The organism is Parabacteroides sp. MSK.9.14, assembly GCF_019041495.1.
GTDB classification, from domain to species: Bacteria; Bacteroidota; Bacteroidia; order Bacteroidales; family Tannerellaceae; genus Parabacteroides; species Parabacteroides merdae.
Map to the genome: position 1 here is coordinate 1 of NZ_JAHPXO010000017.1, position 57,671 is coordinate 57,671.

A 57,671-nucleotide genomic window follows, 5' to 3' on the forward strand; every position below is an offset into this window, starting at 1 on the left:
ACAACCTATAACAGGATTTTTTTAATACACAGTCAACCAAAATCAGGACGAGACAAGGTGAAAGTAAATTTTTAAGGTGAAGGCAAGCGTCGGGACTGCCTTCACCCTCTCATATGATAATAGTCAAAGGGTTTCAGGGAATGGTGAAGCCCAATCGGATGCTTGCAAAAAAAGCGGTTGCCGATCTCTGGCAACCGCTTTTTTAGTTTGTTATGTGAAACCGGATTGCTTATTTATAGCTGTAGCCCGCTTTCTTCTGTGCGCTGTTGGCTTTGGCTCCGGGGATCAAAGTGAAGCCCCATTTGTATTCCCGGTCTGCCGGTAAAGTATATTCCGGTTCCGGACGTGAATACCAACTGTCGTAGCCGGCCAATCCTTGCTGTTTCAGGTCTACGCATACTTCAACGAAGTTACGTGGTGTGATGTCGTTGATATGCGTCTGGCGAGGTTTGTCATACGGTCCGATTTCCGGACGGTTGGCAATCTCTTCCGGTGTGAAGTTGTTCCACTGGTACGGGCGGTCGGTTGCCTTGCCAGCGTCGAAGTCTTCGACGGAGTTACGCATTGCGTTGAATTCCATCTCGTCGTCTGCAACGATCAACAGGTTCTTGCCTTTACCGCCTAATGAAATCCAGCGGGTATCGCAGTGGTGGCCGTTTTCCTGCGGACGGACGTATGGGAAATACTGTTCTTCAGCCGTGCTCTTGTACTGTCCGATCATGTAACCGGCTTTGCGGTCCCAATAGTTTTCCAACGGACCGCGGCCGAAGTATTCCAGTTGGTCCATCGTTGCCGGCAGACGGAAACGTACGCCGATACGCGGAACGACCATCTTGTCGCGTTCGCTGACATTGGCGCGGCCCGGTGAGAAGGTCGCGGTGGCGGTCGCTTCGGAAATACCGATCTTCACACCGTCCAAATGGGCAGGCGTGAAGTGGGTGGCCACGTTCATGATACCGTCAGGATAGATCTTGTATGTCACCAGGAACTGGTTGCCGGCCGGCAGTTTATAGTCGACTTTTACGATGGCATTACCATCGATGATCTCGCCTGTCGCGCTTGTCACATTGAAGTTACGGCTTGAGAGTTCCCATATCTCAAGACGTTTCGGGTTGCCGCTTCCGTAGTCGTTATCGTTCGGGGCGCGCCAGAAGTTCGGCTGGATACCGAAGCCTTCGTTGAAGTATTCCGTGCCGCCTACTTTATAGGAAGCCACGACGCCGGCTTTCTTGTCGAATACGAAGTTCACTTTGGAAGAAGTCACCTTCAGGTCGTTTCCTTCTTCAGATACGGTCAGCTTGGGGCCTGCGGCCTTGTAAACGGTCTTGTCGGCTGTTACCGGCAAAACAAACTGATCCTGTGCGATGTCGTATCCGGCAGGGATCACGCCATCCTGTTTGGTCGTAGTCACGACAAAGTTCACCAAATAATCGACGCCGGCCTGCGGTTTCAAGCCTTCTACCGGGACTGTGATTTCCTGGGATGCCTGTGGCGCCAGGTCGAGAGACATCTTGTTGCCTTTGATGATTTTGTTGTTTGCCTTGATCGTATAGCTGATCATGTAATCTTTCAGGCTCGTGAAATAGAAACGGTTTGTCACTTTGAATATGCCTTTCGCCACATCTACAGCTTCGAAACCGACATTCTGGTGTGCATATTTCACTTCTTCCATAGCCGGATGCGGAGTGCGGTCCGGGCTCACGATACCGTTGCAAAGGAAATTGCCGTCACTCGGCATGTCTTTGCCGAAGTCGCCGCCGTAAGCATAATATTCTTTTCCGTTTGCATCCTTGGCAAGCAGACCTTGGTCAACCCAGTCCCAAATGTAGCCGCCCTGGAGGTTCGGGTATTTGTAGATCGCTTTCCACTGGTCCCAAAGGTTACCGGTCGAGTTACCCATCGCGTGGGCATATTCGGACGGTGCAACCGGACGGTCGCTGCCTTCCTTACCTATCTCTTCCAACCATTTTGCACTTGGATACTGCGGGACATACATGTCGGAGTTCCATTCCCACTGTGCACGTTCGTAGTTGACCGGACGGCCCATCATGGTCTTTTCCTTGTCCTTTACATATAAATAGGTCTGGTAGAAGTTGTAACCGTTTCCGGCTTCGTTACCTAATGACCAGATCGTTACGGACGGATGATTTTTGTTGCGTTCGTATATGTTGACTGTACGGTCCATATGCGGTTTCAGCCATTCCGGGTTGTTTCCCAACGTACCGCCTTTGCGCAGGTTGTAGTACATGCCGTGCGATTCGATATTGGCTTCGTCGTAAACATACAATCCGTATTCGTCACAAAGCTCGTAGAATCTGCGGTCTTGCGGGTAATGGCACAGGCGGACGGAGTTCAGATTGTTCCGTTTCATCAGTTCGAAATCCTTGCGCATCAGTTCTTCTGTCACGTAATGTCCGGTCTGCGGGTTGTGTTCGTGGATATTGACACCTTTGAACTTGATCGGCTGTCCGTTGAACAGCAGGACGGTGTATGGTTTGCCGTTGCCGGCGATCTGGTCGATCTCTTTGATTTCGATGCGGCGGAAACCGACGTTTTGCGGGATCACTTCCGTCACCTTGCCATCTTCCTTGATCGTCATCAACAGCTTGTAAAGGTTCGGATGTTCCGCGTTCCATGTTTCCACATTATCCAGTGTCTTTTCGAACGAAGTCGTTGTAATCGTGTTCGGGCTTACCCACAACTTGTTTTCTGCCGTAGCAGCCACATTGCCTTTTGCATCTAATAATTCGTATGTCACGTCGATGTTCTTGACCTTGTCAGAATGGTTCTTGATATCTATTGCCAAGCTGAAGATACCGTTTTTATAGGTGTCGTCGAGCGTGGAGACAATACGGTAATCATTGACGGCGATCTTGGGTTGTGACCATAGATAGACATCGCGTTCGATACCGCTTAGGCGCCAGAAGTCCTGGCATTCCAGATAGGAACCTGTGCTCCAGCGGAAGATTTTCAGCGTCAGCATGTTTTTGCCCGGTTGCAGGTATTTGTTGATCAGGAATTCGGCCGGATTCTTGGAATCTTCGCTATAGCCGACTTCCTTGCCGTTTACGTAAACATATAAGCCCGATTTGGCTCCGGCGATGTGTAGATATATGTCACGTCCGTCCCAACCGGCAGGAACCTCGAAGTCGCGCCGGTAAACACCTACCGGGTTTGCTTCCGGCAACAGCGGAGGTTGCGGGTTACGTGGTTTGAACTCATATCCGTGATTCGTGTAGATGGCAGTACCGTGTCCTTGTACCTCCCAGTTTCCCGGAACGGTAATGTCGTCCCAATCGGAAGTGCTGACAGAAGGATCTGTGATGTTGGCAGGAAGGTCTTTGTATGAATCTACGAAATAGAATTTCCATGTGCCGTTCAGCAATGAGTAGAAAGGACTTTTTTCATATCGGGAAGATAGAGCTGTGGCACGGTCTCCATAACTCATGAAAGAGGAGCGGGGAGCCTCTTTATTAACGGCAACGACTTGGATGTCCTGCCAGTAAGGCTTCGCAGGCTGGTTCGTCGCATCGTCAGCCAATGCAGTCCCCAGAAGGAAGCAACTTAATGCTCCTGTGAGCATCGTTTTTTTGATCATGTGTTTCATATGCATTTTTAATTTAGATTAGACTTAGTCTGTTGAAAAGTGAAAGATGAAAGTGAAAGAGAGTATATCTTTGACTTTCATCTTTCAACTTTCAATTTTTTTATCTTGCTGCGTAGAAAGAATAACCTTCGGCTACCTGTTTGAAAGCAAGTACGCCTGCCTGGTTCAGTTCTACATTCATTTCTTTGCCGTCGGGAAGGTACATGACAACTTCGTCGTCACCTGTGAACTTCAGCAGTTTGGTCGATTCGCCGTTTGCTTCTACGCTCCAGCTCTTGTCTGCTTCATTGAAAACCAGATCTACCGCTTTTTCTTCTCCTTCTTTCTGGATGTGGTAGCCGTCTTTTTGGGTTTCGATGGCATACGTGCCGTCTTTGGTTTCGATTGTTTTTACCGTACCGGCATCTGCAACAGGGTTGCTTCCGCTCCAGAATTCAATCGAGTTTAAAACCAATATGTCGGCTAATGCAGAGATTTCATAAACCGGAACAATCCAGAATGCAACGAATACTAACTCGTTTACAAACTTGCTGTCGATATTTCTGTTCCAATCCAACAGCTTATTTGACAACCCAAATGATCCAATGCATGATGAGAATAATACACTGCTGGCAAGCGTTGCTGCCACTAATAAAGTTAGACTTTTTTTCTTCATGAATATTTAGTATTTGTAGTTAATTTGGGGACGAAGATAACAATTTATACGATAATTGTCATTAATAACAGGACTATAATTATTTATTGGTTACTCTTTATGAATTTCTTTTTGAGCTTGAAACTTTTTATGAAACAAAGAGGCTTCTAAAATTCATTTAAATGATTTTAGAAGCCTCTTTTTATTTTAATAGAGAGTATCGGTTGTTAGTAACCTGGATTCTGATCTGTTGCCAGTAGAGGGTTCAAGTCGATTGCTGTTTGGGGAATAGGTCTCAGCGACATCCGGCTATCCCATTTCATCGTGATGACTTTTTCGCCATCCGGTGTGGAGATAGGAACATTGTTCATCTGCGCACTCCAATAAGCATCGCCATAACGGCTTAGGTCGTCGCTGCGCAAACCTTCACCAGCCAGTTCGATGCGACGTTCGTTTTTGATCAAAGCCAATCCATCTTCCTTGCCGAGGCTTGTCGGTACGTTTGGCATACCGCAACGATCACGAAGCTGATTCAAGGCAGCCTGTGTCTGTCCGTCGAAACCTGTTGTCTGGGTATGAGCTTCAGCAAAGATCAGCAGTACTTCGGCATAACGGATACAGGGATAATCGCCGGTTGCTTGTCCGTCATTATTCGCATCATTTTCCAACGGTGACATTTTGCGGAAGTTGAAACCAGTCTTGGATTCATTATTCCCGTTTTTGATCCATTCATAGATGAAGTTTGTACCGTAGTTTGTCTCATACCAACCTTTGAAGGGGAATAGGATGGAGGCATATAAACGGCTATCACGATTGCGGAATTCCTGCATGTACTCGTAATCTTTCAGTTTTCCACTGTTGATAAGGCCGGATGCAAAAGAAATAAATTTGGCTTCTCCTGCAGGAGCTTTATATTCGTCCAAATCCCCTTTGATAACTTTATAAGCATTCATACGCTTTTCGATACTGGGAATGGACGGTGTTTTGCCGTCTACTGTCCAGTAAGCGTCGACCAGATTTTGTGTCGGAGTCACAGAAGACCAACCTCCTAATTGATTCGGACGGATGCTTGTGTATCGTGTCATATCTTGGTAGTCCCAACTGGAAGCGGTATATTGACGAGTCATTACATATTCCGGATTGTCTGGGTTCCCGTTTTCCGTATGCCATAAAGATTCGTAGCTGAACATGCCTTTCATAAATTTGTCACGGTCGATACCGTATTTGTCAAAATCTATGTATAATTCCATTTCTTCAGCTTCTTTCTTTTGTGCTTCGGTCAATTCACTGACTTGGAATAATGAAAAACCTCCTTTATCCATGATTTCTTTGGCTGCTGCTTCTGCTGTCGGATAGTCGCCGAAATAAAGGGCTGCTCTTGCTTTTACGGCTAAAGCTGCATATTTGGTCATACGTCCTTTTTCGTTCGGATAACTACCTGCATATTTTTCCGGAAGGATAGCTGCTGCTTCAGTTAGTTCGTTGAGAATAAATTCACGGATTTTGCTTGTTTCGTCGCGAGGAATGTTGGGAGCATCGTATGACAATACATCGGTGATCAAAGGAACTTTACCAAATGTTGTTGTCAAGTTCAGATAAGTCCATGCACGCATAGCTCGGACTTCCGCTTTGAACCGTGTTTTCAGATCTTCATCCATCGGAACATTCTCTATTTCCTGCAAGAAAATGTTTTGTTTGCGGACTGTTTCGAAGTTATAGCCTTCGTCATATAGAGCACTGAGGCCGTTTTGCTGATAAATAGCTCCGTTCGATTCCCATGAATATTGGCAGTATGCATCGTTCGTATACGAATCGCTGTGAACAGCTGCGCCGGGAATGCTTGCTGAGTAAACAGCGTTCAGATTATACCATGCATCTTTTTCTGATGTCCAGAATGTTTCTGTTGCAATGCTGGAAGTCGGTTCGACATCCAGGTCACAACTGCAAACTGTTGTTCCCAGAGCTAGGCAGAAGAACGTATGTTTGAATATATTATTAACTGTTTTCATTTTGCTTTTTGTTAGAATGTTAAGTTTACACCAAGTGAAATAGAAGAAGTTCCGCGGGTGTCTGTTCCACGTCCGGACGGTGTTTCCGGATCAAAGTCTTCCATGCGGTGATCTGCACGAATTGTAAATGGATTTTCAGCCGATACGTAAAGTTTCAAAGCATCGACACCTAAATGCTGAATTTGGTGTTTATTGAAATTATATCCGAATGTGATATTTTTGATACGGAAATAATCAGAATCGAACAACCAGAAATCGGAGAACTTATTGTTGAAAGTAGAGTGTGCACTTGTACGCGGATAGATACGAGGATAAGCTGCATTTGGGTCGGGGTTATCAACGGTCCAGCGTTTCAGGTGAAATTCACGTGGACTGGCATTATCAGAGAAAGCCCAAGCCTGTTCCTGATAGAAACGAACCATTGTTCCAGTCACACCTTGTCCGAACATACTTAATTCGAAACCTTTGTAACGTAAGTTTAGATTAACGCCGTATGTAATATCGGGAACGTCACAAGCCAGATAGTCTCTGTCCTTATCGGTCAGTTTTCCGTCGCCATCCAAGTCTACATATTTAATGTCTCCGGCCTGTGGGGTAATGCCGTCTGTTATGTAGTTGCCATTGTCGATGTCTTCCTGTGTCAATAAACCGTCTGAGCGGAAACCGTAGAATGTGCCGATAGCATAACCCACTTTCTTAATCCAAGGGTCTTCGATCATCGGATCGTTTGCTCCTAAATCTTTTACCTTATTCCAGTTTTTAGACAGATTAAAACCAACCGTATAAGAGAAATCTCCAATGGATTTGTTGTGAGATATGTTGAATTCCAGACCTTTGTTACTTACTTTACCGATATTTTGCGAAACCTTATAGTCACTATTGATACCGACTTCTGCTGGACTCGGATAAGATAGTAGGATATCTTTGGTTTGTTTGTCGTAGAATTCACCAGTGAAACTGAAAAGTCCGTTTAGAATATCGAAATCGACCCCGACATTGGTAATCGTTACGGTTTCCCAACCTAATCCAGGATTAGCTGGCTTTCCTTCTCGAATACCGCTGACGATCGTATTTTCGAAGTTATAATTTCCACCCTGTACATAGGTCGCAAAATAATCATATTGTCCTACGTTATTGATATTACCTAACTGTCCCCAGGAAGCACGTAATTTCAAATTATCGATCCAACTGGCATCTTGCATGAAACTTTCCTGGTTAATACGCCATCCGGCAGAGAACGAAGGAAAGAAACCCCAGCGGTTGTCTTTGTGGAAACGGGAAGAAGCATCTGCGCGAAAGTTGGCTTCCAACAGATACCTGTCTTTGTACGAGTAGTTCAAACGGGCAAAGTAAGACATTAATTTATCTTCGTAAACATCACCTTCCGTGCTCATGTCGCTGGGTGCGCTCGAACCTCCATTAATACCCGTCATACCGTTGGTTGGGAAATTGCGGCGCCATGATTTTTGTTGTTGGTATTTGTAATGTTCGTATGAGACACCTCCTAATGCACTTATATTATGGTTTTCGTTGCTCCAATTATAATTGGCCAAACCATTGTAGGTCAAACGACTATTTTCGTTCCAGTCATATGTCATCTTGGAAGCGGTCACATCCGTACCGTTCAATTCTGAGCCGGTTACGAAATCTTTGATTTTATTTCTATTGGCTTCGTATGTTTTACCTTTATAGTCATATGCCTTATAGATCATTTGTCCGGTCAGTGTCAATCCTTTAACTGGTTTAATATCGAGGGCGAGGTCGATCAATGTATTTTGTGATTTGTTGTTGTTCCATCCCCCTTCTTCCAAGCGACGTAGTGGATTACGTTGCATATTTACCAGCGCTGCAGGATTGCCCCCTTCGTAACTACCCCATTCTCCATTGCTTTGACGAGCTACATATGTAGACGGAACGGTTAGAAGTTCTGTATATCCAATACCTCCGCTTTCTGTATTGTTTGTGTTTTGGATATATTTGAAGTTTGAACGCCAAGACAACCATGAGGTTATATCGGATGAGAGGTTGGTGGTCATATTATATCGGTTGGCGGAAGCTCCGGGGGTAAATTTGTCATCATACATATACCCTAATGAGGTGAAATATTTGACTTTGTTTCCTCCGCTTACGCTAACGGAATGCTTTGTCATGACTGCTAAATCGTCCAGCACTAAATCATACCAGTTTGTATTCGGATACATATCTGGGTTACTTCCGTTACGGAACATTTCGATCTCTTCATCCGAATATGGCATCTCTGCATTCGGATTTTCATTGAATGCCGCTTCATTGCTCAAACGAGCATACCATTCCGAACTTAAAACTTTTGGAGTGTATGTTGCGATCTTCATGGATACTGTTCCATCATAGGTCACTTTTACATCACCTTCCTTACCGTCTTTGGTCTTGACTAAGACAACACCGTAAGCAGCACGAGAACCATAAATTGCAGAAGAAGCGGCATCCTTCAGAAAAGATACGCTTTCGATGGAATTCGGGTCCAAATTGGAGAAGAATGTAGCATCTGCTATTGCTCCGTCAATGACAAACAAAGGGGAAGAAGTCCCCAAGTTTCCGCGACCACGCATGTTGATGGAGATGGAACCTTGACGGTTGATAATGGTTACCCCCGGTACCTGTCCTTGAACGGAAGCCAACACGTCCGTATTGACACGCTCTTTCAGCTCTTCGGAGCCGACAGATGCAACGGCACCGGTGAGGTTTACTTTCTTTTGGGTACCATAGCCGATCACGACTACTTCATCCAATTTTTGGGTGTCTTCTTTCAGACTGACTTTGATCGTTTGTTCTCCATTGTATTTGATCTCTTGGGTCAAATAACCAATAAATGAGATAACGATTACATCTCCCTTTTTTACTTCCAGGACAAAATTACCGTTCATGTCGGTAACAGTACCGTTTGTAGTGCCTTTTACAACTACCGAAGCTCCTGCTACAGGGCCGAACTCGTCTTCAACGACACCTTTCAAACTTGCTTGCTGCTGAGAAATGCCAACTTTGGGAGTCGTAGTTTCGTTGGCGGCAAATATCACCCCTGATGAACAAAGGGCTACAGACAACAGCAAAAAACTGACTGGTCTTGCGATTTTCAACATACTAATTGTTTTTTGTTTAATAATAGTTAGATATAATAGGCTTTAAGAGGATCTGTTTTCTTCTACAGCTCACACTTACTTGCTTATTTTTAGTAATTAGGGTCAAAGTTTATGCTTGCACATGTGTAGTTCTTGTAGGACTATGACTTATTGTAAGAAATATAAAGCTGTATAGGCAAAAATGAGGATTTTTTGTATGAAGTTCTTGTAGGACTATGATTAAGTTATACGAATTTGTACTGAAACATCAGAATTACCAGTCTGTTTCTTGTAGAAAACCTTGGGAGTAAACCAGATTTTCCTAGTAATTAATCTGTTGATGTTAGTATGTTATGTGGTCTATGATTATCAACCGGAAAGTATACAATCTTCAGCTAATAGACAGATTACTTTAATATGTGGAAATATTTATCCCATCATGCTATTTATCAGTTGTTTATAACCAGAGTAATATATATAGCGGGAAGCAGACGATTACATAGCAAATTAAATTATTGATTAGAATCTATCCATATAAATTTAGATCTATACAATAAGTATATAGAAAAAAGCAAGAAAATCTGATAGGTTTAGAAAATAACACTCGGAAACGCTTAATTGTTAATTAACATTTTAAGATGTGTACTTGGTTGAAATTCCTGAGAGCTTCGGGATATATATGAAACAAACTATGGATTCATGCATCTTGCACAATACAACCATATTGTCGAATTTTCAAAGGATTTAGGGTAAAGAATAGAGGTCGTAAAAGAAAATAACGATTAATATCATTTGTATTAGTAAAATATTTTAATATATTTGTCTCAATGTATAAAAACGGTATTAAAATACATTCAATAGTATTCTTGCTAATTTTTTCTAAAAAAACATGCAAGATAATAAATAAATGTATTACATTTGCCCCGTCAAAGGACGTAGTCCTACAAGAACTATGTTCTCATTTGCATGGCAAATGTATGACAGATGTTAGGAATCATACCATGAATGTAAAGAATCTATAAGTAAGGTGGTTATCACCTCCTTGGATCTTATTCATATAGTGACTATTATTATTAAACAAAAAACAATTAGTATGTTGAAAATTGCAAGACCAGTCAGCTTTTTGCTGTTGTCTGCTGCTTTATGTTCCTCAGGAACAGTGTTCGCAGCTAATGAGACAGCAACTCCTAAAGTTGGTATTTCTCAGCAACAGAAAAGTTTGAAAGGAACAGTTAATGATGTACTGGGCCCCGTAGCAGGTGCTTCAGTTGTCGTAAAAGGTACGACGAACGGTACGGTTACTGACATGGACGGTAACTTTGTTTTGGAAGTGAATAGCGGTGATGTTCTTCAAATCTCTTTTATCGGTTATGTAACACAGGAAATCAAGTACACCGGACAAGCGACTTTGACTGTGAATCTGATGGAAGATACTCAGAAACTGGAAGAAGTCGTAGTTGTCGGTTACGGTACACAAAAGAAAGTGAACATGACCGGGGCTGTTGCACAGATTGACAGCAAAGCGTTAGAAAATCGCCCGGTTCAGAACGTTTCTACCGCATTGCAAGGTACTATGCCGGGTGTTCAGGTTACTTCCGGCGGTGGCCGTCCCGGACAGGATGGTGGTACGATTCGCGTGCGTGGTGTTGGTACATTAAACACGGCTGATCCTTATATTTTGGTGGATGGTATCGAAACCGGAACGATGAACTCGGTCGATCCGAACGATATCGAAAGTATTTCCGTATTGAAAGATGCTGCTTCTGCTGCGATCTATGGTTCGAAGGCGTCAAATGGTGTAATCTTGATTACGACAAAACGTGGTAAGACAGGTAAACCACGTATCTCTTATAATGGATATGTAGGTTTCCAGAAACCGACGGAAATGATTGACCGTATCAGCTCTTATGACTATGCGCGCTTGTATAGCCAGTCTATGATCGATGAAGGCTTGAATCCCCGTTTCAATGAAACTGATATTGAGAATTTCAGAAATGGTACTTCTCCTAACACGGATTGGTATGATGAAGCCTATAGAACCGGTGTACAGCATTCTCATAATGTAAGTGTGAGCGGTGGTACGGAAAATGCGAAGTATATGGGATCTGTCGGCTATTTGGGACAGACCGGTATTTTACCGAATGCGGACAGACAGCAATTTAATGCTCGTACAAATTTGGATCTGAAGCTGAATTCCAGATTGACGGTTCGTTTGAATTTGGCATATATCAAGAATGACTATTCCGACCCAATTTCTTCTTATGCATCTGGCATAAGTGAAACTGGTGATCCGAATAGTGCTGCCAGCTCTGATCAGATTATCCGTCAGTTGAACCGTATTGCTCCGTGGATTGTAGGTCGTGCTGAAGACGGTACTTATGGTACTATTGGAGATGGTAACCCACTTGCGTGGTTGGATGTTAACCAAACTGTTGACCGTAAAAATCAGAATTTCTCTGGTACCCTGTCTGCCGATTATAAAATCATCGACGGTTTAGTTGCAACAGTGACGGGTTCTTATGTTAACAATCAACAACACTATCGTGCATTTCAAAAATATATTCAGTACAATCCGAATAAGGAAACAGAACCGAATCGTTTGGAAGAACGTTTTACCGGTTGGCATCGTGCAAACTTTGATGCATTGTTGAATTTTGACAGACAATTCGGTGAACACGGTTTGAAAGCAATGGCAGGTTGGCATACGGAAAAGTATGACTACACCTATAACCAGCAGTTCCGTAAGAATTTCCCGACTAATGATCTGACCGATATCGCGGCTGGAGATGCTGCTACTCAGAAGAACAATGGCTATACACGTGAGTTGGCGATGATTTCTTGGTTCGGACGTATTAACTATGATTATGCCGGCAAATATTTGTTGGAAGGTAATATCCGTTCTGATGCTTCTTCCCGTTTTGCTGATGGTAATCGTTGGGGATATTTCCCTTCTTTCTCTGCTGCATGGCGTATTAGTGAAGAAGGTTTCATGGAAAATACGAAAGATTGGTTGAACAACTTGAAGATTCGCGGATCATGGGGGTTACTGGGTAATCAAGATGCATTGACTGATTATTATCCTTGGATGAATACCTATAATCTAGATGCAAGTTATCCGTTAGGAGGTGCTTTGCAGTCGGGGTATTATCAGAAAGCATATAAGCTGTCTTCTATCTCTTGGGAAAAATCTCGTACATGGGGACTTGGTTTTGATGCGACAGTCAATAACAAGATCAATGTGACATTTGACTACTATGACCGTAGGACAACAGGTATTATCATGGATGTTCCGGTTCCGGCAGAATTTGGTTTGGATGCTTATAAAGATAATGTAGGTGAAATGTCCAATCGAGGTGTTGAAGTGATTCTGAGCTACAATAACAAATGGGGTGATTGGTCGTTTGGTGCAACCGGAAACTTCTCGTACAACAAAAACGAATTATTGGATTTAGGTTTGAGTCCGGATGCCGGAGGTGTAACGGCTGATCCGAACAATGGCAATAAGGTTCGTAAGATTGGTGAAGCGCTGAACACATATCGTGTTTATAAAGCAGATGGTTTCTTTGAATCGGATGAAGCAGCTCAGGCTTGGATGGATAAATATTCCACACAGGCAGGTTATCCGTTTGGAACTAAAAAGTTCAAGGGAGGTGATCTGATCTATCAGGATGCAAACGGTGATGGTAAAATGACGGCTGATGACCGCGTCCTTGCAGGTTCTTCAGATCCTAAATTTACGTTTGGTTTGAATCTGAATGCTGCTTATAAAGGCTTCGACTTATCCATGTTGTTTACGGGCGCGGCTGGCGTGCATCGTTTGATCAACCAGGAAGTAACAGGCTATTTCGGTGGCGATGACTCACATCCGGCAACTGTATGGTTGGATGCTTGGACACCGGAAAACAAAGATGCAACGATGCCACGTGTGGCTTATGATGTAACATCTCCGAGTCTGTCATCTAATGTCGTGTCTACATTCTGGTTGCAGAATTCCAGCTATTTGCGTATGAAGAACCTGCAATTCGGTTATACACTTCCGAAGAATGTGATCAAATCGGTTGGAATTGAAAACGTACGTTTCTACTACTCTGTAGAAAACCTGTTTACTATCCATAATATGCTTGTCAATGTGGATCCGGAAATCGGAGATGAACGCGGTTCCAGTTTCCCGTTAACTCAGACACATGCTTTTGGTGTGAATGTGACATTCTGATAAGAACGATTGTTTAAGATTAAAATTAAAGAATAAAATATGAAACGTGTATTAGTATATATGCTGGCCGGGATGGCATTGGTCGGGACTTCCTGTTCGGACTTTTTGGATACGATTCCCCATGACGCACTGTCTCCCAGCACAACTTGGCAAACAGAAAAGGATGCTGAAAAGTTTTTGATTGGTTGTTATGACGGTTGGGCTGATGAAACGGGTATTCTGTATTGGGATTGTGCTTCCGATTTCGGTTTCAATTTCCATGTCCATGAAAATTATCGGAATATCGGAAATGGTAGTATGACTGCCAGCAACGCAGTTGCAGATTATTATAAATTTGGAATGATCCGTCGTTGTAACGATTTCTTGACCAATATCCAAAATATTGAATTTGCGGATGCAAAGAAGAAAGACAATATGATTGGTCAGGTGAAAACGATCCGGGCTTATACTTATTTCAATATGAACTGGCAGTATGGCGGTGTACCTATTATCGATTCTTATGAAACAGCTGAAGAAGCACAAGTTCCCCGCAATACGGAAGAAGAGGTGAAAAAGTATATCTACGACGAGTTGGATGCTGCTATCCCGATGTTAGATGATGCTCCTGCCGCAAGTGGTTATATTGCCAAAGGTACGGCTTTGGCTATCAAGATGCGTTCAGCCCTTTATTATGCCGACTACCAGCGTGCGAAAGAGGCTGCAAAAGCTATTATGGATTTAGGACAGTATGAACTGGATCCGAGCTTTGAAAATATATTTATGGTGAGCGGACAGAATTCGAAAGAAATCATAGCTGCTGTGCAACATGATGAAAATCTGTATTCAAATTGGATGATCGCCACGATGTATAACAATTCGGATGCAGGTTGGTCTTCTATGGTTCCATCCAAAAATCTGATTGATGCGTATGAAATGAGTAATGGTTTGACAAAAGAAGAGGCTGGTAGTGGTTACGATCCTGTTCATCCTTTTGCAAATCGTGACCCGCGTATGGCAATGACGGTTCTTTATCCGGGTATGGATTGGGTTAATTATAAGGGAGAAGAAACGATCATTAACACATTGGATAAGGAGGTGAATGGTAAAACGAATCCGGATCATCCGGGTACGGCCAACAACTCTTCGAAGACGGGTTTGACTTGGGCTAAATATTTGGCTCCGATGTCTCAATATGGAGATGTTTGGTCTTCGAATGCGCAGACGATCATTTTCCGGTATGCAGAAGTATTATTGACATATGTGGAAGCTGAGAACGAATTGAACGGCCCGTCTGCTGAAATATACGATATGTTGGATCAGATTCGTACGCGTGTAGGTATGCCGAAAGTAGATCAGAGTAAATATGGTACTAAAGAAACATTGCGTGAATTGATTCGTCGCGAACGTTCTATCGAGTTAGCTGGTGAAGGCCTTCGTCGTGCCGATATTCTTCGTTGGAAAGATGCAAGTGGCAAGATGGTTGCTGAAACGGTATTGAATGCTCCTTTGGAAAGCTTCACCGGAACGATCAATTATGATGAAAAAGATCCGTACAAACGTGCAGTCATAAGTGGTGTCGAATTAGTTGAAAACCGTTCGTTCGCTCCTCATAACCGGTATTTACCGATCAAGCAGGATGCACTTGATAAAAACAAGCAATTGAAACAGAATGACGGTTATTAATAAGAACTGATATATTTATCATGTTTTAAGAGGGATATATTGGATCATTTCCAATATATCCCTTTCCTTTGTACAGAAAAACACTAACATAGCATGAAGCATTATCGAATTTTCTCTTTTATCTTGTTGTTCATTTGTGCTGCATTCGGACAAAGTTGCAGTATCTCCTCTTCCGGCCGGGAAGTCCTGGACATGAATACCGACTGGGCTTTTTATCGGGGGGATGTGGTGGAAGGGAGCCGGACGGATCTGGATGATTCAGGATGGATACCTGTCGCACTACCCCATATCATGCAACTGGAAATGAAACATTGCGGCGGGAACTCCATTTATGACGGGATCGGTTGGTATCGCCGTTATTTCAAACTGCCTGCGAAGTATAAGGATAAACGGATTGTCGTCTCTTTTGAAGGAGTGATGACGAATTGCGATGTTTATCTGAACGGCCAAAAAGTGACGGAGCATCATGGCGGTTATATGGGATTTGTCGCTGACCTTACGAACCGTATCGATTGGAACGGCAATAATGTGCTGGCTGTCCGGGTCTCTGCCGAGCCGGACCCGCTGACACCTCCGGGAAAGCCGCAAGACAAGATGGACTTCTATTATTATAGCGGGATTTATCGGGATGTCCGGATGGTGATTACGGACAAAGTATATATCACCGACCCGTTAGAGGAAGATCTTGTTGCCGGTGGAGGTCAGTTTGTGACGTTTCCCGAAGTAACGAAAGACAAGGCGAGGGCACATCTTGCGACTCATGTCCGGAATTTGACGGATAAAGATCAGACATTGTCTGTTTTCTCGCAACTGGTCGATTCGGCTGGCCACGTTATTGCTGAGGCTGAAACACCGATCACCTTGCACAAGCAATCGGACAGAACGGTGGAGCAGGACCTCTTTGTTAACCAGCCTGCTTTATGGCATCCTTATACGCCTAATCTCTATACTTTGCGTACGCAATTATTATCGGAAGATAAAGTGCTCGACGAAACCACCCGGAAAATCGGTATTCGTACGATCCGGTACACGGCCGAGGAAGGATTCTTTATCAATGGTGAAAAACTGTATATGCGCGGAGCCAACCGTCACCAGGCTTTTGCCAATGTTGGGGATGCGGCTTCCAACTCAATGCAGGTACGGGATGTGATCGACCTGAAACGGGGTGGTTATAATGCGGTTCGCGCCGCCCATTATCCGAATGATCCGGCTTTCTTGGAGGCGTGTGACCGGTATGGGCTGTTAGTAGTGGAGTGTATTCCCGGATGGCAGTTCTATAATCCGGATTCAATCTTTATTGAACGTTTGTATGAAATCGGACGCCAGATGATCCGCCGTGACCGGAATCATCCTTCTGTTGTCCTTTGGGAAACGGCTTTGAACGAATCCCGTTATCCGGTCTCTTTGGCAAAAGAGATTTTCGAACTGTCTCATGCCGAATATCCGGGCGATCAGATGTACACGGCAGGTGATTACTTCGGGCATGCGGAAATGGAGCCCTATTATGATGTCTTTTATAAACAGGTTTCCAAATTTCCGAAAGACGGGGATGTGATGAGTAATTATCCGGAAGATTTTATAGTAGTCAAGCCGTTGTTTACCCGCGAATGGGGAGATGGCGTGGGCGAAAAGCCACGTGTCAGCTTGAAAGAAAGCGAGGAAGAACAGATGCGCCAGTGCCGCAGCCGTATCGAGCAGTTGAATGGTAAAGGCTATTTTGACTGGTGCATGCTGGATGCCAATCCACATATGGGTGGACATTTCGTTTGGAGCTACAATGACTATGCACGGGGCAGCCAGGATGAAACGATGTATAGCGGTGTGGTGGATATCAACCGGTATCCGAAATTCAGCTACTTCATGTTGCAGAGTATGAGGGACAAAGCAGTTTCACAACCCGGATTGTATGAAGGGCCGATGGTCTTTATCGCTTCCTATAATGCTTCGGGAGATTTCGCCTCGTCTACAACAGATATAACGGTTTTTTCCAACTGCGACGAAGTCCGTCTTTATCGTAATGAGAAGTTGATCGGAACTCAGACACGGGAAGAACGGACACCTCTGTTTCGTTCGATTGTCGAGAAAGGCGGCAGTCCAATGTTCGTCTTTAATGCCGGGGAATATGAAACCGGAACGTTAAAGGCGGAAGCGCTGGTTGACGGAAAGATTGTGGCAACCCACAGTGTGAGCACTCCGGGAAAAGCCGATCGTCTGGTTGTGGACATTAAGACGGATGGCATTGTTCCTGTTGCCGACGGCTCGGATATGATTCCTGTCTACTTTAAGGTCTGTGACAAGAACGGTTCTTTGATCTACAACTCTGGACAGGAAATCCGGATTCAGGTGTCTGGTGAAGGAGTGCTGGTCGGAGATACGATCAGCCGTATCGGTATCAATCCTCAGAAGGTGGAAGGTGGCGTTGGTTTCGCATTTGTCCGCACGACGAAGAAAGCCGGTAAGATTACGGTGAAAGCGACAGCAGAGGGTTTGTTCGCCGGTGAAGCGGAAATCAGCACGAAGCCGTTTGAAGGGAAGTCTCTGCCTGATGGAAAACATGCTCTGTTTACGGGGAAAGAGGAAGACAATGTTGTGGTAAAACCTTCTTCCTGGCAGAAGCGTATCTTGGAGAAACCTCGCCTGAAAATCGCGTCGGTTCAGGTTGGAAGCAGCCAGGACGGGTATCCTGCTTCCAATATAATCGACAATGACGATCATACTTGGTGGATTGCCGGAGAAGACCGGTTGCCACAGGTAGTCACTTTGATGCTGGACCGTCCGACATACGTGGCTGCCAGCCGTATCCTTTTCCAGAAAGACAGTTCTTCCTATAAGCATAAGGTAGAGACTTCTGAGGATGGCGAACGGTGGGAACTCTTGTATGAGCGTGAATGTACGGGCTGGGAATTTAAGCCGATGACGGTTGACCGGGAAGTGAAATATCTCCGCTTGACAATCGAGAATGTTTCCGAAGGGCGTGCCGGCCTGGGGGAAATCTCGCTCTATTAATATAATGTATAACACGTCTAATCTGAATAGCATGAAAAGAATAGTATATATGTTGGCAGTCCTGTTCTACGGGACAAGCCTTTTTGCACAAGACAAGCCGTTCGACATTGAGCATGCGCCGGCTCCTTTGTTCCGTTGTCCTATCTATGACGGCCCTACCGACCCGACGCTCGAATGGAACACGGAGCGGCAGGAATGGTGGATGTTCTACACGCAACGCCGTGCCAATGTCCCTAACTTGCAGGAAGTGGCCTGTGTATATGGCAGTAAAGTCGGGATCGCGGCAACCAAGAACAACGGTAAAAACTGGTATTATGTCGGGACAGCGAACCTGCCGGAACCCATGCAAGGACAGAGCACTTTCTGGGCTCCCGATGTGTTCAAGCATAAGGACACTTATTACATGATCGTGACCTTTATCCCCGGTATTCATCCTTTCTGGGGAGGTGATGCCCGGCTTGTCTTTTACAAAAGCAAGGATCTGATGAACTGGGATCTGGTAGAGGAAATAGAAGGTACACATGGTTGTATCGACGCTTCGGCGTTTCAGATGCCGGACGGAACATGGAAGATGTGGTACAAGACTCCCGATTCCAAGACGAATACGGGTGTGAGCAAGGATTTGACGACTTGGAAGGTAACCGGCAAATGTGAGATTGACGATGTCCCGCATGAGGGGCCGATCGTCTTTTATTGGAAAAATAAATACTGGAACATCATCGACGAATGTAATCTGGGATATGTCGGCTTGCACTGTTACGAATCGGACGATGCGACTAACTGGACCTATAATTCGACAATCCTGGACAAACCGGGCCTCCGTCCGGACGATTTCGACCAGGGAAGGCATTGCGATGTCGTTGTGATCGGAGACCGTGCTTTTATTTTCTATTTCACCCATCCGGGACGGACGTATAAAATGGACGGTATGGAAGTGGAAGAAAATACTTGGAACTATCATCGTGCCTCTATCCAGATAGCCGAATTGGAATATGTGGATGGAAAGATTGTTTGCGACCGGGATAAGTATGCAAAGAAAGTCCCGTCACCTATCGAGCGGAAGAAGAAGTAAACGGGAATAAAAAGAGGTATAAAATGAAAATAGATCGTTTGTTTGTTGTTTCTTTAGGGGCAATCACCGGATTGGCTTCTTGCTCGTCCGGACAGGAGGAAGAGGCGCAAAGACCGAATATCCTGATCCTGCTTGCGGATGATGCCGGATATGCGGATTTTGGATTTATGGGGGCGACGGATATCCAGACACCTAACATCGACCGTCTGGCAGCCGAAGGGTGTATCTTTACGGATGCTCATGTGGCGGCGACGGTGAGCAGCCCTTCGCGATCCATGATGCTGACGGGCCGCTACGGACAACGCTACGGATATGAATGTAACCTGGATAAGCCGGGAGATGGCCTTCCTGACGATGAAGAATTGCTTCCGGCTTTGTTGAAACGGTATGACTACCGTACGGGCTGTATCGGAAAATGGCATTTGGGCTCCGAACCCTCCCAGCGTCCGAATGCGAAAGGCTTCGATACGTTCTACGGGCTTTTGGCCGGCCATCGCTCTTATTTCTATGATCCTGAAACCAGTGATAAGGATGGCAACCTGCAACAATACCAGTACAACGGGCGGAAACTGTCTTTCGACGGTTACTTCACCGATGAACTGGCTTCTAAGGCACAGCAGTTTGTTACGGAGAGCGAGCAGCCCTTTATGCTGTATATGTCCTTTACCGCTCCCCATTCTCCCAATGAAGCGACGGAAGAGGATTTGGCGCGTTTCGAAGGACAGCCCCGCCAGAAGTATGCGGCTATGATGTATGCGCTGGATCGTGGTGTCGGCAAGATTGTGGACGAACTGAAAGCGGCGGGCAAGTTCGACAATACGATTATATTCTTTTTGAGCGACAATGGCGGTTCCACGACCAACCAGTCCTCCAACCTTCCGCTGAAAGGGTTCAAGGGAAATAAGTTCGAAGGTGGACAACGGGTTCCGTTCTTTGTCGTTTGGGGCGATCGTTTCAAGCGGGACCAACGTTTCACCGGGCTGACTTCTTCGTTGGACATTTTTGCCACAGTGGTGGATGCGTTGGACATTCCGGAAGAAGGATTGCACAAGCCGATCGACGGTGTCTCCCTGTTGCCGTATCTTTCCGGGGAAAAAAGCGGTAATCCGCATGAAGCCTTATTCTGGCGTAAGATGGATACACGGGCCATCCGTTCCGGTTCGTACAAGTTGATCATTACTCGTGGTGTCGATTCCGTCCTGTATAATATGGATCAGGACGTGGAAGAGATGCACGATCTTTTATCTTCCGAGCCGGAGAAAGCACGGGAACTCATGGAGCAGTTGAGCGAATGGGAGCAGGCCTGTTGCAAAGATCCCCTTTGGATAGAAGAGGGTTGGGCCGAAATCACAAACGGCCTGCATGAACGTTTGATGAAAAACAAGATAAGGACGGCACAGGATCTTTGATAAAAAAGCCTCGGCATAAAGTCGAGGCTTTTTTTATGGATAAATTGTATCTTTGCAGCCATAAAAGAGAAAAAATATGATTTCTGTTGAAGGACTTACAGTTGAGTTTGGCGGGTTTACGCTTTTTGATGATGTTTCGTTTGTGGTAAATAAGAAGGATCGTATCGCACTGGTGGGAAAGAACGGTGCGGGAAAATCGACGATGCTGAAAATATTTGCCGGCTTGCAGTCTCCTACCTCCGGGACGGTCAGCGTACCGAAGGAGACGACGATCGGTTATCTTCCCCAGCAGATGAAGCTGGCGGATACACAGACGGTACGCGAAGAGGCGGAACATGCCTTCGAGCATATCCATGAGATGGAAAAGGAGATAGAACGGCTGAACCAGCAACTGGCCGAGCGGACAGATTATGAAACGGAATCGTATCAGAACCTCATAGACCGTGTCACGCATCTGACGGAACATTTCCAGATGATGGGCGGAAACAATTACCATGCCGAGTTGGAACGGACGTTGGTCGGCTTGGGATTTAGCCGTGAGGATTTCGACCGGCCGACCTCCGAGTTCAGCGGGGGATGGCGCATGCGTATCGAGCTTGCCAAGCTCCTGCTCCGCAAGCCGGATGTCCTGCTGCTGGACGAGCCGACCAACCATTTGGATATAGAGTCCATCCAATGGCTTGAAAACTTCATTGCGACACGTGCCAATGCGGTGATCCTTGTTTCACATGACCGGGCGTTTATCGATAATACGACTTTCCGGACGATAGAGATAGAGCTTGGGAAGATTTATGACTATAAGGTAAAATACTCCGAATATGTGGAATTGCGTAAAGAGCGCCGCGAACAACAACTTCGTGCCTTTGAAAACCAGCAGAAGAAATTGGCCGATACGGAAGCTTTCATCGAGCGTTTCCGCTATAAAGCGACCAAGTCCGTGCAGGTGCAATCCCGTATCAAACAATTGGAAAAGGTTGAACGCATAGAGGTGGACGAAGTGGATACGGCTATGCTGAGCCTGAAATTCCCTCCGGCTCCCCGTTCCGGTTCCTATCCGGTGATTGCGGAAGATGTGGCCAAGCGCTATGGCGACCATCTGATTTTCGAGCATGCCACTTTCACTATTAACCGCGGAGACAAAGTCGCTTTTGTCGGCAAGAACGGTGAAGGTAAGTCCACGCTGGTTAAATGCATAATGGGAGAGATCACCGATTTTACAGGAAAGCTTCAGTTGGGGCATAATGTGAAGATCGGCTATTTTGCACAGAACCAGGCACAGTTGCTGGATGAGAATATGACCGTTTTCGATACGGTGGATTACGTGGCACAGGGGGACATCCGTCTGAAGATACGGGACATATTGGGGGCTTTCATGTTCGGTGGAGAAGCGTCGGACAAGAAAGTGAAGGTATTGTCCGGTGGAGAAAAGACCCGTCTGGCCATGATCCGTCTGTTGTTGGAACCGGTGAACCTGTTGATCCTCGACGAACCGACCAACCATTTGGACATGCGTTCGAAAGATGTGCTGAAAGATGCTTTGAAAGAGTTTGACGGTACGGTTATCGTCGTCTCGCACGACCGTGAATTCCTGGATGGACTGGTAGACAAGGTTTATGAATTCGGAAATAAACGGGTGATCGAACATTTGGGAGGTATTTATGATTTCCTGGAACATAAGAAGATGGATAGTTTGTGCGAATTGGAACGTTCCACCCAAACGACAACCTCTATGGAAGGAAACGCTGCGGAGCCGACCCGAAACAAGCTCTCTTATGAAGCCCGCAAGGAACAAAGCAAGGCAATCAAGAAAGTTGAAAAAGCGATAGCCGAATCCGAAAAGAAAATAACGGAACTCGAAAACTCCATTGCTGCTATCGAGGCCAAGCTCGCCACTCCCGAAGGGGCGGCGGATGTTTCCTTATATACCGAATATTCCGAATTGAAGAAGAAACTTTCCGACACGATGGATCTTTGGACGGAACAGACCCTCGAACTGGAAGAACTGAATGCAGCCAATAGTTAGCAGTCGATTCTTGGTAGATACGAATCATAAATGATGATTTGCAGTCCTGCTATTTAAGCATGGATTGCGCGGATTTCCGATCCTGCTAAAATAAGGATACTGTAATTATAACTAATAAACAAATACACAGATATTTACTGCCATTACTACCATTCTTTTACTTTTCGCCCTTAGTCGAAAAGGCTTTTGACAAGTGTCGAAAGGGCTTTTGACCAAGGGCGAAAAGATCTTCGACCAAGGGCAAAAGGTCAATGATTGGGCTGTTTGACAATAGAAGCATGGCTATTGTCACTTAAATAAAACCTTCCTGGACCGACTTACTTTCTCTGTTTTGAAAAAGTAAATATTAACGCTTGGTTTTTAACTCTCTTTAGAAAATCTTCCTACCTTTGCCTACTTAAAACTAAAAAACACAAACTTAATTCTTGCGCTATGTTAACTCAGATTATAAATGGCAAGATCCTTACCCCACAGGGCTGGTTGAAAGACGGTTCTGTTCTGATAAGCGATAACAAGATTTTGGAAGTGACTAACTGCGATCTGGCAGTGGTAGGAGCCACTTTGATAGACGCTAAAGGCATGTATATCGTGCCGGGCGGAGTAGAAATCCATGTTCACGGCGGTGGAGGCCGTGACTTTATGGAAGGTACCGAAGAAGCGTTCCGGGCAGCGGTAGCCGCTCACATGCAGCATGGTACGACCAGTATTTTCCCCACATTGTCATCCTCGACCATCCCGATGATCCGCGAAGCAGCTGCAACGACTGAAAAGTTGATGGCGGAAAAAGACAGTCCTGTCCTGGGGCTTCATCTGGAAGGGCATTACTTCAACATGAAGATGGCCGGCGGGCAGTTACCGGAAAATATCAAGAATCCGGATCCGGAAGAATACATTCCCCTGTTGGAAGAGACACATTGCATCAAACGTTGGGATGCCGCTCCCGAATTGCCGGGTGCCATGCAGTTCGGTAAATACGTCACCTCAAAAGGCGTGTTGGCATCTGTCGGTCATACGCAAGCCGAATACGAGGATATTCAGACTGCCTACGAAGCCGGATATACCCATGCCACGCACTTCTACAACGCGATGCCCGGTTTCCACAAACGTCGTGAATATAAATATGAAGGTACGGTCGAGAGTATTTATCTGATCGACGACATGACGGTCGAGGTGGTTGCCGACGGTATCCATGTGCCTCCGACGATCCTTCGTCTGGTCTATAAGATCAAAGGCGTGGAACGTACTTGTCTGATCACCGATGCGCTGGCTTGCGCCGCAAGTGACAGCCAGACGGCGTTTGACCCGCGTGTGATCATCGAAGACGGTGTTTGCAAGCTGGCCGACCGTTCTGCTCTTGCCGGCAGCATTGCGACTATGGATCGCCTGATCCGTACGATGGTTCAGAAAGCCGAGATTCCGTTGGAAGATGCCGTTCGCATGGCTTCCGAAACTCCGGCACGCATCATGGGTGTTTACGACCGTAAGGGGTCTTTGCAGCGAGGTAAGGATGCGGACATCCAGATTCTGGATAAGGACTTGAATGTCCGTGCTGTCTGGGCGATGGGTAAATTAGTGGAAGGAACGAATAAACTGTTTTGATTTATGCTGACACAAATAATAAATGGCCAGATCCTTACCCCTCAGGGATGGTTGAAGGATGGCTCCGTATTGATTAGCGATGGAAAGATTCTGGAAGTGACGAACAGCGACCTGGCTGTTATCGGCGCCAAGGTGGTGGATGCCAAGGGTATGTATATCATTCCCGGTTTCGTAGCCATGAACGTGCATGGCGGAGGCGGCCATGATTTTAAGGAATGTACGGAAGAAGCCTTCCATAGTGCTATTGCCGCCCATATGAAACACGGTGCGACTACTATTTTTCCCACTTTGTCGTCTTCTCCTAAAGAATCGATCTGCAAGGCAGTCTCCATTTGCGAGAAGCTGATGGCGGAAAAGGACGGTCCCGTATTGGGACTTCATGTGGAAGGACCGTATCTGAATGCCAAGATGGCCGGTAACCTTTATGATGTGAAAAATCCGGATAAGGAAGAATATATGTCTATCCTGGAAAGTACGAACTGTATTAAGCGTTGGGATGCCAGTCCTGAATTGCCGGGTGCGCATGATTTCGCCCGTTATCTCAGGTCGAAAGGTATCCTGGCTGCCATTACGCATACGGAAGCCGAATTCGAGGATATCAAAGAAGCCTATGCGGCGGGTTTTACCCATGCGGCACAGTTCTACAACGCAATGCCCGGTTTCCACAAGCGTCGTGAATATAAATACGAAGGAACGGTGGAAAGTGTTTTCCTGATGGATGATATGACGGTGGAAGTAATTGCCGACGGTAAACATTTGCCTTCTACGATTCTTCGCTTGGTGTATAAGCTGAAAGGTGTGGAACGCACGTGCCTGGTAACCGATGCGTTGTCTTATGCTGCAAGCGATGTGAAACCGGACGAAGGCTCACGTATTATCATTGAAGATGGTGTTTGCAAGTTGGCCGACCATTCTTCGCTTGCCGGAAGTATCGCTACGATGGATGTGCTGGTCCGCACGATGGTTCAAAAAGCCAATATCCCGTTGGCCGATGCCGTTCGCATGGCTTCCGAAACTCCGGCACGCCTGATGGGGGTATCCGACCGTACGGGTACGTTGCAGCGCGGAAAAGATGCCGACATCATCATCCTGGACCGTAACTTGACTGTCCGTGCCGTTTGGTCGATGGGAAACCTGGTTCCGGCTGCCAATACGCTGTTTTAAGAAGATTAGAACTGATAAAGAATGAAGAACAGGTTTGTGGATGACGCGGATAAAACGGATTGAATTTATTTTATCCGTTAAGATCCGTCCGATCCGTGTCATCCGCGAACCTGGTTCTTAAATGATACATTTGATTCATCTCTGCCAAAATCCGTAATATCAATATTTCCTATAACCGTATTGATTTTTTAAATGCTCTGTAAAGCTAAGTTCGTTTATTTATTAGTATATTTGTGATTCAAGTTATGATATAATATACTAAATCGAGAATTAAACATGAAAACAGACCTTAGTTCGCAGATTACCCTGACGCGAATACCGCAGCGGTATTATCGCCCGGAGAATGCTTTTGAGCATTCAGTTTTGACCCGTCTGGAAAAGATCCCGACAAACATCTACGAATCGGCCGATGAAGGTTCGTTTGCCATCGCTAAGGAGATAGCAGACCAGATTCGCAAGAAACAGGAAATCGGTGAAAACTTTGTGATGGCTATTCCCGGAGGCCGTTCTCCGTTGAGCGTATATAAAGAATTGATCCGTATGCATAAGGAAGAACAACTGAGCTTCCGCAACGTGGTTGTCTTTGTTGAATATGAATTCTTCCCGCTTGTCTCTCCTTCCGCCGGCAACGTGGCACAGCTGAAAGAGGCGTTGCTGGACCATATCGATATTACCCCTGAGAATGTTTATGCTCCCGATGGATGCATGCCGAAAGATGCCATCATCGATTTCTGCCGGATGTACGAAGAAAACATCCAGAAGGCAGGCGGTTTGGATTATATCCTGTTAGGCGTGGGACATGCGAGCAACATTATGTTTAACGGTGTAGGTGCGACGCTGAGTTCGCGTACCCGTCTGGTTCTGCTGGAAGGAACTGCCCGTAAGGAAGCTTCCCGTACGTTCCCGTCATTGGACAATGTGCCTGCGGGAGTCATCACGATGGGGATCGCTACCATGATGAAAGCCCGTAATGTGATCCTGATGGCGTGGGGTGAAGATAAGGCGAAGATCATCGCCAAAACGGTGGAAGGCAAAGTGAGTGACGCTGTTCCCTCTTCTTACCTCCAGAATCATACGAATGCGAAAGTTGTGGTCGATCTGTCTGCCGCGTATGATCTGACACGTATCAGTCATCCTTGGCTGGTTACCAATTGCGAGTGGGATAACAAGCTGATCCGTCGCGCAATCGTTTGGTTGTGCCAGTTGACAGGCAAACCGATCTTGAAACTGACAAACAAGGATTATAGCGAAAACGGCCTGGGTGAGCTGCTTGCCCTGTACGGTTCGGCCTATAATGTGAATATCCGGGTATTCAACGATATCCAGCACACGATTACCGGATGGCCGGGCGGCAAGCCGAATGCCGACGATTCAAACCGTCCCGAACGTGCAACTCCGTATCCGAAGAAAGTGATTATCTTCAGTCCGCATCCGGATGACGATGTCATCTCGATGGGCGGTACATTCCATCGTTTGTGCGAACAGCATCACGATGTACATGTCGCTTACGAAACTTCCGGCAATATTGCCGTAGGGGATGAAGAGGTAATCCGCTATTGCGAATATCTGCGCGACGTTTGTGCCAAATATACGGAAGACGAAACGGTTAAGAAGAAAGCCGAAGAAATCATCCATTTCCTCCGTTATGAAAAGGTGGAAGGTGAAGCTGAAAAACGTGATGTCCTCTTTATGAAAGGCACGATCCGCCGGGAAGAAGCCCGTGCAGGTGCCCGTTACAGCGGGATCAAGAGTGACGATCATATCCACTTCCTCGACTTGCCTTTCTATGAAACAGGGCTGGTGAAGAAGAACGACTTGAGCGAAGCGGATATTGCCATCGTGAAGAAGTTGCTGACGGATGTGAAACCTGATGAGATGTTTGTCGCCGGTGACCTTGCCGATCCACATGGAACTCATCGTGTATGTCTGAATGCCGTTCTGGCAGCTATCGACGAGCTGAAGGATGAAGAATGGCTGAAGAACTGCCGCATCTGGATGTACCGCGGAGCTTGGGCCGAATGGGAAATGGACCATGTGGAAATGGCTGTTCCTATCTCTCCCGAAGAATTGCGGCATAAGAGAAACGCGATCTTGAAACACCAGTCTCAGGCTGAAAGTGCACCGTTCCTTGGAGACGACGAACGTTTGTTCTGGCAGCGTGCCGAAGACCGTAACCGTGCTACTGCCGAACTGTATCATCAGTTAGGCCTTGCATCTTATGAAGCGATGGAAGCATTCGTACAATATGTTCCGGTTCGATAAGTAAACCGGATTGTCATAAAAAAGAGAGGGCGGACCGATCATCGGTCCGTCCTTCCTTGTTGTTTAATATATATATGAATTAGTAAGTGGTTCCCTGGAAAACATTGGAGTCAGAATAAGGAAGCAATGTTCCGTTCATTGTCAGATTGTTTCCTGAGAAGTTCGGATCTACAGTAACCATTGCATTATTGGTCCCGCTGTATAATACCAGGTTTACGGTTGCAGAGATAAAGATACCTTGTACGCTCATGGACAGATACACGTTTCCGTTGTTTTCTTGTTTGACCTGTACATTGGATGCCGAGCCTTGTACGGTGATGCCGCCTAATCCGTTAGGACCGGGGTAAGGAGAGTTGGATGCGATCTGAACCATGGCCTGTCCGTCATTCAACGAAACGAAGTTAGTGTTTGAGTTTACATAGTAAACACGTCCGTTCAACGGTTGTACGGAGTTGGCTTCGAGCACGAACGACCTGTTTGTGATAGCCTGCATGGCATTGTTGAATGCTTCTTCGCCCATAACGGCGTCCTTAGCTAACCTTTCTTCTTTTTTCTCTTTTCTTTCCTGCTTTTTTTCAGCTTTTTCTGCGGCTTTACTTGTCTGAGCCTGCACATGTGTCATGCCACCCAACAGAAGGGTGAAGATCACCATCATAGATACAATTCTTTTCATACGACTTAGTTTAAAACGTTTATTCAAAAATGTAATAAAAGAACAAGCAGATAGGGGAAATGTTTAAAATCTCCCGTATTTTTGCAGGTATAATAATCGTTTGATATGAAAATAGATGTTTGTTTTTCACCGGCATTATATCCGGTCTATCATAATCCGGAAGCTATCGTGGTGGTCGTGGATGTGTTTCGGGCAACGACGACGATGGCCGCCGCTTTTAGTAACGGAGTGCGCAGTATCCGTCCGGTCGCTACCGTTGAAGAGGCTGAGGCATATAAGGCAAAAGGCTGGCTGGTCGGAGCGGAACGGAATGTGAAGCGATGTAGTTTTGCCGATTTCGGAAATTCTCCGTTTGATTATACGGCGGAAAAGGTTTCCGGGAAAGATATTGTGTTCACCACGACCAACGGTACACGTGCGATCACGATCGCCAAATCCGCTTTCCGGGTCATAACGGGAGCTTTCATCAATCTGCAGGCGGTGGCCGGTTACTGTGTCCGCCATAAGCGGGATGTAGTCGTGCTCTGTTCCGGCTGGCAGGATAAGGTGAATATAGAAGATACGCTTTTTGGAGGAGCTTTGACGGATGCGTTACTGAATACCAGTTTGTATGAGGCGGGCAGCGATGCTGCCGTGATTGCCCGGGATATGTGGACGGGCAACAAGGCGAACCTGCTTGCCTATCTGGATACGACGGATCATATGGGACGCCTGAAAGCAAACCATCTCGAAGATGCCGTTCCCTATTGCCTGACTTTGAGTATTACGGACAAGGTTCCCGAACTTTCAATAGAGGGAGATACATTAATATTATGCTGACAAGAAATGGAATATATGGAAGAACATGGTGGAAAAGTACGTTTTGGAGTAGTCGGAACCAACTTTATAACCGACTGGGTGATTGCCGGGGCGCGGCTGGACGAACGTTTTGAATTGGTCGCCGTTTATTCCCGCAAGCAGGAGACGGCGGATGCCTTTGCCGCCAAACATCAGATACCTTATACTTTTACCTCTCTGGAAGAGATGGCAAAAAGCCCGTTGATCGATGCCGTGTATATCGCATCGCCTAATTTCCTTCATGCGGAACAGAGTATCTTGTGCATGAAGCATGGAAAGCATGTACTCTGTGAGAAACCTTTCGCTTCGAATGCGTGGGAGGTGAGGGAGATGATCGCAGCCTCTGCAAAATATGACGTTACGCTGATGGAGGCGATGAAACCGACCCTTACCCCGAATTTCCGGTCTGTGCGGGAAAACTTAGGACGCTTGGGTACGATACGGCGTTATTTTTCCTGCTATTGTCAGTATTCTTCCCGCTATGATAAGTTCAAGGAGGGAGTTGTGCTGAACGCATTCAGGCCGGAATTGTCGAACGGGGCGATGATGGATATCGGGATTTATACTGTCTATCCGATGGTCGTTTTGTTCGGACGTCCGAAAAAGATAGATGCTTCAGGAATCGTTCTTTCATCCGGTGCGGACGGACAGGGAGCCGTCAATTTCGAATACGAAGGGATGAATGCGACCGTTCTCTATTCCAAGATAGCCAATTCATCCTTGCCGACAGAGATACAGGGAGAAGAGGGAAACATAACGCTCGACCGGATCAATATAATCGGAGAGGTAAAATATACTCCCCGTCTGGCGGCCGCTTCCGGTAGAGGTCCCTCTGCCGAAGCTCAGGATATAAGCGTCGTGACGGACAAGGATGAATATTATTATGAGATGGCGGAGTTTATCGATCTGGTTCTGTCCGGCAAACGCCAGTCTGGAATCAACAGCCACGAACACTCCCTGATCACGTTGGAGATCATCGATGAGGTGCGCAGGCAGTTGGGAATCCGGTATCCGGCTGATCGATATTGATTGTTACTTTTCTCCCAAGAGAAAAGTAACAATCAATATTCCCGAAGGAAATACCGCATCAGGAACTCCCAGTTCTCGTGAACGATCGCTTTGCTACGTTCTTCACCGGCCAGGCTCTTCGCTTGCGCATCGGCTAACATGCCTTTTTCTTCCAATATTCTCAGCAGATACGGGCTGCATTTCCGGATCATGAAGAAGGACAAACCTTGGTTTTCCGCCTTTTTCTGATTGTAGAAAGGATTGTTTTCGTCTTTGATATACTCAACACCATCGGCCAGGACTTGCAAACCTTCTGACGGAGTGGCATAAACGGCAAATTTCCGGGAGGCGGTATCGCCTGTCGCTCCTTCCGTCTCGATGCCGATCTTCGTCAGGAAGTCGAGGAATTCACGCTTGTTTTGGAAATAAAGGAGTGCTTTTCCTTCTGCCGCTGCCGTGAATTTCTCAAAGTGCTCGGTCAGCATTTTCTTGCTCTCTTCGGACACCGGTTCTTTGAATGCCTGTGACTTTTCACCTTCTTCAACGAACAAGCTGTGATCCGGATGGTCTGCCGGAAAGATCAGCGAAAGCCATTTGGGAGCCGTGTAAGCCAAAAATGCACTTTTGGAAATATGTGCCAGAGCCTCGTAGGCGGTCATGATGAACTGCTCGTCTTTCTCTTTCGTTTGTTCCCAATATTCTTTGACTGTATCTGTCAGTTCCTGGTGTGAATCGGTAAACAGGTAACATTGGTAATGAAACCAGTGAAGCAACTCGTTATATTTGTCGACATCCTCATAGCGGGTTTCCGGGGCAAAGAGCTGTTGCAGCCGTTCGTTCTCCGGTGCAGTTGTCCATTCGTCACAGAACATCTGGTAGATCAGTTTGGCTGTGTCGCCGTTTGCCGCATTGTCGGGACTGACGAATGTGCCTTTGTGAAACCCGTGATACTGCTGTGTGTAATGCCAAAGCAAGAACCGGATATCTTCGTAGTTGACCTCGTCATCATAATAGTGATCGTCAGGTGTATAAAACGGCAGGAATTTACCGTATAAGGCTTTGTGTTCCGTGATGAATGAGCGCCAGATATTCAGACCGGAAATCACATCTTCGAAATAGGCAGCCATGCGTATACTGATCTGTTTGACCTCGTCCTTCTCAAAAGAATAGGCAAGACGTGTTTCTTCCAACATGCCGTAAATACGGTTTGCAATATTGGTATAATAGGAATCTGTCGGATCTGACTGTTTATAAGGGTGCAACTGCAACCAATCTTTCGGATAGATTTTAATGTTCTTCATACTATAGATTATTTGTGCCCAATCGAGCAATAATTTTAAGGTCACAAATGTAACAAATATTTTACAATTTATTGTCCGGCAGCACCTCGTCTTTGAACTGTTCGTGAATCCCCCTCCCGGCTGTGTGCAGAGAGGGGGATTTTTATGTGGGGGCGGTTCGCGATCGCCCTCAGTTTGCATATAATAAACAGGGTTAGCGTACGATTATTTTCCGTGGCATTTCTCTTGAGAGGTGTACAATGTAGACTCCTGCTGCCAATCCATTGAGCCGTGTGTCGCCTACCGGAATGTTGCGGTAGAAGAGAGTGCTTCCGGCGAGGTTTACCACCTGTACCTGCTGCGGGGAAGAGGTGTGGATGAAGATCGTGCCGTCGGCGGTCCATATCTTCGTGTCTGTTTCGATACTTTTGATACTTGTTGGAAGATTCTTCACGATGCCGGAGATAGAGACGACAATGTCTTCAGCCACGTTGTTGATCTTGTATCTGCCATTCGTGTCCGGTATGATCGTCTCGCCGCGATCGGTGGTGACAATAGGGATGGACTCACTATAGTTTTCATCCAAGGTGATGGCGAAGGTGAAACTGTATCCTTCCTCGACCGTATGGTCACCTGCCTGCTTGCTGAGTGTCGCACCTTCTACGGAGGGGAGAGTGACGGTGTAGTAGGTGGCTGCCGGCGGAGTATATATCCTCTTAAACTCGGCAGCGACTGTAAAATCACCGTCGGGAGCAGTAAAGCTGCCATCTGTATCAACCGTCACATTGTTATTACCCTGTCTTACAGAGAAGCTTTTGATACTATATCCTGGTGAAGGAGTGGCGATTATAGTCATCGGTGTGCCTGCTGGGACCTGGTCACCGTTTTCAAAGAGGGTTTCTCCCTGGTCGGCTCCGATCGTGCCTTTGAGAGCTAGCGTGCCGTTCTCGACCGTTGTCGGAAGGGTGATGGCACACAATGTGGCGTCACCCGGATAGCGGTAGTTGAAACCGGCTTTATAGAGCATCTTATTGTCGGCCTTATGGGTGAAACTGTATGTACCCGACAGTTTGGAAGCCGTGATAATCGACTGGTTATCCGATGCTTTTCCGTTCAAATTGACCAGATGGAAATCTCCGGTCAGTCCGGTCCCTTCTATTTCCATAGTCTCTCCGTTCCCCATGTCGAGCCTGAATGCCGATGTCTGGTCCTTTTCTTTGATAAAAGAGTTTTCCAGGATGACTTTATCGATGGAGCGCAGTTCGGAAATCAGATAGGGAGTGTCGGCTGTTCCGCAGTTTCTGTAGGTTACATGTGTTTTGTGGTTATTGTTGCTGTCTATTTGTCCGATGGTGGTATGGCCTTTTTCTATGGTGATCTGGATTATTCCGCTGTAAGTGGGAGTTGGTGAATCTGCAGACAAGGAATAGTCGATGCCACTTATTCTTTTGACCTCTCCTCCTTTCACGTTTATGTTGATCTTCCCCTCGACGGCTGAGGAGCAACCGATCAGGCTCCCGGTGATTCTGCCGTCCAGAACGGTGAGATTGACATTTCCCGAAACTTTCCCGTGTACTGTATTATTGTAGTTAATACCAGCTCCGTGTACTTCCTGGATGGGATTATCTGCGGATGTGTCAAGTGTCACATCCGTGTTGCCTGCTGTGCCGGTTCCTTCCGTGTTGCCGATGATAAAGCCGCTGACAACCGTGTTATCGCCAGAGATATTCGTCGTGGCTGTACCGGTGACGTCCCCGTTCCAGCCGCCTCCGTAGATATAGTTTAGAGTTCCTCCGGTAATGTTCAACTCGGTATTGCCGACTGTGCTTCCTGCGGCATGGCTTCCACCGAAAACAGAGTTGTTCACGGTTCCGCCCGATATGGTCACCTTGGTTGTCCCTGTGATGTTACCGGCATTGCCGCCGCCGTAGATCCAGCCGAATTGTCCGCTTTTGATTACGATATTGGTTTTGTCGATCGTATTGTTGTCTTTAGTTCCTCCCCAGATGTTACGTATGCCGGTCAGGGGGTTGCCGTTGTTGGTGTATGTCGACGGGCGGCAATCGACAGACTCGTCGAATGTCAAATCGTGGCCGTTGGCATAAATGGTGCTCATGTTCAGTTTGATGCTTTTGAAGGTAAGAGCGGCTTGCAGTTCGAGGTCGCCGGCATATGTCAACGTTTTTCCGTCGCCTGTTATGATACAGGGTTTTGGTGGTGTGCTTGTAGCTGTTTCGTCGTCTAACAGAGTGATGATATTGACCGGTTCTTCGGAACCTGCGAGTGCAGCTGTTGCCTCCGCCCATGTTTTGTAACTTGTCCCGTTGAGGTCGACCTTGTCTTTGGTCACCGTGTTTCCTGTTATCTGGTTTGCGGTCAGTGCACCTTTGCTATAAATGGTTCCTTGATTATCCAGTGTTCCGTTTACGGTGAGCGAGCAGCCTGTCGGGATGAAAAGCGTCTGTCCGTTCTTGATGGTGCAGTCTCCTGACAGCGTCACGTCTCCGTATACTTCACCATAATATCCTAATGTCCCGGTGTTCCGGTAGTTGTAGAACAGAACGGAATTTTCCACCTTTATGTTGTGGTTGTAGAGAGGTAAACCGGAAGGATTGGTCGTTTTTTCCCAAGTGATATCCAACCATGCATTGTTCCTGAGGATTGTTTCACCCGTTTTTCCCCACTCTCCGTTTTCGTCTTTGGCATTGCCTCCTACCGACAGGCCGTTTGTGATGACGGTCGAGCTTTCTATCACAAGTATGGCTTTGTTCTTGATCGTGCTCGTACCTGCGTTAAAAATGGCGCTGGGGGTGTTCGTGCTGTTCAGGGTTAAGGTCCCGTCTCCCTTTATAGTCAGGGTTCCGCCTGGGTCTTGCTCTGTGGAACCGATATTGAAGAGGATGGCCCTGCTTGCTCCTTCGATGTAATTGTCTCCTTGTAGCGTGATTGTTGAATTGGGAGGAAGCTCTATGCCCATCATCTGACTTGTCCTTAGGTCTATTCCGTCAAGAGCCAGTATCTTGTTGCTGAGGTCCCAACGATATCCGTTGCCGTTTATGTCTGTTGTAGCGTTTGCGCAGTCGATGGTGGTTGTGACGGTTTGAGAGGATACCGTAAATGGCATTAGTATCATGATACTAATCAATACGCCAAGAATCTGGCGTATTGTACTTTTGATATTTAAATCTCTATTCATGTGTATGTAGTTATTTAGGTGTTATGAAAAAAGCATCCAATTTGATGAATGCCTCCTTTGGATGCAAGGGAGAGATTCACTTGGAGGTAGTGGAGATGTTTCCTTCGAGGCGAGGGAGCCTCTCCCTTGGCTCGAAGGAAACGTCTCCATCGTTGTCAGAGTTCGCCGGGGCGTTCCTCGTCATTGCTTTTCCCGTCGCTCAAGAGGATGGGGAAGCGGTAGGTGCGCGGGTTTTTCAGCATCTTGTTGCTGCTGCTGTATTGTGTTGTCACGCTCAGCGTGTACAGAACCTTTGTTTCGATGGCGGGGAGCATGACGGTGAGTTCGGATGGGGCGTTGCGGATGATGACCGGGCATTTCATCGGAGCTGCACCCTCTTCGTCCTTGGTCAGGAAGACGCCGACAGACGGGTCGTCGCCTATCACTTTGGCATTGCTGCAACTGATCACGGCGGGGCCTGCCGAGGTGATGATCTCGTTGACGCTGCCGGTCGTGCTGTCGGTGATGGAATTGATGACCGGACCTGTTTTGGCTGTGCCATTGCAGACGACTTTGGTTTTTTTCAGCTGGCTGCGCAGAAGCTGACCGGGCGTGTAGGAAACGCCTAAGGAATGTTTGACAGGATCGAACTGCGCGTTTTCACCGATAAACGAGCCGCGTGCGGTGACGAGGTATTGCCCGACGCCGTCTATTACGCTCTTACCTTCGGCGATGGCTTCTACTTTCGCTTTGTCGGCACGATCGAGGATATACTCGATGCTTTCCTGTTTGTACTCCGTACCTGCTTTCACGATACGGGCGGCTATCTGTTTGTTGTACAGAGTGCCGGTGATACGAGGGCGGCCGGTGTAGTCACCTTCCTTCTCCGTCATGATGTTGTCGTAGAGATCGATGTTGAGAGTGATCTGTTCTTCTTCGTTGGTCATGATTCCAATGTTTAAGTGCCCGGTGGTTGGCCGGGCGTTAACCGTTTGGAGGCAAAGATGGGGAGAGAAGGACAGAAAGGATGCCCAAAATCCGTAAAGTTGTGCCCGAAATCAGCAATGATGAGTATGATGTAGTTTTGTCCGTCGGGCGGACAGGGGTGTTCCTCTCGGGAGGGCGGGGGTATTCCTGTCATGTGCGGCTCCGGAACCGGGAAGGGGTTGTTTTCATCAGTTTCAGGAAATTCCGGTTGTAGGTGCTTGTAGACTGGAAACCGGACGAGAAAGCGATGTCTTCGATCGTGCGCTCGGCGTTTTCGGGCAGTAGCAGCAGGTCTGCGGAGTGGCCGATGCGGAGGCGGAGTACGTAGTCTTGGACCGTCAGCCCGGTGGCACGGCCGACAGCGGTCGAGAGCTTGTGTGGGTTTGCACCGATGGTCCTGGGCAGGTCGGATATCCTGAAGTCAGGGTCCAGATAGGGCTGCTCTTTCTGAAAATAGGCTTCTATGTCCTTGAAGAGACGGTTGTTGTCGTCATCCGGTTGGAGGTAGCAGATCAATTCTTCCATGTCCGCTCCGGCGGGAGGAGAAAAGGCTGAGTTCTGTTCACGGATGCGGGTTCGGACATCCCGATAGGTGGAACTGAAGTTTGCGTAGAAGATTCCGAAGGCGAAATAGAAAACGGTGAATAGGAAGGTCACGGTGATTTCGTGAGGCAGGTAAGGATTCAAGGCGAGGCTCAGCGTACAAAGGCCGATGCCTGACGCAAGGAAGAACGCGCTTGTCACCTGTCCGAGTTTGAGCCACCTGTCTTCTGTCTTCACTCCTCCCAAGAGGGAGAGGTAAGTATGTCGTTCGTGCAGGAATAGTTTTGCATAGATGCCTGACTGGATGATGTAGGCAAGCAGATAGAGCGTGCGGATCAGGGAAGGCGGATTCGTGACCAGTGACTTCCATTCCGAGTAAGCATAGACGGGGTGGTCTTTCCAGATCAGGCATGCTCCGGCGTAGGCTAGGGTGAAGAGGAGGGAAGGAGTTGCGTGCAGCAGGATCCGCTGCCGGGTGGCATACTGTTCGTTGAACAGCAGGATCAGTGAGAATGTGAACAGCAGGGTTTGCGAGGAGGCGATCAGGGTGACGGGAAACGAGGCGATGTCCCATCCGACGGGTTGCCATTTTCTGGTGGTAAGCGAGATGAGGAGACCGATGGCCACGAGGAAGGTCGCAAATGCGAGGATCCGCCGTGCCTTCAGGTAAACAGGGTTTGTCTCGATATTGCCGTAGTTCAAGAACAGCAGGATGGCGCAACTGCCCAGGCTGGAAGTGGTGCTGGTGGCATAAGCGATGATGTATAAAGTGTGTATGTCCATTCTGCGGTCGTTGTGATAGTTTTGTTATTCACATAGCCATCTTGTGATATTCTGTTCTTCGGCAAATTCCATGCAGACTTTGACGATGTCACGTCTGTCACTTAGGTAGGGGATGAGGCTTCTTTTGCCGAACCTGTGGAGGCTGGTTTGTATTCCGATTGGGAGTTTGCGCATGACCTAGTTCATCGTATATTGTTTATTTAATTGTTTCCAAAGATACTATAAATAGTTTCTTAGCAGCCTTTTTTCTCGTAAAATCAGCTATGGGTGGTCGCTTTGTCAAATGGTTGCTTTCTTTTTGTTGTCAACGGATTGTAATAATCGTTTTTACAATGTAATTCTGTTTACATCTTCTTGCAATACGTCCCTTCTACTTTTGCCGGCAAATAAATGTAACAAGTAATAAGGAATGGGAAACAAGTGTGAAACAGGCAATGTGAAGAGGTTTTTTCTTTTGTTGTTGGGGAGTTTTCTTTCGTTGTCTGCCTGGGCGCAGACAGGCGTTATTTGCGGAACGGTGTCGGATGCCAAATTCAAAGATGCGTTGATCGGTGCTTCGGTCGTGATCGAAGGGACTACGGTGGGGGCCATTGCCGACGTGGAGGGAAACTTCCGTATAGAGAATGTCAAACCGGGAAAATATACGATTGTCGCTTCTTATGTCTCTTATAAATCGGAAACCATTCGTGATGTCGTGGTGAAAGCCCATCAGGAGTCGGTGCTGAGAATCGAACTGTCCGATGCCGACCTGCAACTTCAGAATGTGGTGGTCGTGGCACAACGAAAGTTGGGAACGGAAACCGCCATTATCAATACGGTACGGAAAAGCCTGCCGGTCGTAAGCGGTATTTCAGCCCAACAGATCGGCAAGACACAGGACAGTGATGCCGCCGAGGTGTTGCGCCGTATTCCGGGGCTTACGATCGTGGATGACCGTTTTGTGGTGGTCCGGGGGTTGGCGCAACGATATAATAATGTATGGCTGAACGAGGCGACCACTCCTTCGAGCGAGACGGACAGCCGGGCATTCTCGTTCGATGTGCTTCCTTCTTCGCTGATCGACAATATGATGGTCTATAAGAGTCCGTCTGCCGAGCTGCCGGCCGATTTCTCCGGTGGTTTCGTGCAAGTGATGACCAAGAATATACCGGACGGGAATACCTTCAACGTATCTTACCAGATGGGATTTAATACGAATGCTACTTTCCGGAGTTTCCAGCTGACGGACGGGAGTTGGAAGGACTATCTCGGATTTGGGGCCGGGGTGCGGAGTTTGCCCTCTTCTTTCCCTTCTCATTTAGGGGATTATTCGACAGAGGAAGCCGCTGCCTTTACACGGCGGATCAACCAGAGGTGGGGAATCAGCAGGTTCACGGCTATTCCGGACCAAAAGATTTCGCTCACTTCACACCGCTCCTTCGATGCGGGCGACTGGAAGATCGGGAATATCGCGAATGTGAACTGGAGTACCGGCTACGATTATTCGGAGACGGTGAATAACAACTATATCGCCTATGATGTGGCGAACGATCTCTCACGTCCGCGCTTTGAGTACAACGATGTCCGCTATAAGAATACTTCCAAGTTAGGAGCCTTGTTCAACTGGTCGTTTATGAAAGGCGATCATAAATACGAGTTTCGTAACTTTTTCAGCCAGCGTGGTGTTTCCGCCCTGACACAGAGGGAGGGGATGAACTATTATTCTGACAAGGCGATCCGCAAGTGGGAATCCCTTTATACCGGACGTACGACCTATTCAGGGCAGCTTGGCGGCACGCATACGTTACAGGAGGATATCAACAAAGTGGACTGGACTGCCGGCTATGCTTTTGCTGCCTATCGGGAACCGGACCGCAAGATCGTCAATTCCATCCTCGACGAGACGAAGACGGACTTACCGAATTATTACGTCTCCGATCCGATGCGCTATTACCAGGACTTGAAGGATCACGGTATTTCGCTCGCTGCCAATTATGAACATAAGTTCACTGTATCCGACAAGTTCGCCCCTGTTCTTGACGGTGGTGTCTATGGAGAATATAAGAGTCGTACGTTCGATGCTCGCCGATTCGGTTACAATCTGTTAGGTAAAGGGTATGACCGATATGCCGATTGGGATTATACGGGGCTGTTCTGTGATGAGAACATTTCGGCAGACCGGATATGGATGCGTGAGACGACGACGAACAGTGACTCCTATACTTCCGAAAATATTTTGGGATCCGCTTATGTCTCTGCCAAGTTGAACTACGGGGAGGCGCTGAATGCCAATATCGGTGTCCGTATGGAATATTATAACCTTAAAATGGATGGTTACAGTTCAGACGGTACGACTCCTGTTCACTTGGATAACCGGACGAGCGATTTTTTCCCTTCCGTCAATATCTCTTACAACCTGTCTGCGAAACACCTTGTGCGTGCTGCTTACGGCCGTTCGGTCAACCGGCCGGAGTTCCGTGAGGTAGTACCATATGTATATTTTAATTTCGAGCGGGATGCGAATATTGTCGGTAATACCGAATTGAAGAATGCTTATGCGGACAATCTGGAGGTGCGTTATGAATTCTATCCGGCATCCGGCGAGATGATAACAATCGGTGCATTCTACAAACGGTTCAAGGATCCGATCGAGGAAACTTATAACGAGGCGGGTTCCGGTTTGCAATATACCTATCACAATGCGAAGAATGCCGAGACGTTCGGCATTGAGTTGGATATGAAGAAAAGCCTTGACTTTATCGGATTAAGAGGGTTGAGCTTGGTCTGTAATGCCGCCTATATCCATAGCCGTGTCCGCTTTGAGGAAGGAGCGCCTGAACGTGACCGGCCATTGGCGGGGCAATCTCCTTATCTGGTGAATGCCGGTCTGTTTTATCAGCACGATGACAAGGGAATCTCCGCTTCGCTACTTTACAACCGTATCGGGAAGCGCATCGAGTCGGTCGGTGTCCCGATGCAGGATCAGAATGAAGATATTCCCGACATATATGAGATGCCTCGTAATTCCCTGGATTTGACTTTTTCGAAGAAGATCGGTAAAGCTGTCGAGATCAAAGCTGGGATTCAGGATATGCTGAACTCTAAAATCGAATACAAACAGTTCGTGAAGTTGACGGACCAGAACGGCGGCAAGCGTGAACGTGAACAGCTGGTACGCAGCTACCGTCCGGGAGTGGATATTAATGTCGGTGTTTCCCTCAAGTTTTAAAGTGAATTAGAATATATCTCTATTACAAACAAAATGTTTTTATTATGAACAGATTTCTATTGAAAGGTTTGGCCTCTGTATGTGCGTTGGCCGTTATGTTTGGAACTGTATCTTGTAGTGATGATGACAAGCCTGATGGCTCTATAGCTGTATCGGCTGTTGCCGTAAGTCCTACGACTGCAACTGTCAAGGTTGGCGAGTCCGTGACATTGTCTGCCACCATTACTCCGGACGATGCAACGGATAAAACGATAACATGGAGTTCCTCCGATGAAAAGGTGGCAACAGTAGATGCCGGTAAGGTGACAGGGGTTACCGAGGGTACTGCTACGATCACCGCTACGACAAAAGATGGCAATAAGACGGCAACTTGTGCTGTGACTGTTTCTAATGATGCTCCGTCTTCCAAAGAAGTGATCTTGGAGGGAGAGATAACTTCCGATCTTACGCTGAATGCTGCAGATAAAAACTATATGAAAGGCTTTGTTTATGTAAAACCGGGTGTTACGTTGACAATCGAAGCAGGAACGGTCATCAAGGGTATATCTGTTTCTTCCGGTGAAAAGGCTGCCTCTTTGATTATCGAACCGGGTGCGAAGATCATGGCTGAAGGTACGGTTGACAAACCGATCGTCTTTACTTCCGATAAAGAACCGGGCAAGCGTGCGACGGGAGACTGGGGAGGTTTGATTATCTGCGGTAATGCTCGTGTAAACCAGACAAAAAGACCGGTTATCGAGGGTGGACCCGGAACGGAATATGGTAACACGACCTCCGATGAATTTAATGGTGAAAGCTCTGGTAAGTTGAAATATGTCCGTATTGAATTTGCTGGCTATCCTTTGGAACCCGACAAGGAGATCAACGGTCTGACATTCGGTGGTGTCGGTAGTGGTACGGAAGTGGAGTTCGTACAGGTGTCTTATTCTAATGACGATTCGTATGAATGGTTCGGTGGAACGGTCAATGCTAAGCATTTGGTTGCTTACAAAGGTTGGGACGATGATTTCGATACCGATTACGGCTATACGGGTAACTTGCAGTTTCTGTTGAGTGTGCGTGACAAGGACATCGCTGATACTTCCGACTCTAACGGCTTCGAATCCGATAATGATGCAAGTGGTTCTTCCAATACCCCGCTTACGAAGCCTGTCTTCTCCAACGTGACTTTGATCGGTCCGTTCTATGGAAAGGTTTCTGATATGACACAAGCCGAGGTTGAAGCAAAGACAGCCGATGCCGCTAATGGAGCCAAAGGAGGTAAATTCCAGGCTGCCATGCACCTGCGCCGTAATTCGAGTTTGAATGTCTACAACTCCGTATTCACGGGATGGCCTTACGGACTTCGTGCAACGGATAAGAAAGGTACGGCAAATGATGGTATCGCCGTTAAGAATGTAATCTTTGCCGGTATGTGGAAGAACTTCTACGATGACGAAAAGGTAAGCGAGAACTTCTTCAACCGCGCTGGTAACAATACTACTTTGGCAACCACCAACGAAATTATTTCAAAAGACGGTGACTATTCTTCTGTCGTTGCTTCTGCCGTACAAGGAGCCGAATTTGTTGATGAAGTCTTGAATAACAGCTTCTTTGAAAAAGTAACTTACAAAGGAGCTTTTGATGGAACAAACGATTGGACAGCCGGTTGGACGAACTGGGATCCTCAGAACACTGAATATTAAAAAGATGATAAAGAGATTATTATTGACATCAACATTATTGGCGAGTTCTGCCCTGGCAATCCAGGCGCAGGACTTGTTCCTTAGTGAAGGTCAGTATTATACGGACGAGTCTCAAACAACTCCTTACACTGGCCGCTATACCGAGTTTTACGATGATGGTATGTTGAAGATGGAGCTTTTCCTCAAAGACGGCCGTCCCGAAGGAACTTATGTGATTTACTATCCTGATGGAAAGATTGCGGAAGTCCGTTCTTATTATCACGGCATTTTTCATGGAGAATGGCGTACTTATAACGAAGCCGGGCAACTGACCGGTATTGCTTCCTATAAAGATGGGCAAAAAGACGGACCTTGGCGGGTGTGGAACGATAAAGGCATTCTTCGTTTCGAAATGTTTTATGCTAAAGGAAGGAAAAGCGGCATTTGGCGTACTTGGGATGATGATGGCAAGCTGTTGACGGAAGAGAAGCAAGAGGAGTAAGCGTGGGGATCACCATTGCATTCTGCGTAGGCATTGCAGTATTCCTGCAAAACTTATGCAGAATGCAATAAAAAGGCTATCGGTTCCCTAAATCGTCATACAAGGTTTGCAAGAGTGCCTTTCCTTTGCGGAGTCGCAAGTCACTGCCTTTTCGGGGGGCTTCGATCAGAGGTTTGTTCCCTTCGTTGTCATAGACGGATATACCGGTGCTGTCGATAAACCCGAATCCGTTAGAATAAGTATAGAATGCATATTCCGGATAATCGGGACTTAGGATGTTCCGGCTGAAAGTGAAAGTGTCGTGATCAATCCCTAACTGGTTCAATAGGGTGGCGGCAAGATCCGTCTGATTGGCTAATTTGTCAATCACGACAGGTTCTTTCACCGCACCGCCGACCCAAAGCATCGGAATATGGTAGCGGCGAGGTTCATAGTTGACCACATCTTTCGGATAAGGATATCCGTGGTCGGAAACGAAAATAACCAGCGTATTTTTCCATACAGGCAATTCTTTCAATTTGTCTATGAAGTTGCCGATACAACTGTCCGTGAAAGCAACCGAGTTCGGATACAGCCCCATTTCGTCCAACCGGTGGTAGGGAACTTCAAACGGTTCATGGCTGCTTAATGTCAGGAAAGTGCTGAGCCAGGGAGCTTGGTTGTCCCGGTTTTTGATGTCTTCGTACAGGTGGCGAAATGTCACATCGTCGTTCGCTCCCCATTTACTCAAGCGGCTGGTGAGCGGAAAGTCACGGTCTGCCGTGATCCGGCTGTAACCGGAACTGAAGAAATAACTCTGCATATTGGTAAAGTTGATATCGCCTCCGTACAGCATGTCGGCAACATATCCTTCGTTTGTCAGAGTTTTGGCGATAGAGGGGAGTGTTTGGCTTTTTGCCGGATACTTCATGATGGAAGTGGTCGGCTGTGCCAAATATCCGTTTAACACCGAAACGATTCCTCTGTCTGTCCGGAACGAATTGGCATACATGTTTGTGAAAAGTACTCCTTCCCGACTCAATCGGTTCAGGTTAGGCGTGATGATGGAATCTCCGCCGACCGCTCCGATCGCGTTTGCCGAGAAACTTTCCATCAGGATAATCAATATATTCGGTCGTGAGGTATTGAGAAGGGATTGCAGAGGCTTTTGCTGTAAATCTGCATCTGCGGGATTCGTCCCTTTGTGTCCCCGCGTCGAGTGCGGAGACAAAGTATCCATTACCTCCTTCCTTTCCTCTTCCGGGAAAAAATTGAACTGTGCCGCAAAATCCTGTTGCTTGCTAAGTGAAGCGATCAGGCTGAAACAAGGATTGATTGCCGAATGGTTGAGGAATTGGTTTTGGCTGAAATATACCATCCCCACGTTCGCCGTCGAAGTCGTTACGCCTCCTCGTATCGGAATGAAGAGTATCCCTCCTGACAGGATAATGATAAGGCTTCCGCCCAATCGTTTTCTCACCTGTGTTTCTGGGAAGAGCGGAACGATAAACCTCTTCAACACCCAATATATCCCGAAAGCATATACGGCGAACATCAGCAATTGGGCAAAGAATTGCCCCAGCGGTACACTTGCCATCGCATCGCCGGGTGATTGAAGATAGAAGAAAAGAGTCGCATCCAGCCTGAATCCCCAGTAGCCGTATAAAGCCACATCCACGGAAAAGATCGCTGCGATCAATACCGCCATGATTCCGAAATATCCTTTCAGCAGTTTCCTGTAAAAAGACCCCGGCAACCATACCGAAACTAACGTCATCAGCAAAGGTAACGCCGTCAGATAGCCGGCTATCGTACAGTCCAACAGTAACCCGTGTGTAATTACCTTAAGGTAATCGATTAGCGAACATCCGCTCGCTAAGGCATGGTGGTACAGCATAAACACAGGCTTCTGGATTGCCAGTAGCGGTAACCACATGAAATATAGGGCAAGGAGAAAGAGGATTCTTTTTTTCATATACAGGGAAGGTATCGGAAAAAGAACCAGATATGTCATCCACATATCTGGTTCTTTTTCTGGAAAGTTATCGATGCTTGTTTATTTATAAAGCTTTTCTCTCAGCTCGGCAACCATCGGATCGGTAATATAATCGTCGTATTCCATTATACGGTCGATGATGCCGTTCGGAGTCAGCTCGATGATGCGGTTGGCAACCGTCTGGATGAACTCGTGGTCATGGCTGGAGAACAGGATGTTTCCTTTGAATGACTGCAATGTGTTGTTGAACGCTTGGATGGATTCCAAATCCAGATGGTTGGTCGGCGTGTCGAGGATGATACAGTTGGCATCCGTCAACATCATGCGGGAGATCATACAACGCATCTTTTCACCTCCGGAAAGTACACTCACTTTCTTCAACAGCTCTTCGCCGGAAAACAGCATACGTCCGAGGAAGCCTTTCAGGAAGACCTCGTTCGTGTCGGGCGAGAACTGGCTCAGCCAGTCGATCAGGTTATAATCCGAGTTGAAATACTTGGAGTTGTCGAGCGGCAGATAGGTCGTCGTGATGGTTTGTCCCCATTGGTACGTTCCGGCATCGGCCTTTTCTTCTCCGTTGATGATTTGGAAAAGGGCGGTCATCGCACGCGGGTCGTGACTGATAAATACGATCTTGTCGTCTTTCTCCACGTTGAAGTTGAGGTCCTGGAAAAGGACTTTCCCGTCGATGGACTTTGTCAGCCCCTTTACTTCCAATATCTGGTTGCCCGGTTCGCGGTTGGGCGTGAACAGGATACCCGGATAGCGTCGTGAAGAAGGCTTGATCTCTTCGATGTTCAGTTTCTCCAACATCTTCTTGCGGCTGGTTGTCTGTTTAGACTTCGCTACGTTGGCACTGAAACGGCGGATGAACTCTTCCAATTCTTTCTTCTTTTCTTCCGCTTTCTTATTCTGGTTCTGCTGCTGGCGGAGTGCTAACTGGCTGGATTCGTACCAGAAGCTATAGTTTCCGGCGAACATCTGCAGTTTACCGAAGTCGATATCTACCGTATGCGTACAGACAGAGTCGAGGAAGTGACGGTCGTGGCTGACAACCAACACGGTGTGTTCGAAGTTCGCCAGATAGTTTTCAAGCCACATGACGGTTTCAAGGTCGAGGTCGTTGGTCGGCTCGTCCAGCAACAGGTTATCAGGCTGTCCGAAGAGGGCGCGTGCCAGCAGGACACGTACTTTCTGCTTACCGCTCATGTCCTTCATCAGCGTGTAGTGGAATTCTTCCGCGATACCCAAGCCGCTCAAGAGGGCGGCGGCATCACTTTCGGCATTCCAGCCTTCCATCTCGGCGAACTTCTCTTCCAGTTCCGATACGCGGATACCGTCGGCATCGCTGAAATCAGGTTTTGCATACAGGGCGTTTTTCTCGCTCATCACCTCCCAAAGGGTGGTGTGTCCCATCAACACTGTGTCCATTACGGTGTATTCATCAAATGCGAAGTGGTCCTGACTCAATACGGAAAGGCGTTCACCCGGTCCTAAAGACACTGTTCCGCGTGTAGGATCCAGCTGTTTGCTGATAACACGGAGGAATGTTGATTTACCGGCGCCGTTAGCCCCGATGATACCGTAGCAGTTGCCCGGCGTGAACTTCATATTGACATCCTGAAACAGGATACGTTTTCCGAACTGTACGTCCAGATTGTTAACCGTTATCATATCTTATATACCTATTAATTTGCTTTTGAATGGGCAAAGGTACGAAAAATATCGCAAACCCATAGCTTTATGGATACTAACGCATAGGGTTAGCTTCTGTAAAGCTATGGGTTTGTTATTCCTTTCTGAAGTTTTATTTATACAATCCTTCTCTTGACAGCAGATGCTCCAAGTTGGCTACTCCCAGCGTCACGATCGCCATTACTGTAGCGGCATGTTCCTGATATTCCGGGATGCTTTTGCTGTAAGTGTCGCGTTCGGTGTGCCAGATCTCACCGTAGTTGAAGTTGTATCCTTTGATGTCCTTTTCGTTGAAGGCGATGGCCGGGACTGCTTCGACAGCAAAAACGGATGCATCCGTACCGGCAGGTTTGGCAGGTTTGGTGAATGGGCCGGCTTCTTTCACTTCGAACGGATAGTCGGGATGGATCTTCTTGACGGGCGCGCATATCTTCACGAAGTCCTGATACATCGCTTTCGGAACATTGAGTCCGACGGGAGGTGTCGGGCCTCCGTCGCGGTTGAACAAGTTGGAGATTTTATCTAACTTATCTTTATTGGCTTTCACCCAGGCTGTAGAACCTAACAATCCGAATTCTTCGCCAGCAAAAGCACAGAATAACATCGTCCGTTTAGGCTTCGCACCGGATTTCATGATCATGCGGGCCGCTTCCATCACCGGAGTAACGCCGGAACCGCAGTCCACGCCACCTGTCGCCACGTCGAACGCATCCAGATGACCACTCGCCATCACATACTCGTCCGGATATTTACAGCCTTTGATCTTACCGATCACATTATAGTATTTTACCGGTCCCATACGAAAATGGTTACGGATATCGAACTCAAGGAAGAAGGTGCGGCGTTCCTTTACCATTTGCTTGATGGCCGCATACTGGTGTTCGTCTAACTTGATGTCGCAGACGTCCGGCAGGTTGTCAAACGTGAAAGTCGGATCGTGTATGATTGCCTTGTCATAGAGGGCACGCAAAGGGACGGTGGCCGATTGGATAAAACCCAATACGCCGGCTTCGCACATCTGTTTGTAGAACAAGGCCGGGACATCCTCTTTCAATGGCAGTAGCGGGGTGTTGGTATTGTTGCGCCAGTTATCCTCCATGATCTGGCGGTTCTTTTTGGCCGTTTCGTTGTTTTCGGCAATGGTGGCAGCACGGATGGAGTCGCCTTTGGCGGAACGGTCGACCGGCCAGCCGACATTCTTCCCGTTGATCAGCACCCACGCCCCTTTTAGTTGTCCTTTCATGCGGTCGAACTCGCTTTGGGTAAGCGGTTCCTGTAAGACATGTCCGCGTTGTACACCCTTTGTTCCGGCGGTGTAGGAGGGAGTGACGAAATGCAGTTCCATCCCGTTTTCTCCCAACAGTTTGCCGAACCACGGTCCTCGGTTGAAGCCAACCGGCAGCGTGCCGGCCTCTTGTAGTTCTACTTCCAGTCCCCATTCCGTAAATTTCGAGGCAACCCATTCAACTGCATTATCGTATGCGTTCGAGCCGATCACACGGCCGCCGATGCGGTTGGTGAGTACATCTAAATGATCCATCACTTGATTATCCGTTTGACCGATTTCGATGATTTTGTTTACAGCTGCGTCCTGTGCCGTGACCGAATGAACAGTCATGCAAGCCATCGAAGCCCAAATAAGTAAAGTCCGTTTCATATTGTGTGTTTTTATGGTAATGCAAATTAAGATATAAAAAGTGTCTGCTCCAAATCTCCGTAAAGGTAAAAGTAGGCTTCAGGCAGGAATGACAACGTGTGTAAGGTCCCATTGTTATCTTCATCACGTTGCCGTTTAGGTTTCTTAATAAGGTAAATGCGAGGTGTATTCTTAGATTATACTTACTTTTGTATTTGAAACAGAAATAGGAATATGATATTTTACTTTACTGGAACTGGAAACTCTCTTTGGGTGGCAAAGGCTCTGAGTGAGGCGCTGGGAGAACAGTTGGTTTCAATTGCAGAAGAACTGCATAAGGAAAAGGATGGTTGGGGCTATCCGGTTCGTCCGGATGAAAAGATATTGTTTGTCTATCCTGTGCATTCCTGGGGACCGGCGGTGTCTGTGACCCGTTTTATCTCTCGTCTGACTTTAAACGGATATACTGGACAATCGGTCTATTCCATTTCTACCTGTGGAGATGAATGCGGATATACAGATCGACTGATCGGGAAAGCTTTGGAAAAAAGAGCGATATCGCTAACGGCAGCATACTCTGTCATTATGCCGAACAACTATATCTTGCTGCCTGGTTTCGATGTGGACGACAAAGATGTGGAGGAACGGAAACTGCAGGATGCCCCGGCACGTGTGGCCGAGATTATCGAAGCGATCCGGGAGCATGGGCAGGACGCTTTGTATCATACAGGAAGCATGCCCGGTTTGAAAAGCTACTGGATTTATCCTCTTTTTGCCCATCTGGCTATCGGAAGTAATTCTTTCCGGGTGACGGATGCTTGTATTTCCTGTGGGTTATGTGAACGGATTTGTCCGACCGGAACGATCAGCATGCAGGCAGGGAAGCCTGTTTGGACGGATACCTGTGTGCAGTGTGTCGCTTGCATCCACCGCTGTCCGGTTCGTGCGATCGAATATGGAAAGGGAACGCTGAAAAAAGGGCGATATCATCACCCTGAGATTAAATAATAAACGAAACAGATAAAAATGAAACGATTAGTAGCGACAGCCCTGGTGGCCCTGATGTTGGCGAGTTGCCAGGAAGCACCGAAAGGTTATGTGATAAATGGAGAAGTGACCGGCAGGACGGAAGGGAAAGTCTATCTCAAGTCCTTCCGGAATAAGATGTTTTTTGATGTCGATACGGCAGAATTAAAAGAGGGAAAATTTACTTTTAAGGGAGAAGTGGATCAGCCTTTATTGTTTGGTCTGGCAACAGAAGATATGAATTATCCGGTTCAGTTCTTTGTCGAAAATACGAATATGGATGTGAGGATAAGTAATGACGGCGAAACGATTACGGTCCGTAATTCTCCTGTCAATACAATCTTTCAGGAGAATGCCGAGAAGGTTTTTGAAGAAGGGTATGACATAGACAGTCTGATCACCAAGTATCCGGCTTCGCCTGCCGCCGCTTTTTATCTGTATCGTTACTTTACTTACCAGTTGCCGCTGGATGAACTGAAAGCGACTCGTGCCAAGATTTCTTCCGAACTGGCCGGTTGCCCGTATGTAAAAGATTTGGATGGTATTATCAAGCAGTTGGAAAATGTGCAGATAGGGAAGGTGGCTCCTGAATTTTCGTTGCCAGATACGGCGGGAGTATCTGTTTCGCTTTCTGATTTCAGAGGTAAATATGTACTGTTGGATTTCTGGGCATCCTGGTGTCCTCCTTGTCGTCGCGAGAATCCGAATGTGGTAAAGGCGTTTAATGAATATAAAGATAAAAACTTTACGATTGTGGGGATTTCCCTGGATAAGGATAAAAGCAAGTGGATGAAAGCGATTGCCGACGATAATCTGGCTTGGACACATCTTTCCGATTTGAAATATTGGGATTCGGAAATTCCGGCTCTTTACGGGGTTCGTGGTATTCCGGCCAATGTCCTGCTGGATCCTGATGGAGTGATTGTCGCTAAAAACATAACTGGCGAGGATTTGCACAAAAAACTGAAAGAAGTAATCAAATAAACGATGTGGAAGTACGGTTTTCAGACTTTGTTCCTTCTTTTCTGTCTCTGTCTTTCGGCGACAGAAAAGAAGGATTTCGAAAAAGCGGAGCGTGAACAGTGTCCGTCCTATTACAGTTGCCGATTGGCAAAAAGAATGGCAGCGGATTGAGTCTATTATCCGTTCTATGGAACTTTCCTTGCCGGATTACGATGCTCATCGCAAAGAAATAGAAGACCGTTTGGATAGGGGAGAATATGTGGAACATCACAGCAAGGTTTTCGAAGAATCCTATTCGCCGCATTATCGTATAATCAGCAGGCAAATATTTGAAAAGGAGTTACGGCCCTTGCTGTGAAAAAACGAGTTTACTCTTCGTCTTCCGGATCCTCGAAGTCAAACTCGAAATCAAATCCATCGTTCATCATCCCCAGATCGGTAAACTGCTCCAGTTCGCGACGGTCTTTCTTGGTCGGACGGCCTAAGCCGCGTGCACGGTCTACGAATCCGGATATGCGGTTCATTTCCAATATTTCGTATTGGTCGGGAGTAGTGACGTTTTCCAGATAATCAGGCACCAGTTTGGCTCCCATACGGCGTTCTGTTAAATCGAGTACCTTGAAGGAAAAGGTGATAGGTGGCTTTCGTACCTGAATCACTTCTCCGACTTTGATCATACGGGAAGGTTTTACATTGACTCCGTTTATCATCACCCTGTTTTTCTTGCAAGCCTCGGCTGCTATGGTACGTGTCTTGAATATGCGGGTGGCCCACATCCATTTGTCTATACGGACTTCATTCATAAACTGTAGACAAGGAACTATTATTTATTTATTATTGTATTGGTTCATTGTATTCTGTACGCCGGCCAGGCAGAAGCTTTTGATGATTTCTACCGCCCGTTTTATCTTTTCCGGCATTTCCTGGAGCTCTTCCGGTGGGAACTTGCCAAGCACATAGTTGATCTGTCCTCCACGAGGGAAATTACTGCCGATACCGAAACGAAGGCGGCTGTATTCTTGTGTGCCTAACAACTGTTGGATGTTTTTCAATCCGTTGTGTCCGGCATCGCTGCCTTTCGGTTTCAGGCGGAGTGTCCCGAAGGGGAGTGCCAGATCGTCCACTATGACTAACAGATTCTCTACCGGAATGTTTTCTTTCTGCAACCAGTAGCGGACGGCATTGCCGCTCAAGTTCATGAATGTGTTCGGCTTCAGTATGATCAACTCACAGTTCTTGATACGCATCCGTGCGATTGCACCGTAACGTTCTTCCGTGAAAGGAACTCCGGCATCTTCTACCAATGCATTTACAACGCGGAATCCGATGTTATGGCGGGTTCCTAAATATTCGGAACCGATATTTCCAAGTCCTGTTATCAGATATTTCATTGTTATGTTGTTTTTTAGTATATAACAAAGGGAAGAATACTCTGTTGAATATTCTCCCCTTACATTATTTAGGAATAATAATTTTATTATGCCTTAGCCTGAGCACCACGAGCGGCACGAGTCAACTGAACGGCGCAAACAACAGCGTTCTTGGCGTTCATCAGTTCAAGGCCTTCGAAGTGTAATGCACCAACCTGCATAGTCTTGCCTAATCCCAGGTGATCGACATTGATAAACAATTTCTCAGGAATTGCTGTGTAAAGGGCTTTTACCTTCAACTTTCTCATCTGCAAGTTCAGTTTACCACCGGCTTTAACACCTTCGGCGTGACCTTCCAGAACAACCGGAACTTCCATTACTACCGGTTTGTTTTCTGACACTTCCAAGAAGTCCATGTGCAGGATAGCGTCGGTTACAGGCTGGAACTGGATATCTTTAACGATAGCCATTGTCTTCTTGCCGTCAATCGTCAGTTCAACAACAAAAATTTCAGGGCTGTAAACCAAGTTACGAACACTGTCTTTTGTGATGGTGAAATGAGATACTTTTTCGCCGCCGTACAGTACAGCAGGAATTTCGTTGTTTTTACGCATAGCTTTCAAAGCTCTCTTCTGGTCTGCAGAAGTAGCGGCTACTTCTCTTGACTTTCCTTCTAATTGAAATGTCTTCATTTTGTTTTAATTTTTGTGTTACTCAAAATTAGATGTTTATGCTTTCTAATTTCCCATCACACGTACGGGGGTTAAAAGCGGTGCAAAGGTACGATTTATATTTATATCTGCAAAATCTTGTCTGCATGAATTTTCAGTTTCATAGGCATGAAACTGAAATTCCCTCGGCATGGAACGGAAGTTTCATAGGCATGGAATAGGAGTTTCATCGGTATGAAACTAAAAGTGCATGCCGGTTCAGAACCGGATTCCTTTTTGCCGGAGCAAGATTTCCGTATCGTCCCAAAGTTGTTTTTGCTGTGCATGATGCCGGATGCGTTCTGACACATTCCTCTTTTTGCAATTGGCATAGCAACAACCGTTTCTATCTTTCGCCTCATCCGAAAGAGCCAGATGGATGGCGGTCGCCGCGCCTTGGACCGGTGTTTTGATAAAGGGGCGGAACAAGATATCGGTAAGCGGGTCGAACCAGGCTTGCATCGTGATCATGTTCGTACTGACGATTCCTGGGTCTGAGGCATTTATGGTAATGCCTTGGTTTTGCAGTCGTTCGGCAAGTTCTTGGGTGAATAATAACAACGCCAGTTTGGTATTGCTATATACTGGAATGCGGAAAAAGCGTCCGTTCCTTCCTTTTTCAAAGAAGTCCGGTTCGATCCGGCCGATGGCATACGTGCAGGACACTGTATTTACAATACGGCATCCTGGTTGCATTAATGGTAATAACTGGCGGGTGAGCATGTAGGGAGCCACATAATTGACGCTTACGATTGTTTCCAGCCCGTCTTCTGTTTTGCGTACCGGAGTTGTCAGGATGCCGGCATTGTTCATCAAGCGGCTGACGGGACGTCCTTCTTTTAATAATTGACCGGTGAAATTGTTTACGGATGAAAGGGAAGCGAGATCGATTCTTCGCACTTCTATCTGGGTGTTACCGGTTTCTTGCTGGATCCGGTTACATAGGGAGGCTGCTTTTTCCGGATCGAGGCAAGCCATAATCACCGGATAGCCTTCTTTTGCGAGGGCTGCCGTGATTACTTGTCCCATGCCTCCGTCGGCACCGGTTATGATGGCTAATCCTTTTTCCATTACTTATATTCTAATTTCTCTATTTCTTTGACAATGCTTTTGGGCAAGTTCTGAATATGTTTGTGGCATGCCATTTCGATGGAATACATGCGGGCGATGCAATAGTTGCTATGTCCGCAGTCACAACGGGCATGTTTGTCTTCCTTCATCTTGTTTACGAATGACGGATCGTTCAGCAAGGCACGTGCCATACTCACGAATTCGAAACCGTCGTTCAAGACCTCGTCTATCTTCTCGCGTGAGATCAGACCGCCTACATAGACAAGTGGCATTTTCAATGCCGCCCTGAATTTTAGGGCATCTTCCAGGAAGTAAGCCTCTTTGAACGGCTCAGACGGGATCATGAACCGTCCTGCCATTTTGACTCCGAGCGGTAGCCAGCCGAAAGGCATATAATGCGTCATCGTATGAATCGGCATGGAACCCCGCATCACATACATCGGGGCACGGCTGACGAAGCCACCGCTAAGGATCAAAGCGTGTGCCCCGCATTCGTTCTGCAGGGTACGAGCCACTTCAAGTGTCTCATCAAGCTCCATTCCTCCTTTGAAGCCGTCGCGTATATTCATCTTTACCAACACTGCCATATCCTGACCGGCAGCTTTCATCACTTCGTCCATGCACATTTTCATAAAGCGCATCCGGTTTTGCAAGCTACCGCCATATTCGTCTTTCCGATGATTGGTATAGGGAGAAAGAAACTGGCTGATCAGATAGCCGTGACCGGCATGTATTTCCACTGCATCCATTCCGGCTTCGCGCGCCAGATGAACTGCTTGTCCGAACGCTTTTGCCATAGCTGTGATTTCGGAAGGTTTCATTCCACGGACAAGGGTAGGGGAATAGATATTGAAACCGCTGGATGCGGAGATAGGCCTGCACCCGCAGATGTTTTTGTGAGACATGTTTCCGCAATGTCCGAGTTGTACGGAGGCAGCCGCCCCTTCTTTGTGGATGGCATCGGTGATGTGTTTTAATCCGGGGATGATATCTGGGCGCATCCAGAGCTGACGTTCGAAAGAAAGTCCGCTTTGCGTAACAGCCGCATAGGCCAAAGTCGTCATACCGATCCCGCCGGAGGCAACCGATTTATGGTAGTCATATAACATGTCGGAAGGCGCGTTTCCTGGGCACATGCTTTCAAATGCAGCCGCCCGTATCGTCCGGTTTCTCAGGGTCAACGGCCCGATTTTACCGGGAGTGAACAGTATAGATTCTTTTTCCATATCTATTATGAGTTAATCATTCAATATATAAAAGGAATAACCCGTTTACGGTTTTCCAGTTCGTTACCAAACATCGCTTTGTATTTATGATAGATGGTGTTTGCGCGAGGTACAAGGTTTGCAAATGTCCACCAAGCGAAAACAGCTCCGCTTGCACTCCAGGTCAGGATTGCAAATCCGCACCATTCCACGATTTCGCCAAAGTAGTTGGCTGATGTCACATATTTGAACAGGCCTTTTTTAGGCAGATAATGGTTCGTGTCGCCAGGCTTTCTGAGGTGGCGGACAATATGGTCTGACTGGATATTGATTGCCATGCCGGTGAAGAACAAGATTGTCCCGACTATAAATTGAGGGCTGTGCAGCCAGCTTTTCGTATACATATCCTGCGGTGCTAAGTAGAAAATCCATTCTCCCTGCATATAACCGTTCAGGAGGTTAAAGGTGATTCCCATAAGCATGATGCCTGCCGGCATTTTACTTTTGCCTTTTATCAACAGAGGAAAAATAAAAGATCGTTGGAAATAATGCAGTTCGAAGAATAAGAATATCAGGAACGGTACTGTCTCGAACTGTCGTTCCGATCCGTTCCATAACAAAAACATGACGATAAAAACCGGCGCTTCCATGCAAATCCAAGCAATCTTGTTCGGTATCGGAAGTCCCCATTTTTTATCGAACAACATTCCATAACCGGCTTCGACGAAATAAAGGGCTATGAAGACTATGGCGGCGATAGCTGCCATAACAATTAGAAATAAGGTGAAATGTTCAGTTGTCATTTTCGCGTGTTGATAATTTATAACCTTTTCCGTGAACGTTTATTATTTTGATGGTAGGATCATCTTGCAATAGTTTGCGTAATTTGGTGATATAAACATCCATGCTGCGGGCGCTGAAATAGTTATCGCTTCTCCATATGATCTGCAGGGCGTGCATCCTGTCTACCATATTGTTTGCGTGTTGGCACAGCAACGTAAGCAAATCGGCCTCTTTGGTTGTCAGCTTGGTTGTTTTGCCTTCTATGGACAAGATCTGTTTTTGCAAGTCGAATTTGAATTTTCCGAAAATATAAGTCCTGACCTCTTTCTTGCGTTGGGGCTGGTAACGGCTTTGTACTGCTTTAATCCGGGCTTGTAAGATATCTGTGTCAAGAGGTTTGCGTATCACATCGTCTGCATGGAACGAAAACAGCAATGCTATTTCTTCTCTCGTCGGATGTTCACACAAGAAAACGACAGGGATGATATTTTCCGAACTTTTGATCATGGCTGCCAATGTCCGTGTTTCTTTCGTGTCTATATCGTGGTTGATAATACAGAGTGTGAAATTTCTGGAAAGGAATCCCTCATATGCCGCTTCTTCCTGGTCGAATACTTGTGAGTTGTATCCAATAGCTTTTATATAGTCCTGGATGACAACTCCCTGATTATAGTCTTTGCTGAAAATGAGAATGTTAAAAAGATCGTTCATTATGTTATTAAATTGTTTTTTCGATGTTCCAGACAAAAGCACGTAATCCTTGCGCTTCCGTCTTCTGATCCATCTGATGAAGTATCTCCAGGAAATGGTCGACTTTTTCGTCATCGACCATTGCCAGGATTGCCGAGTTCAGTGTCGGCCAGGCATGACTTCCATAATGGGGCTCGCCGGTCTTACTTCCACGTCCCTGTACTTCGTTCCAGTATGTGAAGCCCCGGATATTGTTTCGGTCCATCACATTCAGGATCATTTCGTAATATGCTTGATTAAATGATACAAATATAGCTTTCATATTAACTTATTCCTAATTATTATTTATTCTTTTTTAGAAGATATTCCATTTTTTGCGATCTTGCGGCGTCTGCGCCGGACTCCGTTTCCGGCAAATACACTGTATACGACCGGTACGATTATCAGGGTGATCAATGTTGACACCGAAAGTCCCCATGCAACCGTCATACCCATCGAACGCCACATTTCCGAGCCTTCGCCTGTTCCGACAGCCATCGGGATCATACCCAATACGGTAGTCAAAGTGGTCATCAATACAGGGCGGAGGCGGGATTTTCCGGCAGTCACTACTGCGGTTAGGATTCCCATTCCTCTTTCCCGGCAGAGGATCGTGTAGTCGATCAGCACGATACCGTTCTTAACAACGATCCCCATCAGCATAATCAGGCCGATCAATGCCATAACGCCCAATGGGGTCTGTGTGATTGCCAGTCCCAAAATTATACCGGTGAAGGCGAAAGGAATGGAGAACATGATTACGAACGGGTCTGTCAGCGATTCGAACTGAGCGGCCATTACGATAAATACCAAAATGATGATCAGGACCATCAGGATTGTCAGGTCGAAGAAGGTGTCCATCTGGTCTTCGTACGTTCCTCCTAACTGCCAGCTGACATCCGAAGGTATATCCATTTCCTTCAGTTGATTCCGGGCAGCTGTTACGATATCGCTCATGGCTGCACCTTTTCCGACTACTGCCGATACGGTGATGACACGTTCACGGTCTTTGCGTTCAATGGTCGGAGGCGTCATTCGTTCTACTACTTTACCCAGGTCGCGGATACGGATTCCCTGACCGGCATTGTTATAAACCAGGATATTCTCGATGTCTTCAACCGACTGACGGAATTCTGGTGCGTAGCGTACTTTTATATCATACTCGTCACCGTCTTCGCGATATTTGGAAGCGGTAGAGCCGTTGATACGGTTACGCAAAGCCATAGCAGCCGTTGTGATATTCAATCCGTTGATCGCCAGCTTTTCCCGGTCGAAATCAACTTGATATTCGGGTATGTAGTCCTCACGGCTGATGTTGACTTGTGAACAACCTTTTACCTTACGCATCCTTTCGGCCAGTTCGGCGGCTACGGCATCGGTCCGGCCGAAATCGAAACCATAAATCTCGATGTCGACAGCGTTCTGTCCGCCCATACCTTCTTCCTGTCCGCCTTCGATCACCTTGAAGGTCTTGATCTCCGGATATTTTGCCAGGTCCTTACGCATCTCTTCACAGATTTCAACCATACCGCGTTCACGATCGCCGACACTCAGCATATTGATGTAATAGTCGATAATATGTGTTCCGTTATTACTCAATTGAGCCCAGGTATTATCGGAATCGGCTTGTCCCTCAGTGAAGTTACTGGTTTTTATTTCCGGATATTTCTGTCGGAACAGTTCGTCGATTTCAAGCGCCAGCTTACGGGTGATATCTTGGCGGGTTCCGACCGGTAACTCGATGTGAACACTGATCTGTGCGTTATCCTGAGTCGGGAAGAATTCCGTCTTGATAGTTGGAACCAATAGCATACTTCCCGCAAAGATCAAAGTCGCACCGAATATGACCGTTTTCCGGTGGCGTACTGCCCAATAAAGAAAACTGGAATAGCCACGGTCCAGCGCATCCAATGCCTTTTCGATCGGTGTGAAGAACAAGGTGTACAAGCGGCCTTTTTTAGGATTCTGCCTGAGTAGTAGAGAACTCAACATCGGAGTCAGGGTCAAAGCACCGACTGTCGAAACGATCATGATGATACTGACGATCCACCCCAACTGTTTGAACAGAATACCCGCCATACCTGTCACCATTG

38 protein-coding genes (1 of these 38 running past the window's edge) are annotated in these 57,671 nt (G+C 46.8%); 17 read left to right on the top strand and 21 right to left on the bottom strand.

Annotated features, from left to right (window positions below; translation table 11 throughout):
• Positions 1-229 precede the first annotated feature (229 nt).
• The 4 genes from KTG12_RS10490 to KTG12_RS10505 all read right to left on the bottom strand — a co-directional run bounded on the left by KTG12_RS10490 (position 230) and on the right by KTG12_RS10505 (position 9,366).
• Complete coding sequence (locus tag KTG12_RS10490) at positions 230-3,607, bottom strand: glycoside hydrolase family 2 TIM barrel-domain containing protein (RefSeq protein ID WP_138273297.1); 3,378 nt, start codon at positions 3,605-3,607, stop codon at positions 230-232.
• Positions 3,608-3,707: 100 nt separating this feature from the next.
• Positions 3,708-4,262 carry a DUF3332 domain-containing protein gene (locus KTG12_RS10495; RefSeq protein ID WP_005641250.1) on the bottom strand — a complete coding sequence of 185 codons (555 nt, stop codon included), beginning with the start codon at positions 4,260-4,262 and terminating at the stop codon, positions 3,708-3,710.
• Positions 4,263-4,468: 206 nt separating this feature from the next.
• Positions 4,469-6,250 (bottom strand): RagB/SusD family nutrient uptake outer membrane protein, encoded by a 1,782-nt coding sequence (locus KTG12_RS10500; protein WP_005641247.1) that lies wholly within the window; start codon positions 6,248-6,250, stop codon positions 4,469-4,471.
• A gap of 11 nt (positions 6,251-6,261) precedes the next feature.
• A complete protein-coding gene (locus tag KTG12_RS10505; protein ID WP_022321610.1) occupies positions 6,262-9,366 on the bottom strand; it encodes a TonB-dependent receptor in 3,105 nt (1,034 codons plus the stop codon).
• Positions 9,367-10,438: 1,072 nt separating this feature from the next.
• Between KTG12_RS10505 and KTG12_RS10510 the strand changes: the two genes are divergently transcribed.
• The 9 genes from KTG12_RS10510 to KTG12_RS10550 all read left to right on the top strand — a co-directional run bounded on the left by KTG12_RS10510 (position 10,439) and on the right by KTG12_RS10550 (position 27,755).
• Positions 10,439-13,558, top strand: coding sequence for a TonB-dependent receptor (locus tag KTG12_RS10510; RefSeq protein ID WP_122204372.1), 3,120 nt, complete (start codon positions 10,439-10,441; stop codon positions 13,556-13,558).
• 39 nt (positions 13,559-13,597) lie between these two features.
• Complete coding sequence (locus tag KTG12_RS10515; RefSeq protein ID WP_022321612.1) at positions 13,598-15,220, top strand: RagB/SusD family nutrient uptake outer membrane protein; 1,623 nt, start codon at positions 13,598-13,600, stop codon at positions 15,218-15,220.
• Positions 15,221-15,313: 93 nt separating this feature from the next.
• Complete coding sequence (locus KTG12_RS10520; protein ID WP_155143865.1) at positions 15,314-18,226, top strand: glycoside hydrolase family 2 TIM barrel-domain containing protein; 2,913 nt, start codon at positions 15,314-15,316, stop codon at positions 18,224-18,226.
• 31 nt (positions 18,227-18,257) lie between these two features.
• Complete coding sequence (locus KTG12_RS10525) at positions 18,258-19,298, top strand: hypothetical protein (protein WP_224204331.1); 1,041 nt, start codon at positions 18,258-18,260, stop codon at positions 19,296-19,298.
• Positions 19,299-19,321: 23 nt separating this feature from the next.
• Positions 19,322-20,707: a sulfatase gene (locus KTG12_RS10530; RefSeq protein ID WP_122299614.1), complete on the top strand. Its 1,386-nt coding sequence runs from the start codon at positions 19,322-19,324 to the stop codon at positions 20,705-20,707.
• A 76-nt stretch (positions 20,708-20,783) separates the two neighbouring features.
• Positions 20,784-22,730: an ABC-F family ATP-binding cassette domain-containing protein gene (locus KTG12_RS10535; protein ID WP_122299616.1), complete on the top strand. Its 1,947-nt coding sequence runs from the start codon at positions 20,784-20,786 to the stop codon at positions 22,728-22,730.
• Positions 22,731-23,162: 432 nt separating this feature from the next.
• Positions 23,163-24,329, top strand: coding sequence for an N-acetylglucosamine-6-phosphate deacetylase (gene nagA / locus KTG12_RS10540; protein WP_005641231.1), 1,167 nt, complete (start codon positions 23,163-23,165; stop codon positions 24,327-24,329).
• A gap of 3 nt (positions 24,330-24,332) precedes the next feature.
• On the top strand, positions 24,333-25,493 hold the full coding sequence (gene nagA, locus KTG12_RS10545) for an N-acetylglucosamine-6-phosphate deacetylase (RefSeq protein ID WP_005647964.1): 1,161 nt from the start codon (positions 24,333-24,335) through the stop codon (positions 25,491-25,493).
• A gap of 276 nt (positions 25,494-25,769) precedes the next feature.
• Entirely contained in the window at positions 25,770-27,755 is a 1,986-nt protein-coding gene (locus KTG12_RS10550; protein WP_005641227.1) for a glucosamine-6-phosphate deaminase, read from the top strand.
• 79 nt (positions 27,756-27,834) lie between these two features.
• Here KTG12_RS10550 and KTG12_RS10555 read toward each other — a convergent pair whose 3' ends face one another.
• The gene (locus KTG12_RS10555; protein WP_005641225.1) at positions 27,835-28,428 is read right to left on the bottom strand and encodes a DUF4251 domain-containing protein; all 594 of its coding nucleotides are present in this window, start codon (positions 28,426-28,428) and stop codon (positions 27,835-27,837) included.
• Between the two features lie 105 nt (positions 28,429-28,533).
• On the opposite strand from KTG12_RS10555, the gene KTG12_RS10560 reads away from it, so the two are divergent.
• The gene (locus tag KTG12_RS10560; RefSeq protein WP_138273295.1) at positions 28,534-29,247 is read left to right on the top strand and encodes a 2-phosphosulfolactate phosphatase; all 714 of its coding nucleotides are present in this window, start codon (positions 28,534-28,536) and stop codon (positions 29,245-29,247) included.
• 6 nt (positions 29,248-29,253) lie between these two features.
• Positions 29,254-30,294 (top strand): Gfo/Idh/MocA family protein, encoded by a 1,041-nt coding sequence (locus tag KTG12_RS10565; protein ID WP_138273294.1) that lies wholly within the window; start codon positions 29,254-29,256, stop codon positions 30,292-30,294.
• 32 nt (positions 30,295-30,326) lie between these two features.
• Here KTG12_RS10565 and KTG12_RS10570 read toward each other — a convergent pair whose 3' ends face one another.
• The 4 genes from KTG12_RS10570 to KTG12_RS10585 form a co-directional block, all read right to left on the bottom strand.
• Complete coding sequence (locus KTG12_RS10570; protein ID WP_005641217.1) at positions 30,327-31,574, bottom strand: DUF3843 family protein; 1,248 nt, start codon at positions 31,572-31,574, stop codon at positions 30,327-30,329.
• 193 nt (positions 31,575-31,767) lie between these two features.
• On the bottom strand, positions 31,768-34,749 hold the full coding sequence (locus KTG12_RS10575; RefSeq protein WP_138273291.1) for a hypothetical protein: 2,982 nt from the start codon (positions 34,747-34,749) through the stop codon (positions 31,768-31,770).
• Between the two features lie 155 nt (positions 34,750-34,904).
• Positions 34,905-35,675, bottom strand: coding sequence for a DNA-binding domain-containing protein (locus tag KTG12_RS10580; protein ID WP_022322062.1), 771 nt, complete (start codon positions 35,673-35,675; stop codon positions 34,905-34,907).
• A gap of 190 nt (positions 35,676-35,865) precedes the next feature.
• On the bottom strand, positions 35,866-37,041 hold the full coding sequence (locus tag KTG12_RS10585; RefSeq protein WP_022322063.1) for a helix-turn-helix domain-containing protein: 1,176 nt from the start codon (positions 37,039-37,041) through the stop codon (positions 35,866-35,868).
• A 409-nt stretch (positions 37,042-37,450) separates the two neighbouring features.
• On the opposite strand from KTG12_RS10585, the gene KTG12_RS10590 reads away from it, so the two are divergent.
• The 3 genes from KTG12_RS10590 to KTG12_RS10600 are packed head-to-tail and all read left to right on the top strand — an operon-like array spanning position 37,451 to position 42,415.
• Positions 37,451-40,249, top strand: coding sequence for a TonB-dependent receptor (locus tag KTG12_RS10590; protein WP_138273289.1), 2,799 nt, complete (start codon positions 37,451-37,453; stop codon positions 40,247-40,249).
• A 44-nt stretch (positions 40,250-40,293) separates the two neighbouring features.
• Positions 40,294-41,934 carry an Ig-like domain-containing protein gene (locus KTG12_RS10595; protein WP_155143870.1) on the top strand — a complete coding sequence of 547 codons (1,641 nt, stop codon included), beginning with the start codon at positions 40,294-40,296 and terminating at the stop codon, positions 41,932-41,934.
• Positions 41,935-41,938: 4 nt separating this feature from the next.
• Entirely contained in the window at positions 41,939-42,415 is a 477-nt protein-coding gene (locus KTG12_RS10600) for a toxin-antitoxin system YwqK family antitoxin (protein WP_005641198.1), read from the top strand.
• A 76-nt stretch (positions 42,416-42,491) separates the two neighbouring features.
• Here the strand turns inward: KTG12_RS10600 and KTG12_RS10605 are convergent, their stop codons facing one another.
• The 3 genes from KTG12_RS10605 to KTG12_RS10615 form a co-directional block, all read right to left on the bottom strand.
• Positions 42,492-44,369, bottom strand: coding sequence for an LTA synthase family protein (locus KTG12_RS10605; protein WP_138273285.1), 1,878 nt, complete (start codon positions 44,367-44,369; stop codon positions 42,492-42,494).
• 81 nt (positions 44,370-44,450) lie between these two features.
• Entirely contained in the window at positions 44,451-46,064 is a 1,614-nt protein-coding gene (locus tag KTG12_RS10610) for an ABC-F family ATP-binding cassette domain-containing protein (RefSeq protein WP_046451992.1), read from the bottom strand.
• 133 nt (positions 46,065-46,197) lie between these two features.
• Positions 46,198-47,742, bottom strand: a complete 1,545-nt coding sequence (locus KTG12_RS10615) for a M28 family metallopeptidase (RefSeq protein ID WP_155143872.1) — start codon at positions 47,740-47,742, stop codon at positions 46,198-46,200.
• Positions 47,743-47,955: 213 nt separating this feature from the next.
• Here KTG12_RS10615 and KTG12_RS10620 point away from each other — a divergent pair, with 213 nt between their 5' ends.
• From KTG12_RS10620 to KTG12_RS10630, 3 genes are all read left to right on the top strand, one after another.
• Positions 47,956-48,729: an EFR1 family ferrodoxin gene (locus KTG12_RS10620; RefSeq protein ID WP_155143876.1), complete on the top strand. Its 774-nt coding sequence runs from the start codon at positions 47,956-47,958 to the stop codon at positions 48,727-48,729.
• 18 nt (positions 48,730-48,747) lie between these two features.
• Complete coding sequence (locus tag KTG12_RS10625; protein WP_005641190.1) at positions 48,748-49,731, top strand: TlpA disulfide reductase family protein; 984 nt, start codon at positions 48,748-48,750, stop codon at positions 49,729-49,731.
• Positions 49,732-49,822: 91 nt separating this feature from the next.
• Positions 49,823-50,068 (top strand): hypothetical protein, encoded by a 246-nt coding sequence (locus KTG12_RS10630; protein WP_022322239.1) that lies wholly within the window; start codon positions 49,823-49,825, stop codon positions 50,066-50,068.
• A 10-nt stretch (positions 50,069-50,078) separates the two neighbouring features.
• Here KTG12_RS10630 and KTG12_RS10635 read toward each other — a convergent pair whose 3' ends face one another.
• From KTG12_RS10635 to KTG12_RS10675, 9 genes are all read right to left on the bottom strand, one after another.
• Positions 50,079-50,513 carry an RNA-binding S4 domain-containing protein gene (locus tag KTG12_RS10635; RefSeq protein ID WP_005641185.1) on the bottom strand — a complete coding sequence of 145 codons (435 nt, stop codon included), beginning with the start codon at positions 50,511-50,513 and terminating at the stop codon, positions 50,079-50,081.
• 24 nt (positions 50,514-50,537) lie between these two features.
• Positions 50,538-51,101, bottom strand: a complete 564-nt coding sequence (gene pth, locus KTG12_RS10640) for an aminoacyl-tRNA hydrolase (protein ID WP_005641182.1) — start codon at positions 51,099-51,101, stop codon at positions 50,538-50,540.
• A gap of 86 nt (positions 51,102-51,187) precedes the next feature.
• Positions 51,188-51,772: a 50S ribosomal protein L25/general stress protein Ctc gene (locus tag KTG12_RS10645; RefSeq protein WP_005641179.1), complete on the bottom strand. Its 585-nt coding sequence runs from the start codon at positions 51,770-51,772 to the stop codon at positions 51,188-51,190.
• A gap of 237 nt (positions 51,773-52,009) precedes the next feature.
• Positions 52,010-52,861 (bottom strand): SDR family oxidoreductase, encoded by an 852-nt coding sequence (locus KTG12_RS10650; protein ID WP_138272955.1) that lies wholly within the window; start codon positions 52,859-52,861, stop codon positions 52,010-52,012.
• Positions 52,861-54,087 carry an NADH:flavin oxidoreductase gene (locus KTG12_RS10655; RefSeq protein ID WP_155143878.1) on the bottom strand — a complete coding sequence of 409 codons (1,227 nt, stop codon included), beginning with the start codon at positions 54,085-54,087 and terminating at the stop codon, positions 52,861-52,863. Before KTG12_RS10655 ends, KTG12_RS10650 begins: the two co-directional genes overlap by 1 nt.
• Positions 54,088-54,107: 20 nt before the next feature.
• Positions 54,108-54,869, bottom strand: a complete 762-nt coding sequence (locus KTG12_RS10660; protein WP_005641171.1) for a DUF1295 domain-containing protein — start codon at positions 54,867-54,869, stop codon at positions 54,108-54,110.
• Positions 54,859-55,560 carry a response regulator transcription factor gene (locus KTG12_RS10665; RefSeq protein ID WP_022322393.1) on the bottom strand — a complete coding sequence of 234 codons (702 nt, stop codon included), beginning with the start codon at positions 55,558-55,560 and terminating at the stop codon, positions 54,859-54,861. The genes KTG12_RS10660 and KTG12_RS10665 overlap by 11 nt, the downstream gene beginning before the upstream one ends.
• Before the next feature lie 7 nt (positions 55,561-55,567).
• Positions 55,568-55,861, bottom strand: coding sequence for a PG0541 family transporter-associated protein (locus tag KTG12_RS10670; protein WP_005641168.1), 294 nt, complete (start codon positions 55,859-55,861; stop codon positions 55,568-55,570).
• Positions 55,862-55,884: 23 nt separating this feature from the next.
• A protein-coding gene (locus KTG12_RS10675; RefSeq protein ID WP_046451997.1) for an efflux RND transporter permease subunit crosses the window boundary here: on the bottom strand, positions 55,885-57,671 show its 3' portion. The gene runs 1,342 nt beyond the window's last position; 1,787 of the gene's 3,129 nt are visible here — the last part of the coding sequence; its start codon lies beyond the right edge, outside the window; it ends in the stop codon at positions 55,885-55,887.

What these genes read in the sequence shown, in the direction of transcription:
- KTG12_RS10490 (WP_138273297.1), bottom strand. Translation starts at nt 3,607, where the DNA reads ATGAAACACATGATCAAAAAAACGATGCTCACAGGAGCATTAAGTTGC.
- KTG12_RS10495 (WP_005641250.1), bottom strand. Translation starts at nt 4,262, where the DNA reads ATGAAGAAAAAAAGTCTAACTTTATTAGTGGCAGCAACGCTTGCCAGC.
- KTG12_RS10500 (WP_005641247.1), bottom strand. Translation starts at nt 6,250, where the DNA reads ATGAAAACAGTTAATAATATATTCAAACATACGTTCTTCTGCCTAGCT.
- KTG12_RS10505 (WP_022321610.1), bottom strand. Translation starts at nt 9,366, where the DNA reads ATGTTGAAAATCGCAAGACCAGTCAGTTTTTTGCTGTTGTCTGTAGCC.
- KTG12_RS10510 (WP_122204372.1), top strand. Translation starts at nt 10,439, where the DNA reads ATGTTGAAAATTGCAAGACCAGTCAGCTTTTTGCTGTTGTCTGCTGCT.
- KTG12_RS10515 (WP_022321612.1), top strand. Translation starts at nt 13,598, where the DNA reads ATGAAACGTGTATTAGTATATATGCTGGCCGGGATGGCATTGGTCGGG.
- KTG12_RS10520 (WP_155143865.1), top strand. Translation starts at nt 15,314, where the DNA reads ATGAAGCATTATCGAATTTTCTCTTTTATCTTGTTGTTCATTTGTGCT.
- KTG12_RS10525 (WP_224204331.1), top strand. Translation starts at nt 18,258, where the DNA reads ATGAAAAGAATAGTATATATGTTGGCAGTCCTGTTCTACGGGACAAGC.
- KTG12_RS10530 (WP_122299614.1), top strand. Translation starts at nt 19,322, where the DNA reads ATGAAAATAGATCGTTTGTTTGTTGTTTCTTTAGGGGCAATCACCGGA.
- KTG12_RS10535 (WP_122299616.1), top strand. Translation starts at nt 20,784, where the DNA reads ATGATTTCTGTTGAAGGACTTACAGTTGAGTTTGGCGGGTTTACGCTT.
- nagA (WP_005641231.1), top strand. Translation starts at nt 23,163, where the DNA reads ATGTTAACTCAGATTATAAATGGCAAGATCCTTACCCCACAGGGCTGG.
- nagA (WP_005647964.1), top strand. Translation starts at nt 24,333, where the DNA reads ATGCTGACACAAATAATAAATGGCCAGATCCTTACCCCTCAGGGATGG.
- KTG12_RS10550 (WP_005641227.1), top strand. Translation starts at nt 25,770, where the DNA reads ATGAAAACAGACCTTAGTTCGCAGATTACCCTGACGCGAATACCGCAG.
- KTG12_RS10555 (WP_005641225.1), bottom strand. Translation starts at nt 28,428, where the DNA reads ATGAAAAGAATTGTATCTATGATGGTGATCTTCACCCTTCTGTTGGGT.
- KTG12_RS10560 (WP_138273295.1), top strand. Translation starts at nt 28,534, where the DNA reads ATGAAAATAGATGTTTGTTTTTCACCGGCATTATATCCGGTCTATCAT.
- KTG12_RS10565 (WP_138273294.1), top strand. Translation starts at nt 29,254, where the DNA reads ATGGAATATATGGAAGAACATGGTGGAAAAGTACGTTTTGGAGTAGTC.
- KTG12_RS10570 (WP_005641217.1), bottom strand. Translation starts at nt 31,574, where the DNA reads ATGAAGAACATTAAAATCTATCCGAAAGATTGGTTGCAGTTGCACCCT.
- KTG12_RS10575 (WP_138273291.1), bottom strand. Translation starts at nt 34,749, where the DNA reads ATGAATAGAGATTTAAATATCAAAAGTACAATACGCCAGATTCTTGGC.
- KTG12_RS10580 (WP_022322062.1), bottom strand. Translation starts at nt 35,675, where the DNA reads ATGACCAACGAAGAAGAACAGATCACTCTCAACATCGATCTCTACGAC.
- KTG12_RS10585 (WP_022322063.1), bottom strand. Translation starts at nt 37,041, where the DNA reads ATGGACATACACACTTTATACATCATCGCTTATGCCACCAGCACCACT.
- KTG12_RS10590 (WP_138273289.1), top strand. Translation starts at nt 37,451, where the DNA reads ATGGGAAACAAGTGTGAAACAGGCAATGTGAAGAGGTTTTTTCTTTTG.
- KTG12_RS10595 (WP_155143870.1), top strand. Translation starts at nt 40,294, where the DNA reads ATGAACAGATTTCTATTGAAAGGTTTGGCCTCTGTATGTGCGTTGGCC.
- KTG12_RS10600 (WP_005641198.1), top strand. Translation starts at nt 41,939, where the DNA reads ATGATAAAGAGATTATTATTGACATCAACATTATTGGCGAGTTCTGCC.
- KTG12_RS10605 (WP_138273285.1), bottom strand. Translation starts at nt 44,369, where the DNA reads ATGAAAAAAAGAATCCTCTTTCTCCTTGCCCTATATTTCATGTGGTTA.
- KTG12_RS10610 (WP_046451992.1), bottom strand. Translation starts at nt 46,064, where the DNA reads ATGATAACGGTTAACAATCTGGACGTACAGTTCGGAAAACGTATCCTG.
- KTG12_RS10615 (WP_155143872.1), bottom strand. Translation starts at nt 47,742, where the DNA reads ATGAAACGGACTTTACTTATTTGGGCTTCGATGGCTTGCATGACTGTT.
- KTG12_RS10620 (WP_155143876.1), top strand. Translation starts at nt 47,956, where the DNA reads ATGATATTTTACTTTACTGGAACTGGAAACTCTCTTTGGGTGGCAAAG.
- KTG12_RS10625 (WP_005641190.1), top strand. Translation starts at nt 48,748, where the DNA reads ATGAAACGATTAGTAGCGACAGCCCTGGTGGCCCTGATGTTGGCGAGT.
- KTG12_RS10635 (WP_005641185.1), bottom strand. Translation starts at nt 50,513, where the DNA reads ATGAATGAAGTCCGTATAGACAAATGGATGTGGGCCACCCGCATATTC.
- pth (WP_005641182.1), bottom strand. Translation starts at nt 51,101, where the DNA reads ATGAAATATCTGATAACAGGACTTGGAAATATCGGTTCCGAATATTTA.
- KTG12_RS10645 (WP_005641179.1), bottom strand. Translation starts at nt 51,772, where the DNA reads ATGAAGACATTTCAATTAGAAGGAAAGTCAAGAGAAGTAGCCGCTACT.
- KTG12_RS10650 (WP_138272955.1), bottom strand. Translation starts at nt 52,861, where the DNA reads ATGGAAAAAGGATTAGCCATCATAACCGGTGCCGACGGAGGCATGGGA.
- KTG12_RS10655 (WP_155143878.1), bottom strand. Translation starts at nt 54,087, where the DNA reads ATGGAAAAAGAATCTATACTGTTCACTCCCGGTAAAATCGGGCCGTTG.
- KTG12_RS10660 (WP_005641171.1), bottom strand. Translation starts at nt 54,869, where the DNA reads ATGACAACTGAACATTTCACCTTATTTCTAATTGTTATGGCAGCTATC.
- KTG12_RS10665 (WP_022322393.1), bottom strand. Translation starts at nt 55,560, where the DNA reads ATGAACGATCTTTTTAACATTCTCATTTTCAGCAAAGACTATAATCAG.
- KTG12_RS10670 (WP_005641168.1), bottom strand. Translation starts at nt 55,861, where the DNA reads ATGAAAGCTATATTTGTATCATTTAATCAAGCATATTACGAAATGATC.